Genomic DNA, 56,747 nt, shown 5'->3' with positions numbered 1-56,747 from the left:
ATCAGGCGGTTAGAGGTTCGACTCCTCTAGGGTGCATTAACAATTTAACTCGGGAAGTAGCTCAGCTTGGTAGAGTACTTGGTTTGGGACCAAGGTGTCGCAGGTTCGAATCCTGTCTTCCCGATTGGTCAATACTTAAATTGAGGCAATTGCCTTTTTTTTTATTTTTATATTTGATTTTGATTATTATTATCTGCAATTCTACATTTCATTTTTTTTAATGTTTCGTTATCTTTTCATGTCAAAACTAATAAATGTGTAAAGAATTATCTTATCGATAGTTCTTTTTTTTAAAATTTGGTATCCTAGACATATGAAAAGAATCAAAATTGATGTTGTAGTTGTCCCTTTAAGTGGACATTTATATCCAACAATGAATTTATTAGTTCCTTTGCTTCATAATCCTCAGTATGAGATTCGTTTATTCACTGGTCCTCAAAAAAAAGAAGTGGCTGAGGCCGCAGGTTTCACTGTTGTTCCTATATTAGAAGATCACATTGAGGATTTCGAACGTGCAGCAAATAATGTTCAGCAACTAGGAGTTTTATCAGCCTATCATCAACTCTCTGCTAGTATTGACTTAATTAATTTAGTTTCAGATCAATTATTAGAAGAATGGAGAAAAAATAGACCAGATATTGTTATTGCTGATTTTATTACGTTGTCTGGTGGTTTGGTGGCTAATCAACTTGAAATCCCTTGGATAACTACCATGGCTACACAATTTGTTTTAGAAACTACTGATGGTCCTCCGTGTTTAATTGGTGGCATGGGTAGTCCAAAGAATTCTTGGCAGGCTACAATACAATTTCTGGGGAGAAAAGCAACTCGTATAGTGAAACGTATTGTATTTTTTTCATTCCGTGATCGCTTAAAGAGATATAAATTTAAATTATATAACCAACTCGGTCATGAGACAATTTATTCTCCTTATTCCATTCTTGCCATTGGCATGAAAGAATTAGAACTTAAAAAGGGATTTCCAGAGCATTTTCGTTGGGTGGGCCCATCAGGGGCTTCAGTTGAGGCTGGAGAGGATTATCCTTTAGATTTAACTCCTTTTATAGAGCGAAAGAAAGTTTTGGTAACTTGTGGGACACAGCTAGCTTGGGCTAAAGAGAACCTTATCTATCAAGCTAAGCAACTTGCGAAAACTCATCCGGATTGTCACTTTTTTGTGACTCGCGGTGTTGGTGGAGAAGCTTTTCAATGTGAGAATCTCATGGAGAATTTGTCCGTTGTTTCTTATCTTCCTTATAAGGAGTATATACCTCAGATGGATTATGTCATTCATCATGGTGGAGCTGGGATTTTTTATCAATGCATTATTTATGGTAAACCAGCTTTGATATTACCTCATGATTATGATCAATTTGATTATGCCGTTCGTGGGGTTGAGGCCGGTATTGCTTTCAAAGCTAAGAGAGATAATAGCAAGGCCATTGGACAAGCCTTTGAGGAACTGTTAGCTAAAGAAAATTGGCCGGAATTAGAGACTTTGCGCCAGACTGCGCAATCTTATCATCCGACGGAAATTTTGGAGAGTGAAATTCAGCGTCTGCTAGCGGATAAGGAGAAAGAAAAATGAAAACAGTTTTAGTAACTGGAGCGACAGGTTTCTTGGGTAAATATGTTGTAGAAGAATTAGTCGAGCATGGTTATCGGGTCCGAGCTTTTGGTAGAAATAGAAAAGTTGGTCACTCCTTAGAGAATTCTTCGGTCAGTTTTTTTCAAGGGGACCTAACCAAAGCTGAGGATGTGGGAGAAGCTTGTAAGGGGATGGATATGGTCGTTCATGCGGGAGCTCTGTCAACAGTTTGGGGCCCGTGGGAAGATTTTTATCAGGCCAATGTTTTAGGGACTAAAACGGTTCTCGAAGCTTGTCGTCAAGCTGGGATTCAGCGCTTAGTCTACGTATCCTCGCCAAGTATTTATGCTGCTCCTAAGGATCAATTGGCTATCAAAGAAAGTGATGCTCCAGAGGAAAACAATCTCAATAACTATATCCGTAGTAAATTAGCTTCGGAGAAACTCTTTAAAGATTATCCAGATGTTCCTAGTATTATTTTGAGACCTCGTGGACTTTTTGGGATTGGGGATACCAGTATTTTGCCACGGGTGATCAATCTTAGTCAAAAAATAGGAATTCCTTTGATTGGAGATGGGCGTCAGCTCATGGATATGACTTGTGTGGAAAATGTAGCTTTAGCAATTCGTTTAGCTTTGGAAGCTCCAGAAGCAAAGGGTGATATCTATAACATCACTAATGGGGAGCCAAGAGCTTTTAGGGATTTGCTAGAGGAAAGCTTGACAGGTTTGGGTTATCCAATCAAATATAGAAAAATTTCTGCATCTCTATTATCGGGAATTGCCAGTAGTTTAGAATTTCTTTATAAGACTCTGAATCTTAAAGGGGAGCCAGCCCTGACACGCTATACCTATTACCTGCTTCGTTATAGTCAGACTCTTGATATTAGTAAGGCTGAGAAGGAGCTGGGTTATCATCCGAAAATAAGTATTTCAGAAGGGATTGAGCAATATGTCCAAGATTATCGAAAGCATTGAGTATTTCCCAGCAGGGTATTGTACTAGTTATGCCGGCTTGCTCTTTAAGGGTGTCAAGAATAGAAAGATGACTTTTCCAGCAGGTGTCTTTTTAATCAAGCATAGGGAAAAGGGGTATCTGCTTTATGATACTGGCTATCACTATGATATTAAGAGGAAACTTCGTTATGGCTTTTATCGTCTCGGAACGCCAGTTCAAATGACGGAAAAGGATCAGATTTCACATTTGCTAAAAGCTAAAGGAATTAAGCCAGAAGACATTAACTATGTCTTGCTATCCCATCTACATCCAGATCATCTGGGAGGGGCTAGCTTCTTTCCTCATGCAAACTTTATCTTGACTCAGGAAGTGTATGAAGTATATCAGAAACCAAAACTAAAAGATTTAATTTTTAAAGAATTTTTGCCGACCACTTTTGAGGAAAGGTTGGCAGTTATTAAAGCAGATCAGCAAAATGCTAACTTTAACTATCGGCCTACCAAGGATCTATTTGGAGATGGAAGTATCCTTGTCGCTTCGATAGATGGGCATGCCAAGGGGCAAGCTTGTCTCTTTATTCCAGACTATCATCTCTTTATCGCGGCGGATCTTTGTTGGGGAATTGACCTCTTGCCTTATACCAAACAGATGCACCTGATTCCTTCCTTGGTTCAAGATAGCAAGGCTGACTATATCAAGGGAACAGAACTACTGGAAGAGGTTTTTAAAGATGGCATAGAAGTGCTAGTCAGCCACGACCCTGTAGAAAGGATTGAGCGGATTTTGTATGAAAAAAATAACCTTTCTTAAAACGTTTATCCAAACTCGTTGGTTTCATAATTTTAAGTCTCGAGAAGCATTAGAAAACTATCAAAAAAAGCAACTAGCTGCTTATATGGCCTTTCTAAGACGTGAGTCACCTTATTTTAAAAATGGTGTACCTAGCGACTTTGACCATATGGACAAGACTTTTATGATGACCCATTTCAATGAGCTCAACACCCAAGGAGTGGATCGAGACGAGGCCTTGGCGTTGGCTATCGAAAGTGAAAAGACTCGAAATTTTACAGAGCTCAAAGGAGAAATAGCTGTCGGTTTGTCTTCAGGGACGTCCGGACATCGGGGGCTCTTTATCACGACTGAAAAAGAGCGAAGCATGTGGGCGGCAGCTATTCTAGCCAAGATGTTGCCTAAAGGTCAACTTTTTGGACACCGCATAGCCTTTTTCCTGAGAGCGGATAATGAACTCTATCAGACAATCAATACGGCGCTCATTCGTTTAGAATACTTTGATATTTTCAAGAATACAGATGAACATATCGATCGACTGAATAGCTACCAACCGACTATCGTTGTGGCACCTGCTTCTATGTTGATTGAATTGAGCAAGCGCCTAAAAGCAGGAGAGCTAAAGATTCATCCGCAAAAAATCGTCTCAGTGGCAGAAATATTAGAAGATAGTGATCGAGAACGGATTGCCGATGCTTTTTCTCTATCCATTATTGATCAGGTCTACCAGGCAACCGAAGGTTTCCTAGCCTGTACTTGCTCTGCTGGAAATCTTCATCTCAATGAAGATATCATATTTGTAGAAAAACACTATCTGGATGAACGACGGTTTTATCCAGTCATAACGGACTTTAAACGAAGCAGTCAGCCTGTTTATCGCTATCAGCTCAACGATATTTTGGTTGAAAACCCTGAACCTTGCCCATGTGGATCTCGTTACACAAGGATTGACAAGGTCGAAGGTCGATCTGATGATATTTTCTACTTTGAAGGGCTGAATGGAGGTCAAGTAACGATTTATCCTGACTTTATCAGACGTTGTATTCTCTTTGTGGAGAATGTTGGAGATTATCAAGTCAAACAACATTCTGAGAAGTTAGTGGAAGTTTGTCTGAGTCGGAGGGACGAGCAAGTTGAAACAGCGATTACAGAGCAGTTTCGACTCTTGGCGCAACAAAAAGGCTTTAAAATACCTGAAATACAATTTTCAGATTATCATTGGGATACAAGTCGTAAACTCAAACGTATCCAACGTTTATGAAAGGACAAAAAGTTATGACAGAAGTAAAAAGACATTTAGAAATCGCAGGCTATGGAGTTTGCCTTCCAAAAAATACAGTGCAATTTAAAGACCAGACTCGTCATCGCGTGGTTGAAAATGAAGAAACGCAACTAGATTTGGCAGAAGCGGCTATCCAAGCTGCACTTGAAAATGCAAATTTGAATATGAAAGACATTGATTGCCTTGTCTCAGCTAGTGCGGTTGGTGTTCAGCCTATTCCATGTACGGCTGCCTTGATTCATGAACGTGTGGCAAAAGGGCTCTCTATCCCAGCTATGGATATCAATACGACTTGTACAAGTTTTATCTCTGCTCTATCAACCATGTCCCATTTGATTGAAGCTGGGGAATACCACCGTGTTTTGATTGTATCCAGTGAAGTTGGTAGCTTGGGACTCAATCCAAAGCAAAAAGAGAGTTTTGAGCTCTTTAGTGATGGGGCGGCAGCCTTTATTTTCCAAAAAAGTAATCAGGACAAAGGAGTTATCGCTAGTCTCCAACGCACTTGGTCAGAGGGGGCTCACGACACAGAGATTCGTGGAGGTTTGACTTCTTATCAACCAAAAGAATACTCTGAAGCGACTAAGACAAATTTCATGTTTGATATGAAAGGTAAGAAAATTCTCTTACTTTCTGCTCGTGTCATTCCAGAAATGTTCCAAGAATTCCAAGAGAAATCAGGTATTTCTAAAGATGCTGTAGACTATATTATTCCTCACCAAGCTAGTCGTGCTCTTCCTTTGGTCATGGGAAAATTGGGTGTAGATGAAGACAAGTATCTGAATCTTGTTACTGATTATGGAAATATGGTTTCAGTTGCGGTACCTTTTGGTTTGGCTTATGCACTCGATCATGGCTATGTCAAAGAAGGAGATACCATTTTCTTGATGGGAACTGCAGCTGGTATGACGGTCAATATGTTGGCTTTGAAATTATAAAATGAGAGCAGGCTCAGATAAGAGGCCTGCTCTTTTAATTGATTTTATAGATAGAACCATCGGTCTATACAGAAAAAACTTGATAAGTTTTATGAAACTAAGTATACTAGAAGGTAACAAGCGTTTTCAGATGGTATATTAGGGAGTATACTTAGAAATTGAGAGGGAGATATGGGAATAAGAAAATTTCGCTTATTAATGTCCAAGTATGGTTTTAGTATTGCGATTATTTTGATAGAATTATTTCTTGTTTTCGGAATTATTCTTTACATGAGCCAGATTGCTCCGATTATTTGGGTGACTCTTGTATTTTTGATCAGCGTAGCAACTGTTATAGCGATTGTCAATCGTTCGATGTCACCTGAAAGCAAAGTGACTTGGTTGATTGTGACCTTTGTACCAGTGTTTGGTCCACTGCTTTATCTTATGTTCGGTGAGAGAAGACTATCAAAAAAAGAACTGAAACAACTCCAGGAATTGAATTCTATTGCATTTCATGAGAATAATGGGCACCAACTCCATCTGCAGTTACAGGAAACAGATAAGCCTGCCTATGGGATTATCAATGCCCTGCTACATATGGATAGCAATGCGGAAGTCTATGAGCATACAGATTCACAATTTTTCGCAGATGGAGAAGAAATGTGGAAGCAGATGCTGGAGGATCTAAAAAGGGCTAAAAAATTTATTTTTCTAGAATACTACATTGTCAAAGAGGGATTGATGTGGGATAGCATGCTCGAGATTCTGGAAGAAAAGGCAGCTCAAGGTGTTGAGGTCAAGATGCTCTATGACGATATCGGTTGTATGGTGGCTTTGCCTGGAGATTACACAGTTCATTTGCGTTCTAAGGGAATCGATGCTCATAAGTTTAATAAGGTGGTTCCTCGTATGACAGTGGCCTATAACAACCGTGATCACCGTAAAATCTTGGTCATTGATGGGCAGATTTCCTATACTGGTGGAATCAACCTTGCAGACGAATACATCAATCATATCGAACGTTTTGGATACTGGAAAGATAGTGGAATTCGGATAGATGGTCCGGCGACTCAAGCCTTTACCAGACTATTTCTCATGAACTGGTACATCAACCGTGGAGAAATCAGTGATTTTGATCAGTATCATTTGGAAAACCAGACACGATCTGGCGGCGGTCTTTGTATCCCATATGGGAGTGGACCTAAACCAATCTATAAAACTGAGGTAGGGAAAATAGTGTATCAGAATCTGATTAACCAAGCAGAGGATTTTGTCTATATCACAACGCCTTATCTCATTATCGATTATGATTTGACAGAGGATATCAAAAATGCAGCTATGCGAGGCGTAGATGTGAGAATAGTCACACCCTTTGTACCAGACAAGAAGATCATTCAACTTGTAACACGAGGTGCTTATCCAGATCTTCTATCAGCTGGTGTACGTATTTTTGAGTATACTCCTGGTTTTATCCATAGTAAGCAGATGATTGTTGATGATCGTTTTGCAGTTGTAGGAACTATAAATCTAGATTATCGTAGTTTGGTTCACCACTATGAAAATGCAGTATTGCTTTACAAAACAGAGTCAATAGCAGATATTCGCCAAGATTTTGAAGAGATTTTTGAAGTGTCACAAGAAATTTTCTCGGATACCATAAATCCTACTTGGTATCAAATGATGATTAAAGAAGTCACGCAGTTATTTGCACCGATGCTTTAATTGAAAGAGACGGGAACCCGTCTCTTTTTCTGTAAGCAGTTTCCTTGACATCTTATTTTTTTTGCGTTATCATATGTCCATATAATATATGGGAGTCTGTGTACAGTCTGAGAGGAAGTGTTAAGCTTCGACCGCACCTGATCTGGGTAATGCCAGCGTAGGGAACGATACTTGGCCGAAAAATGCACCTTTTTCATATATGAAGAAGGTTTTTTCTTTTACTAGAAAGAAGAACCGCAAATTAGAAGGAGGTTTTAATGAAGGCAAGCATTGCTTTACAAGTCTTGCCCTTGTCACAGGGGATTGACCGAATTTCAGTAATCGATAAGGTCATTGCTTATCTACAAACTCAGGGAGTGACCATGGTGGTGACACCCTTTGAAACAGTTTTAGAGGGGGAGTTTGATGAACTCATGCGCATTCTTAAAGAAGCCTTGGAGGTAGCTGGTCAAGGAGCAGACAATGTCTTTGCCAATGTGAAAATAAATGTAGGAGAGATTTTAAGCATCGATGAGAAACTTGAAAAGTATAATGAGACGGCATATTAGCCTACTAGGATTTTTGGGTGTCTTATCCGTTTGGCAGGTGGCGGGATTCTTAAAACTCTTACCAAAGTTTATCCTGCCAACACCACTTGAAATCCTCCAGTCTTTTGTTCGTGACAGAGAATTTCTTTGGTACCATAGTTGGGCAACCTTGAGAGTGGCCTTACTAGGTCTGGTGCTGGGTGTCTTGATAGCCTGTATCATGGCCGTTCTTATGGATAGTCTGAGCTGGCTCAATGACTTGATTTACCCCATGATGGTGGTTGTTCAGACTATCCCGACCATTGCCATAGCTCCTATTCTGGTTTTATGGTTGGGTTATGGGATTCTGCCAAAGATTGTCTTGATCATCTTGACGACTACTTTTCCTATCATCGTTAGTATATTGGATGGTTTTAGGCATTGTGACAAGGATATGCTGACCTTATTTAGTCTGATGCGTGCAAACCCTTGGCAAATTCTCTGGCATTTTAAAATCCCTGTAAGTCTGCCCTACTTTTATGCCGGTCTGAGGGTCAGTGTCTCCTATGCCTTTATCACTACAGTGGTATCTGAGTGGTTAGGAGGATTTGAAGGACTAGGTGTCTACATGATTCAGTCAAAGAAACTGTTTCAGTATGATACCATGTTTGCTATTATTATTCTGGTATCACTTATCAGCCTTCTAGGTATGAAGCTGGTCGATATCAGTGAAAAATATGTGATTAAATGGAGACGTACTTAAAATAGGGCGTTTTAGAAAAAGAAAAGAGGAAATAAAAATGAAGAAAACATGGAAAGTGTTTTTAACGGTTGTAACAGCTCTTCTAGCTGTCGTGCTTGTGGCTTGTGGCCAAGGAACAGCTTCTAAGGACAACAAAGAGGCAGAACTCAAAAAAATTGATTTTATCCTAGACTGGACACCAAATACCAACCATACAGGACTTTATGTAGCCAAAGAAAAGGGATATTTCAAGGAAGCTGGAGTGGATGTTGACTTGAAATTGCCACCAGAAGAAAGCTCATCTGACTTGGTGATCAATGGCAAGGCACCGTTTGCAATCTATTTCCAAGACTACATGGCTAAGAAATTGGAAAAAGGGGCAGGAATTACTGCCGTTGCAGCTATCGTTGAGCACAATACATCAGGAATTATCTCTCGTAAGTCTGACAATGTCACCAGTCCAAAAGACTTGGTTGGTAAGAAATACGGAACTTGGAATGATCCAACTGAGCTCGCGATGTTGAAAACCTTGGTGGAATCTCAAGGTGGAGACTTTGAGAAGGTTGAAAAAGTACCAAACAATGACTCAAACTCGATCACACCGATTGCCAATGGCGTTTTTGACGCTGCCTGGATTTACTACGGTTGGGATGGTATCCTTGCCAAATCTCAAGGTGTTGATGCTAACTTTATGTATTTGAAAGACTACGTCAAAGAGTTTGACTACTACTCACCAGTTATCATCGCAAACAATGACTATCTGAAAGACAACAAAGAAGAAGCTCGTAAAGTCATCCAAGCTATCAAAAAAGGTTACCAATACGCTATGGATCACCCAGAAGAAGCGGCTGATATTCTGATCAAGAATGCTCCTGAACTTAAAGATAAACGTGATTTTGTCATCGAATCTCAAAAATACTTGTCAAAAGAATATGCAAGTGACAAGGAAAAATGGGGACAATTTGATGCTGATCGCTGGAATGCCTTCTACAAATGGGATAAAGAAAATGGTATCCTCAAGGAAGACTTGACTGATAAAGGATTTACCAACGAATTTGTAAAATAATGACAGAAATTAGACTAGAACACGTAAGCTATGCCTACGACAATGAAAAGATTTTAGAGGATATTAACCTGCAGGTGACTTCAGGTGAAGTGGTCTCTATCCTAGGCCCCAGTGGTGTAGGCAAGACCACTCTCTTTAACCTTATTGCAGGGATTTTAGAAGTCCAGTCAGGTAGAATTGTGCTTGATGGGGAGGAAAACCCCAAGGGACGCGTGAGCTATATGCTACAAAAGGATTTACTTTTGGAACACAAGACTGTCCTTGGCAATATCATTTTGCCCCTCTTGATCCAAAAGGTGGACAAGGCAGAAGCCATTGCCAAAGCAGATGAAATTCTTGCTACCTTTCAGTTGACGGCTGTCAGGAACAAGTATCCTCATGAGCTCAGTGGTGGGATGCGTCAGCGTGTTGCTCTACTCCGTACCTATCTTTTCGGGCATAAGCTCTTTCTTCTAGACGAGGCCTTTAGTGCCTTGGATGAGATGACTAAGATGGAACTTCATGCTTGGTATCTCGATATTCACAAACAGCTAGAGTTGACGACACTCATCATCACGCATAGTATCGAGGAGGCTCTTAATCTCAGCGATCGCATCTACATCCTAAAAAATCGGCCTGGGCAGATTGTTTCAGAAGTCAAACTCGACTGGTCTGAAGCTGAAGACAAGGAATTTCAAAAAATTGCCTATAAACGCCAGATCTTAGCGGAATTAGGCTTAAATCATTAGACAGATAAGGAGTTGGTGAAGTTTATACTTTGCCAGCTCTTTTTTTTTCTTTGGATAGAAATTCTGATAGATAAAAAGTGATATAATTGACGTATGGTGATGTGATGAAAAAAGATGAAATTAAAAAATATTTAGATACAGATCTTAAATTTAATGTTAATGGTCGAGGTGCTTGTTTTTTATCGAGTATATGTGTAGTTGGTTATGATTATGAAGGTCAACAGTTTAATACGATTGATGAAGCTATGGAAGCTAAAGTTTTTGATGGGAAGAGTATAGTAGATATATGGGATGAAGTTTTTCCACAAATATCATAAAATAAAAGTATGGTCACATTATTTTAAGACATGATAGAAAGAGCCTGAATGATGTTAAATAACGACTTAATGGAATGCGATAAACCAAGTTCATCCGATGCACTGGATGAAGTTCTTATTTTAGAGTCCAACCTAGAAGGTTACAGTGATTTTTATAAAGAATCTGAGACATCAAAAGTTTGGTGGATTGATAAGATAGATGTTAGAGGAGAAATATTATTCAGCTTTGACCAGAAAAAAATTTATAACCTTTTTCGTGATTATCCTCACAATATGACTGAAGAAGAAGTTAGAATCTTTGATAGAGAAAATCCTTTCTGGAGAGATTTTTTCTCGGATAGAAAGTTGTGAACTATTTGTTTAGATTGGGGATTTTTTGCTTTCAAGGCCCTTTTTAGGGCTCTTTTTTGTGGACTTTTTAAGGAACTTTAAAGAAAAAACCAAGGTGTCTTAATACCATCGTATTTTTAAGAAAATCAGTATTTTCAAGCTTTGAGCCCTTAAAATTTGACTTATAGAGTCTTAAATGATAGTATAGTCAAAGATGGTCAAAGTTGAAGAAGGAGGTAGCAAGCTATGAAATTTAAAAATACATCGGACCATATTGAAGCCTATATCAAGGCGATTTTAGAACAATCTGGTATCGTAGAATTGCAACGAAGCCAGCTAGCGGATACCTTTCAAGTCGTACCTAGTCAGATTAACTATGTGATTAAGACTCGTTTTACAGAGAGTAGAGGCTATCTAGTTGAGAGCAAACGTGGTGGTGGGGGCTATATTCGTATTGGTCGAATTGAATTCTCGAACCATCATGATATGCTTCGTGATTTGTTGTATTCAGTAGATGATGAGGTTAACCAAGTATTCTTTGAAGATGTCTTAAGACTCTTAGTCGAACAAGAACTCTTGACCCGCCAAGAGATGAATCTATTATTAGCTACGGGGACAGACCGAATTCTAGGTGAGGAAGCTGATCGTATTCGTGCCAATATGCTTCGTCAGTTGTTGCATGAAGTTGATAGAAAAGGAAAATAAAACTACATGAAATATTCAAAAGCATTGAGAGAATGTATCGATAGCGCCTTTCTGGTAGCGAGTCGCTTTGGTGCAGACTACCTAGAGTCATGGCACCTACTTATTGCCATGGCCAATCATAGCTACAGTGTTGCTGGAGCCACTCTCAACGAATTCCCTTATGAGATTGATCGTTTAGAGGAAGTCGCTGTAGAATTAACAGAGGCAAACTATAACCACAAGGAAGATTACCAAGAACTTCCCTTCTCATATCGCTTAAATGTCTTACTATTAGAAGCGGAACATATTGCTTCAGTTGTTCATGCCAAAGCATTGGGGACTGAGCACCTTCTTTACGCTATCTTACATGATGGCAATGCCCTAGCAACTCGCATTCTGGAAAAAGCAGGTTTCTCCTATGAAGACCAGAAGGACCAAGTCAAGATTGCAGGGCTTCGTCGTAGTCTTGAAGCGCGTGCTGGTTGGACAAAAGAAGATTTGAAGGCTCTGCGTCAGCGACACAGATCAGCAGCAGATAAGCAAAATTCTATGGCAAATATGATGGGGATGCCTCAAACTCCAAGTGGTGGTTTGGAAGATTACACTCATGATCTTACAGAACAAGCCCGTTCAGGAAAATTAGAGCCAGTCATCGGGCGTGACCAAGAAATCTCTCGTATGATTCAAATCTTGAGTCGAAAAACAAAAAACAATCCAGTTCTAGTTGGAGATGCAGGTGTCGGTAAAACAGCTCTGGCACTTGGCCTTGCGCAACGAATTGCCAACGGAAATGTACCTGATGAGATGGCTAAGATGCGAGTTTTAGAGCTTGATTTGATGAATGTGGTTGCGGGAACTCGTTTCCGTGGAGACTTTGAAGAACGTATGAACAATATCATCAAAGATATCGAGGAAGACGGTAAGGTTATCCTCTTTATCGATGAGCTTCATACCATTATGGGATCAGGAAGTGGTATTGATTCGACCTTGGATACGGCCAATATCCTGAAACCTGCCCTAGCGCGTGGAACTCTGAGAACTGTTGGGGCAACCACTCAGGAAGAATACCAAAAACACATCGAAAAAGACGCAGCCCTTTCTCGTCGCTTTGCAAAAGTGATGATTGAGGAACCAAGTGTGGCTGATAGTATGGCTATCTTACAGGGCTTGAAAGCAACTTATGAGAAACACCACCATGTCCAAATTACAGATGATGCAGTCGAAACAGCTGTCAAAATGGCACATCGCTATTTGACTAGTCGTCACTTGCCAGACTCAGCGATTGATCTTTTGGATGAAGCGGCAGCAACTGTCCAAAATAAATCAAAGCACGCTAAAAAAGATGAGTCAGGTTTAACACCTGCAGATAAGGCTTTGATGGATGGCAAATGGAAACAAGCAGCCCAGCTCATTTCAAAAGAGCAGGAAGTTCCAGTCTATAAAGATCTAGTAAAAGAGTCTGATATTTTGACAACCTTGAGTCGCTTATCAGGAATTCCTGTTCAAAAATTGACCCAAACGGATGCCAAGAAGTATCTCAATCTTGAGGCTGAACTGCATAAACGTGTTATCGGTCAGGAACAAGCAGTGTCTAGTATCAGCCGTGCCATTCGCCGAAATCAATCTGGTATTCGTAATAACAAACGTCCAATTGGTTCCTTTATGTTCCTAGGACCAACAGGTGTTGGTAAGACAGAATTGGCCAAAGCCTTGGCAGAAGTTCTCTTTGATGACGAGTCAGCCCTCATTCGTTTTGACATGAGTGAATATATGGAGAAATTCGCAGCTAGTCGTCTCAATGGAGCACCTCCAGGTTATGTAGGCTACGAAGAGGGCGGAGAGTTGACCGAGAAGGTTCGTAACAAACCGTACTCAGTCTTGCTCTTTGACGAGGTAGAAAAGGCCCACCCAGACATCTTTAATGTTCTCTTGCAGGTCTTGGATGATGGTGTCTTAACAGACAGTAAGGGTCGCAAGGTTGATTTCTCAAATACCATTATTATCATGACGTCAAACCTTGGTGCGACAGCTCTTCGTGATGACAAGACGGTCGGTTTTGGAGCTAAGGATATTCGTTTTGACCAGGAAAATATGGAAAAACGGATGTTTGAAGAGCTGAAAAAGGCTTATCGTCCAGAGTTCATCAACCGTATTGATGAAAAGGTGGTCTTCCATAGCCTATCAAGTCAAGATATGCAAGAAGTGGTTAAGATTATGGTCAAACCATTGATTGCAAGCCTGGCAGAAAAAGGAATTGACTTGAAACTTCAAGCTTCTGCCCTTAAACTTCTAGCTCAGAAGGGTTATGATCCAGAGATGGGAGCACGTCCACTACGTAGAACTCTACAAACTGAAGTAGAAGACAAACTTGCAGAGCTTCTTCTTACAGGTGAACTGAAAGAAGGGAAGACACTGAAGATTGGCGTCAAAGCAGGTCAGTTAAAATTTGAGATTGTATAAAAATGTGAGGTTGGAACAGATTGTTTCAGCCTCTTTTTTTGGAATGTTGTTACTTAAATAAGCATTTGGATTTTGCATTTAGTTTAAAGGTTTTAAAAACGAATTTCTCCTAATCAAGTTTTGTATATCAAGTAAAAAATCCGATAATGTATTAATGTTTTTATAAAAAATAATAAAAAAGTGTTGACAAACGTAAAATAGCGGGGTATAATATAAAAAATTATAAAAAGGTTGAAAAGATATGAAAAAGAAAATAGCAGTGGTTTTTGGAACCTTTGCTCCCTTACATCAGGGGCATATTGATTTAATCCAAAGAGCAAAACGTCAATGTGATGCTGTATGGGTGGTAGTTTCAGGTTATCAGGGAGATCGTGGTGAACAGGTGGGACTTACACTACAAAAGAGATTTCGCTATATTCGTGAAGCTTTTCGAGATGATGAGTTGACCTCTGTTTGCAAACTTGACGAAACCAATATTCCACGCTATCCAATGGGCTGGCAGGAGTGGTTGGATCAGATGTTGCAGGCCATTTCCTATGACCAGACTGGTGAGGAACTAATCTTTTTTGTAGGAGAGTCCGAATACCAACAAGAATTGTCAGAACGTGGTTTCGAGACTGTTCTACAGGAAAGAAAATTTGGCATTTCGGCTAGCATGATTCGTGAAAATCCAAGCAAATATTGGAAATATATCGCTCAACCTTTCCGCCGTCAGTTTACGAAAAAAGTGTTGATTATGGGAAGTGCGAGTAATGGCAAAACAACTCTAGCCAAGGATTTAGCTCGCTTTTATGATGCGCCAGTCAGTCTGGAGTATGCTCGTGAGTATCAGATAAAAAATAATGTCCGAGATGATGAGCTTACCCCAAAAGATTATTATTACCTTCTTTTGGGCCAATATGATCAAACTTCCAAGTTGATTGATAGCAATGCCAATCGAGGCTTAGTTATTGCAGATACCAACTCACTAGTGACCAAGGGCTACTACGATTACTACATGGAAAGCGAAGAGCAGGAGGACTTGTCCGGAGAGACCTTTGACAATCTCTTTGTTTCCATCTTAGCCAAGGAAAAGTGGGATTTAATCCTCTTTGTGCAACCTATCGGTTCTTATGTCAATGATGGTTTTCGAGACATGACCATGGCAGAAGACCATATCCGTCATAGTTTTTCTCAGCATTTGGATATGATGAGGGAGCAATATCTAGCCAATATCCCTCATATTTATCTAGCTGATGACTATCTAGGAAATTATGAAGCAGCCAAAGTGGCTATCGATGCTATTTACCAAGCAGATTAGGAGAAAAAAATGAAAAAAATAGTAGAAAAAATCACACAATTTATCGAAAACTTTAAAAATGTTCACGCGGAAGCTCGTAAAATTGGTTTTGCAGGAGTTATGCGTTTACTTTGGAATGACCTCTTTGTGGGACGCAGTCTTTTCCAGTGGCTCTATTTGATTGTTTTATCAAGTGTTCCTCTTATTCTGGAGTTTACACAAAACACGGAAAGTCATGACTGGATTGGCCTCTTGGCCTCTTGGACAGGAATTGTCTGCGTTATTTTGGTAGCTGAAGGTCGAGCTAGTAACTATCTTTTTGGAGCTATTAACTCTGCAATCTACTTGGTCTTATCTATGAATGCTACTTTCTACGGCGAAGTTTTGACAACAGTTTATTTCTTTGTCATGCAGCCTATTGGTCTCTATGCTTGGTTGTCTAATCGGATCAATGAACAAGGAAAACCAGAGGAGTCTCACTTTGAAGCTAAGAAACTTGGTCTGGTTGATTGGCTCAAGTACTTGGCCTTGACAGCTCTCATCTGGATTGGCATGGGTTTGGCTTACCAAAGTATCCATAGTGCTCGTCCATTCCGTGATAGTGTAACGGATGCGACCAATGGTGTTGGTCAGCTCTTGATGACACGTCTTTACCGTGAGCAATGGATTTTCTGGATTGCAACCAATCTCTTTAGTATCTACCTCTGGTGGGGTGAAAACATCCATATCCAAGGGATGTACTGGGTCTACACCCTCAATAGTTTAGTCGGTTGGTACCAATGGACTAAGGCTGTCAAGGAGTGATAAGATGACTGAAACGATACTCCCAGCTGGAATGACAGAAAGAGAATATTTTGAAATTCATGCGACTGAGAAGGAGTTTTTAGACTGGTACTGTAAACAGGATCTCCCTCAGTATGAAAAACCGAGTGTGACGGTGGACATGGTAGCTTATTGCTTTGTGGAAGGAAAAATCAAACTCTTACTAATCCGTCGTAAGGCCCATCCTTATCAAAACTGTTTGGCTTTGGTAGGTGGTTTTATGGATAAGAGTGAAGATGCAAGGCATGCTTGTCAGCGTGAAGTGAGGGAGGAGGTTAACCTCGACCTTCCTTTGGAAAAAATAGAGCAGTTAATGACAGTGTCTACACCAGGCCGTGATCCGCGGGGGTGGACGGTGACCATTGCCCACTTGGTGTATCTGCCTAGCCGAGCACTCGATCTCGTTCAAGCTGGAGATGATGCTAAGGATGTGGTTTTTGTCGATGTTGATTTTCAGACGGGCAAGTGCTTCCTTGAGGGACTAGAGTTGGAGGAGCATGCCTTCGCCTTTGACCATTATGCCATTATCCAAGAGTCTATTAAACGAATTCAAGGACGTCTTGACTGGAATCCGACCTTCCTCTATCTGCTAGAGGAGGAGTTCACTGTCTATGAAGGGACCGAACTGGTCAATCTCATCAATCCAGGCCGACCAATCGTCAGCAATAACTTTCTCGTAAAATACGGTGAGTATGTAGAAGAAGTTGGGCTTAAACGAGTTCCTAAAAAGAAACCAAGAAAAACCTATCGATTGAAATGAAAAGCGAGGTCGGAATTTTTTCCGACCTCTTCTTATTATTTAAGGATGTTTATCTTTATTAGAATTGCTCATGAATCGAATGAATAACTCTTTGTATTTATATTTTAAATAGGTTTCGTGTAAGTACAACAATGCCACGTAGACAATCATGAAAATGGCAGTTAGGTAGAACAAATCAAATGTTGTTTGAGCGTAATGAGTCGCACTCCCATAAGAAACGAAAGCAGCTAAAATCACCCAAGGAAGATACTTGTAATAGTTTCTTAACATAGGCCTACACCTCCAATATCCTATTTCAATTTTATTATAGCACTTCAAGAAAAAAATGCAAGCGATGTCACTTTAAAAATAGAGGATTTCAGTAGGAAAAATTTTCCTGCTTTTTAAAATCTTTTACGAATAAAAGATATAGGAGGAATAAGAAAACAAATGTACTCAAAAATAATTCTAAAAAATTTTAGATAAATAGTTGACAGAATCAAAAACAAATATTACAATAATATTACAGAAGTATTTCAAAACATTTCAAAAAGATTACACAGGAGGCCTATCATGAAAACAAACCATTCCATTCGATTAGTTGCAGTTGCTGTACTAGCTTCAACTTTACTTTTAGGAGCATGCGGAAATAAAAAAGAAGAAGCTAAAAATGACAATGCAACTAAAACAACACAAACTACATCAAGTTCAAAGACAAACTCTTCTAACAAAGAAAGTAAAACTCAAGCTTCAACAAGCACTACGACTTCAGAAAAACCCAAAGCTTCCTCTGAACAAGCATCAAATCCAACAACTCAAGGACAAGAGCCCAATCAAGCAGCGCAAACTCCACAAGCTCCTCAGCAACAGGAAACCCCAGCCCAATCTTCAGCTAGTCAACAGACTTCACAAAGTCAATCCAATCAAGCGAGTCAGTCAACGTATGACCCAACGACTGACCGCAAATTACAAGATCAGCAGGCTGAGCATAATAAACGTTACAAAGGCGTTTTAACAATGGTCGATGGTGATTTTTCAGCAGCAGCAGGAAGCTGGAAGGGTGCCAATGGCGAGACTATCACTGTCTCATCAGGAGGTCAATTTACAGTAGAATCTGCTGATGGTAAGAAAGAAAACTACTCTATCCAAGGCTATGCCTATACTCTTGATGATGGTAAATATAATGCCAAAATTGGTGGTGGAAAAATCATCCAAATTACAACAGGAGCAGATGGAACAGTTTCTAGTGTTGTCTTGATTCAACCATAGAAAGACCCTCAAGTCTTGTCTAGACTTAGTTCTACAAAGAGTAGTCTGACTGTTTTTCACTTAATTTCTCAAAGAGAAGTGGTATAATAAATGCATCGAAAGGGAATGAGTGACAAAGCAATGGCGGATAAATTAATTTTACCTCAAAATACACGACTCATGGGAGTGTTTCTTGGCTTTATAGGAGGTTCTTTGGATGTGTTCTGTCACATTCAATACCATAGTTTGGTAGCTACACAGACAGGGAATATTCTCCTACTGATATCAGATTGGCACGATTCACATGTTATCAATACCATGTTGCGATTCTGCTCCATTATTTTCTTTTCCCTAGGATTTGTTTTTTCCTTACACGTGAAGGAATATCGTAAAACAGCCTATTGGCGGGTTAAGATGCTGCTTCCCTTATTTATTGGAACTCTTCTTCTGCCCTTCTTTTCGAGATTTCCCTTACTAGAAGTTCCTTTTATTGCTTTTGGAACAGGTATGATGATGCTAACATTTACGGGTAGTTTGATTGAAGATCATCCTTATGTCATTTTTATGACTTCTGGAAATTACCGAAAGATGTTGACCGCTTTGTATCGCATAACTAGGGGAGAAGGAAACATCCAAGAATATCGTCGTCAAGCCTTAAACTATGGGATTGTTGTAGGGAGTTTTGTAGTGGGGGCAATTAGTTTGGCTGTATCGATGCATTTTTTCCATGAATGGTCTATTTGGATTGTCAGCTTCAATTTATTTTTGATTATGTCCTACTATATAGCTAGAGTGAAGCAACTAGATTTGCAAGATGAAAATATATAAAAAGGCAAGGCTCTTTTTGAGCTTTGCCTTTTTTGTGAGATAGAAGATTATGCTTTATCTAATTGTAAGAGTGCTTCAATCTCTGCCAGAGTGCTGGCTTGTGAAATGGCTCCACGGAGTTTAGCAGCACCAGATGTGCCTCGAAGGTAGTGAGGAGCCAGCCCACGGAATTCACGAACGGCAATGTGCTCACCCTTGAGATTGATCAAGCGCTTCAAGTGCTCATAAGCAATCTTCATCTTGTCTTCGAAAGTCAAATCAGGCAGGATTTCTCCAGTTTCAAAGTAATGATTGATTTGATTAAAGAGGTAAGGATTTCCCATAGCTGCGCGCCCAATCATAACGGCGTCAGCACCGACATCCTCGATGCGTTGTTTAGCTTCTTGAACCGTACGGATGTCTCCGTTAGCGATGAATGGAATCTTGGTCAGAGCTTGTGCAACCTTATGAAGGGTCTCTAGGTCCGCATGACCAGTGTACATCTGTTCGCGTGTACGGCCGTGCATAGCGAGGGCAGAGACACCTGCAGCTTCGGCAGCTAAGGCATTCTCAACTGCTAGGGATGGGTCAGACCAGCCCGTACGCATTTTGACAGTGAGGGGGATATCAAGGACAGATTGGACCTTGTTGATGATAGAGTATATTTTATCAGGGTCCTTGAGCCACATAGCCCCAGCTTCGTTTTTCACGATTTTGTTAACTGGACAGCCCATGTTGATATCGACGATATCGGTCTTGGTATTTTCTTGGATGAATTCTGCTGCGCGAGCTAGGCTATCTTCATCACTACCAAAAAGTTGGATGGAAACAGGGTTTTCGCCCTCGTCGATATGAAGCATGTGTAAGGTTTTTTCGTTGTTGTATTGGATACCCTTATCAGAGACCATTTCCATAACAACGAGCCCTGCGCCAAGTTCTTTTGCGATAGTACGAAAGGCTGAGTTGGTCACACCTGCCATGGGTGCGAGGACCGTCCGGTTTGGGATCTCGACGTTCCCAATCATAAAAGGTGTATTAAGATTTGTCACGAATGAGTTCCTCCAGGTCGTTTTCATCAAAGTTATAAGTTGTTTGGCAGAATTGACAAGTGATTTCTGCCCCATGGTCTTCATCCTTCATTTCCTGTAAATCTGAGCTTGGGAGGCTAGCGAGAGCATCCATAAAGCGTTCTTTGCTGCAGTCGCATTGGAAACGAATTTCTTCTTCGGACAGACGTTTGTAGGGCTCGTCACCATAGATTGCCTTGAGGAGGGCTTCGATATGGTCGTTGCTTTCTAGAAGAGTTGAAATGGCTGGCATCTCTTGGATTCGTTTTTCAAAACGAGCAATTTCTTCTTCCTTTGCTCCTGGTAAAACTTGGAGCAAGAAACCACCTGCAACTTCGACCTTGTCGTCTTTGTCTAAAAGAACATTGAGGCCAACTGCTGAAGGTGTTTGTTGACTTTCTGTAAGATAGAAAGCTAGGTCTTCACCGATTTCTCCAGAGATAAGAGGCGTCATGGAATTATAGGGATTTCCAGTGCCATAGTCTGTAATCACTAGAAATTGACCGTTTCCGACAAAAGGTCCAACGAGGACTTCTCCTGTTGCAGTCTTTTTAATGTCAACTCCAGGGTTTTGAACGTAGCCTTTGACGTTACCCTTGGTATCTGCAACTGTGATAATGGCACCGAGGGAGCTCGTTCCAAGAACCTTGACGGTTAGCTTGGTATTTCCTTTTTCGTTGGCAGCGAGAATTTGGCTGGCGATAAGGGTACGGCCAAGCGCTACGGTTGAACTAGCTTGGGTTTGATGTTTTTCTTGAGCAGTTCGGACTGTTTCTGTGCTGTCAAGGACAAAAGCACGAAAAGCCCCGCTTTCTGATATAGTTTTAATAATTTTATCCATAGCTACTATTTTAGCATAAAAATGCCCAAAGAGGGAGTGGTGTGTTTGCTGTTTCTGAGGAATAATGACGAGGAAATCAGCTTTAAAATAAAATGAGAAACAGATTATTTCAGCATTTGAAAGATTTATGCTATGCTTGTAGGAGAAAATGAAAGGGGTAACAAATGTATTTAGGTGATTTGATGGAAAAAGCCGAATCTGGTCAATTTTTAGTCCTTTCCTTTTTATTACAAGATTCGCAGACAACAGTCAAGGAAGCCATGGAAGAAACAGGTTTTTCAAAGGCGACCTTAACCAAGTATATCTCTCTAATTAACGAAAATGCTTTAGAAAGAGGGTTAGAGCTGACCATCCACTTGGATGATGAAAGCCTGCGTCTGTCTGTCGGTACTGCCACAAAGGGGAGAGAGATTCGGAGCTTATTTCTAGACAATGCCATTAAGTACCAAATTTTGGTTTACCTTCTCTATCACCAACAGTTCCTAGCCCATCAATTGGCTCAAGAATTAATGATTAGCGAGGCCACGCTTGGTCGCCATTTGTCTAGCTTGAATCATATTTTGTCAGAGTTTGACTTATCCATCCAAAATGGTCGTTGGCGAGGTCCAGAGCATCAGATTCGTTACTTTTATTTCTGCCTTTTCCGCAAGGTCTGGTCCAGTCAGGAGTGGGAAAGTCATATGCAGAAAGCTGAGAGAAAGCAAGATATTGCTAGCTTAGAAGAAATCTGCGGTGCCAGCTTGTCTTCGGGTCAGAAATTAGACTTGGTTCTCTGGACTCATATCAGTCAACAGCGCCTTCGGGTTAACGCCTGTCAATTTCAGGTTATAGAAGAAAAAATGCAGGGGTATTTTGACAATATTTTCTACCTTCGTTTACTTGGCAAGGCTTCTTCTTTTTTTGGTGGGCAGCACATTCCTCTAGGAACTGAGGATGGGGAGATGATGATTTTCTTCTCTTTCCTCTTGTCTCATCGCATTTTGCCCCTTCATACTATGGAGTATATTCTTGGTTTTGGAGGGCAATTAGCCGATTTGCTGACACAAATGATCCAGGAAATGAAGAAGGAGGAGTTGCTGGGGGACTACACAGAGGACCATGTCACCTATGAACTCAGCCAGCTCTGTGGTCAAGTTTATCTCTACAAGGGCTATATCTTGCAAGATCGATACAAGTATCAGATAGAGCATCGCCACCCTTATTTGCTGATGGAGCATGACTTTCGAGATATTGCTCAGAAAATTTTCTCCTCCTTGCCAGCCTTTCATCAGGGGACGGATCTGGATAAAAAAATCCTTTGGGAATGGCTTCAGTTGATGGAGTATATGGCAGAAAATATAGGCAAGCATCTGAGAATAGGGCTAGATCTAACAGCAGGCTTCCTTGTTTTTTCGAGAATGTCAGCCCTTTTAAAACGATATTTGGAGTACAATCGCTTCATTACCATCGAAGCCTATGACCGTACTCGTCATTATGACTTGCTGGTTACAAATAACCCTATCCATAAGAAAGAACAAGCATCTATCTACTATTTGAAAAATGATTTGGACATCGAAGATTTAGCTACAATCCGTCAGATGCTCTTTGCCTAAAAGACCTGAATTTTCAGGTCTTTTTTGTGAAATTCGCACAATCTCCTCACTTTTTTTTAAAATTTTAAAAAAATTGATAAACAGGAAAGCGCTTTATTTTGTATACTAGTTACTGTAAAGAGGAACCCCCTCAAGATTTTATCAGGAGGACAGCACATGTCACAAGAAAAATACATCATGGCTATTGACCAAGGAACTACTAGTTCTCGCGCCATCATTTTTAACAAAAAAGGAGAAAAGGTCAGCTCTAGTCAAAAAGAGTTCACTCAGATTTTCCCTCAAGCAGGTTGGGTAGAGCACAATGCCAATGAAATTTGGAACTCTGTTCAGTCAGTTATTGCGGGTGCTTTCATCGAAAGTGGTGTGAAACCAAGTCAAATCGAGGCAATCGGGATTACCAACCAGCGTGAAACAACTGTCGTCTGGGATAAGAAAACAGGGCTCCCTATCTACAATGCTATCGTTTGGCAATCACGCCAAACTGCTCCTCTGGCTGAACAACTAAAAAGCCAAGGTTATGTGGAAAAATTCCATGAGAAGACTGGTTTGATCATCGATGCTTACTTCTCAGCGACTAAGGTTCGTTGGATTTTGGACCATGTAGAAGGTGCTCAAGAGCGAGCAGAAAAGGGGGAATTGCTCTTTGGTACCATTGATACTTGGCTGGTTTGGAAATTGACTGACGGCGCAGCTCACGTGACCGACTACTCAAACGCAGCTCGTACCATGCTCTATAACATCAAGGATCTTAAATGGGATGATGAGATTTTGGAAATCCTTAACATTCCTAAGGTTATGCTTCCAGAAGTTCGTTCTAACTCTGAAATCTATGGCAAGACAGCTCCATTCCATTTCTACGGTGGAGAAGTGCCAATCTCTGGTATGGCAGGTGACCAACAAGCAGCCCTCTTTGGTCAGTTGGCTTTTGATCCTGGTATGGTTAAAAATACCTACGGAACTGGTTCCTTCATCATCATGAACACTGGTGAAGAGATGCAGTTGTCTGAAAACAACCTCTTGACAACGATTGGCTATGGTATTAACGGCAAGGTTTACTATGCTTTGGAAGGTTCTATTTTCATCGCAGGAAGTGCTATTCAATGGCTTCGTGACGGTCTTCGCATGGTGGAAAACTCACCAGAGTCTGAAAAATATGCTCTCAATTCTCACAACAATGACGAAGTCTATGTCGTACCTGCCTTTACAGGTCTAGGGGCACCATACTGGAACCAAAACGCTCGAGGATCTGTCTTTGGCTTAACTCGTGGAACAACTAAAGAAGACTTTATCAAGGCGACTTTGCAATCTATCGCTTATCAAGTACGTGACATCATTGACACCATGCAAGTGGATGCGCAGACAGCGATCCAAGTCTTGAAGGTAGATGGTGGTGCAGCCATGAACAACTTCCTCATGCAGTTCCAAGCTGACATCTTAGGAATTGATATCGCACGCGCTAAAAACTTGGAAACAACTGCCCTAGGGGCAGCCTTCCTGGCAGGATTGTCAGTGGGCTACTGGAAGGACTTGGATGAGTTGAAACTCTTGAACGAGACAGGAGAACTCTTTGAGCCATCCATGAACGAATCTCGTAAGGAACAACTCTATAAGGGCTGGAAGAAGGCTGTGAAAGCAACTCAAGTCTTTGCGGAAATCGACGACTAATACTGAAAGAATAAAGCGACTCAGTTAGAAAGTGTGTAAATATGGAATTTTCAAAGAAAACACGTGAATTATCAATTAAAAAAATGCAGGAACGGACCTTGGATCTCTTGATTATTGGTGGAGGGATTACAGGAGCTGGTGTAGCTTTGCAGGCGGCAGCCAGTGGTCTTGACACTGGTTTGATTGAAATGCAGGACTTCGCAGAAGGAACATCTAGCCGTTCAACAAAATTGGTCCACGGAGGTCTGCGTTATCTCAAACAATTCGACGTGGAAGTGGTATCAGATACAGTTTCTGAGCGTGCGGTGGTTCAACAAGTCGCTCCACATATTCCAAAACCAGATCCAATGCTCTTGCCAGTTTACGACGAGGATGGAGCAACATTTAGCCTTTTCCGTCTCAAAGTAGCCATGGACTTGTACGACCTATTGGCAGGGGTTAACAATACGCCTGCTGCAAACAAGGTTTTGAGCAAAGAAGAAGTCTTGGAACGCCAGCCAAACTTGAAGAAAGAAGGTTTGGTAGGAGGTGGAGTTTATCTTGACTTCCGTAACAACGATGCCCGTCTCGTGATCGAAAACATCAAACGTGCCAACCAAGATGGTGCCCTTATTGCCAACCACGTTAAGGCAGAAGGTTTCCTCTTTGACGAAAGCGGCAAGATTACAGGTGTTGTAGCCCGTGATTTGTTGACAGACCAAGTCTTTGAGATCAAGGCTCGTCTGGTTATCAACACGACAGGTCCTTGGAGCGACAAGGTACGCAATCTGTCTAATAAGGGAACGCAATTCTCACAAATGCGTCCAACCAAGGGAGTTCACTTGGTAGTGGATTCAAGTAAGATCAAGGTTTCACAGCCAGTTTACTTTGACACAGGTTTGGGAGATGGCCGTATGGTCTTTGTTCTCCCACGTGAAAACAAGACTTACTTTGGTACAACCGATACAGACTACACAGGTGATTTGGAACATCCAAAAGTGGCGCAGGAAGATGTAGATTATCTACTTGGCATTGTCAACAACCGCTTCCCAGAAGCAAACATTACCGTTGCTGATATTGAAAGCAGCTGGGCTGGTCTTCGTCCATTGATCGCAGGCAATAGCGCTTCTGACTACAATGGTGGAAATAACGGAACCATTAGCGATGAAAGCTTCAATAGCTTGATTGCGACTGTCGAGGCTTATTTATCGAAAGAAAAATCGCGTGAAGATGTTGAGTCTGCTGTCAGCAAGCTTGAAAGTAGCACATCTGAGAAACATTTGGACCCATCTGCAGTTTCACGTGGTTCGAGCTTGGACCGTGATGACAATGGCCTGTTGACCCTTGCTGGTGGTAAAATCACAGACTACCGTAAGATGGCTGAAGGGGCTATGGAGCGCGTGGTTGACATTCTCAAAGCAGAATTTGACCGCAGCTTTAAACTCATCAACTCGAAGACTTATCCTGTTTCAGGTGGAGAATTGAACCCAGCAAATGTGGACTCAGAAATTGAAGCCTTTGCTCAACTTGGAGTGTCACGTGGCTTGGATAGCAAGGAAGCTCATTACCTAGCAAATCTCTACGGTTCAAATGCACCGAAAGTCTTTGCCCTTGCTCACAGCTTGGAACAAGCGCCAGGACTCAGCTTGGCAGATACCTTGTCCCTTCACTATGCAATGCGCAATGAGTTGGCTCTGAGCCCAGTTGACTTCCTCCTTCGCCGTACCAACCACATGCTCTTTATGCGTGATAGTTTGGATAGCATTGTGGAGCCAGTTATGGATGAAATGGGACGATTCTATGATTGGTCAGAAGAAGAAAAGGCAGCCTACCGTGCGGATGTTGAAGCAGCCCTTGCTAACAACGATCTAGCGGCATTGAAAAATTAAGAAAAACTAGAAGAGAGGGAACAAGCCTTCCTTGCCTTCCCTCTCCTTCTTTAAAATGGAGACAACGATATGATGAAAGAATTATTTGGAGAATTTTTGGGGACTTTAATCCTTATCCTCCTAGGAAATGGTGTTGTAGCAGGTGTGGTTCTTCCCAAAACCAAGAGTAACAATTCAGGGTGGATCGTCATCACGATGGGATGGGGGATCGCCGTTGCGGTTGCCGTCTTTGTGTCTGGCAAACTTAGTCCTGCACACTTAAACCCAGCTGTGACGCTTGGTGTAGCCTTAAAAGGTGACTTGCCTTGGGCTTCAGTATTCCCATATATCCTAGCTCAGTTCGCTGGAGCTATGCTTGCTCAAATTTTAGTTTGGTTGCAATTCAAACCGCACTATGAAGCAGAAGAAAATGCAGGAAATATTCTAGCAACTTTCAGCACTGGACCAGCTATCAAAGATACTGTGTCAAACTTGATTAGTGAAATCCTTGGGACTTTTGTCTTGGTATTGACAATCTTTGCTTTGGGTCTCTATGACCTTCAAGCAGGGCTAGGAACCTTTGCAGTGGGAACCTTGATTGTCGGTATCGGTCTTTCACTAGGTGGGACAACTGGTTATGCCTTGAACCCAGCTCGTGACCTCGGTCCTCGCATTATGCATAGCCTTCTTCCAATTCCAAACAAGGGAGATGGGGACTGGTCTTATGCTTGGATTCCTGTTGTAGGACCTGTTATCGGTGCAGCCCTAGCAGTTCTCGTATTTTCACTTTTCTAAGATAATAAAACCCAAATATTTATATCTCAATAAACATAACTTACCAAAAACGACCAAAATAAGGAGCGCTGCCTCACTTCATTTTGGTCGTTTTGATTTTTTTAAGTTTATATACTGGTGTTAATTATTATTTCAGCTAAAAAACAGAGTACTTCACTAGTTCATTCATCAATCTTTTAGGTCTTGAATTATATTTGTTGTGTAAATAGTTTTGTCTCGTTATTGGGGTTTAGTAGTAAGAGTCATTTGTTTTTTTATTTTAGGAAATTGGATAATAGAAGTATATAGTTTTTAAATTATGATATAATGAATAAAGTTAATTATCCTTGATAATATGATAGGGAGTAATCCTAAAATGACAAATCAGGAGATGAGAAAAAGAGAAAAGGAGTCCATCTGGTATGAATTATTTTGAGGGGAATGAGTTTTTCCTTCTATTACTTGTGGTTTTACTGATTGGCTTTGTTTTAAACTATTTTGGCAAGCGTAAGGATTATTATATTTTAAGTCTGTCAATTTTATTTGCAGGAGCCGTCTATGGTAAGAGTAAATCCATGGTTGTTTATCTATTGGCTTTCATCATCTACCAATATGTACTAGTTTTCATAGCACAAAGAATGGATTTAAAACGGTTAAAACCTCTAGTTATGTTATCCATTTTACCTTTAGTGGTCAATAAAGTCTTTGCCATAACCCAGCTACATTTGTTGGCTTTTATTGGGATTTCCTACATGTCCTTTAAGACCATTCAGATCATGCTAGAAATATCGGATGGTTTAATCAAAGAAAAAATCAGTGTAAAAGATTATCTACAGTTTCTACTCTTTTTCCCTACAGTTAGTTCTGGACCAATCGATCGTAGCAGAAGATTTCTAAAAGAGATCAATGAAGTCATGCCTAGAAAAGACTACCTAGAGTTAGCAGGTGATGGTATTTATCGCATCGTTTTAGGCCTTCTCTACAAGGTTGTTTTATCAACCTATGTTTACCAGATACTACTTGCTCTAAGCAATACTGGTACAGTTGTCTACTCAATCAAATATATGTACCTGTATACTCTCTATCTGTTCTTTGACTTTGCGGGGTATAGTTTGATGGCTGTTGGAAGCAGTAATATTTTGGGTATTCAGACACCGATGAATTTCAATAAACCTTTCTTGAGTATTGATATCAAGGATTTCTGGACTAGATGGCATATTACCTTGTCAACATGGTTGAGAGATTTCGTATTTTCAAGAGTTTTGATGCAGGTTATCAGAAAGAAATGGTTTAAGAATAGATTACACAATGCAGCCTATGCCTATATGGTCAATATGTTGGTTATGGGATTTTGGCATGGAATTAGTGTCAGCTACATCTCTTATGGTTTTTACCATGGAATCTTGATGTCTGGATTTGAAATTTATCAAAAGAAGAGCACTTTTTATAAGAAACATAAAAATAAAACTTGGTACAAGCTAATAAGTTGGTTTGTGACCATGAATTTAGTTATGGTTGGCTTCTTTATCTTTTCAGGTGAACCTTATAAGATAATTATGGCAATTCTAAGTAGATAAAGAGATCTGCTAAAACAAGGAGATTGGACAAAACAAGATGATTAAGTTAAAAGCATTTTTACTATCGCTTGTGCTCGTAATTGCGACTCTTGCTCTTTTAAATGTGACATATGTCAAGAAGATTGACGACTATTATAAAGTCAAGGACAATAGTATTCGCTACAGCACTTCTTATGAAAAGTATAAAAGTAGAGATATTCTAACAAATAATATCACTCCCAATACACTAGTTCTAATGGGTTACTCAGAGTTAGTTGCGACGATAAATGAAGATTACCATCCCAATAAAATTTTTAACTACAATGATTTTAATATTATGCAGATAGGAACCAGTTACTCTCAAAATATCATTCAAGCTACAACCTTGAGCTCGATTGAGGGGGCTATGAGTAAGCGAAAAGTAGCCATCGTAGAGTCTGTTCAATGGTTTGAAAAGGATGGGATTCATCAAGACGCCTTCTTAAACAAGGCCTCTCAGGAACATATTTTTCACATGCTAGATAACGAGAAAATCAGTAAGGAAACGAAAGAAAAACTGATTAATCGCATTATTGAGATTACCAAAGGGAACAAACAACAAAATGATATCTATAAAAAGTATAAAAGATATTTTATAGAAGGAAAAGGGACAATCATTGATAAAAAACTGTTGGAACTTGACAATGCCGTTTATTCCTTTAAGCTTAAACGAAAATTCTATGAAAATCATGCCAAATCAGACTATCCTGCACTAGGAGATAAAACGCCGGATTATGATTGGGAGGAGATGACGAAGAAGTTTGTAGAAGAAGTTAAAAAGAAAACAGATAACAATGATTATGCTGTGGATAATAACTACTACAATACCTACTTGAGAGACCGCTATGCTTCGTTGAAAGATTCTAACAAAGACTTGAGCTACATAGAGTCACCAGAGTATTCAGATATGGAACTCTTCTTGACAGTTGCTAAGGAATTGGGAATTGAAGTTGAAGTCATTATCTTTCCTGTAAATGGTAAATGGAATGATTACACAGGTGTTTCACGAGAAATGCGTGAAGAAACTTACAAAAAAATAGAAAATATTGCCAAAAACCACGGTGCTACGGTGTTAAACTATGGAAATAAAGAGTATGAAGATTACTTTTTATTTGACGTGATGCACGTTGGGGTGAAAGGATGGATGGAAGTTGAAAAAGAACTTTACAAATTTGCAAATGAAACTAACTGACACACATCGTTTACTATTGTGGACCTTGTTTTTCTACACAGTTATTTTAAGCATCGTAATCTACTGTTTTGTGACTGATTTTTCGAACATTCAAGATTTCATCTATAGTGAATTTTAAGATTACATATTATAAAAATCTCTAGATAAAGGGGATTCTATCGATAAAGTGAGACATAAGATAAGGCTCTATAATATTTATAGTGGGGAAGTCCTCTATAGGTAGTATAGAGCCTACTTTGTTGTAGCTCCCAATATAATCTATACTGGAAAGCATTAAAGCTATCATTAGAAGGTATCATATGGAACAATTTAATGATGTTTAAATGTAGTGGAAATGGACGGAAAACAATTGAAAAAATAGTTTATAAAGTGGTATAATAGCAGAAAAATAAGTTAGTAAGAAATTGATTTTATTTTAGTTGAAAATTACAAGAATGAAAGGTTTTTCTTGATGAAACAGAGAAATGAACTCTATCTCTTTCTTGGTCGGACAGCCTTGTATTTTATCATTTTCTTGGGCCTGCTTTACTTTTTTAGTTATCTCGGTCAGGTTCAAGGTAGCTTTATCTATAATGAATTTTAACTTAAAGGAGAACCCCTATTGTGTCAAATAAGCCAATAGTAGATATGATTGAAACCATTGAGCATTATGCTCAAAAGCAACCTAATTTTCCGGTCTACAATGTCCTTGGAGAAGAGCATACCTATGGCCAATTGAAGGCTGATTCAGATAGCTTAGCAGCCCATCTTGACCAAATGGGACTTCCTGAAAAGTCACCTGTTGTGGTCTTTGGTGGACAGGAGTATGAAATGTTGGCAACCTTTGTGGCCCTGACCAAGTCTGGCCATGCCTATATCCCAATTGATAGTCATTCTGCCTTGGAGCGCGTGTCTGCTATTGTTGAAGTGGCTGAGCCAAGCTTAATTATCGCCATCAATGAGTTTCCAATTGAAAACCCAGCTGCTCCAATCATGTCCTTAGAGCAAGTGCGTGAAGCTTATACGGCTCAACATGCCTATGATTTGCAACATCCAGTCAAAGGGGATGATAACTACTACATTATCTTTACTTCGGGGACGACCGGGAAACCAAAAGGGGTGCAAATTTCGCATGATAACTTGCTCAGCTTCACCAACTGGATGATTACAGACAAGGAATTTGCGACGCCAGAGCGTCCGCAAATGTTGGCGCAACCGCCCTATTCCTTTGACTTGTCTGTCATGTATTGGGCACCAACCTTGGCTCTTGGAGGAACGCTTTTTGCCCTTCCATCAGCCATTACTCAAGACTTTAAACAACTCTTTGCAACTATCTTTTCTCTTCCGATTGCTATCTGGACTTCGACACCATCTTTTGCAGATATGGCTATGTTATCTGAAGATTTCAATGCTGAAAAGATGCCAGGCATTACCCATTTCTACTTTGATGGGGAAGAGTTGACTGTTAAAACTGCTCAGAAATTACGCGAACGTTTCCCAAATGCGCGCATCATCAATGCTTACGGGCCAACAGAAGCAACAGTTGCTTTGTCGGCAGTTGCTATTACAGATGAGATGTTAGCAACTTTGAAACGTCTGCCAATTGGTTATACCAAAGAAGATTCTCCAACCTTCATCATTGATGAGGCAGGAAATAAATTGCCAAATGGTGAGCAAGGTGAAATCATCGTGTCTGGACCGGCTGTTTCAAAAGGTTATATGAATAATCCTGAGAAAACAGCAGAAGCTTTCTTCGAATTTGAAGGTCTGCCAGCCTACCATACGGGAGATGTCGGAACGATGACGGATGAAGGCCTTCTTCTCTATGGTGGTCGGATGGACTTCCAAATCAAGTTTAACGGCTACCGTATTGAGCTAGAAGATGTTTCTCAAAACTTGAACAAGTCTCAGTACATCGACTCGGCTGTTGCAGTGCCACGCTACAACAAAGATCACAAGGTTCAAAATCTCTTGGCCTATGTCATCTTAAAAGATGGGGTCAAGGAACAATTTGAGCGCGAGATTGATATTACCAAAGCGATTAAGGAAGATTTGGAACACATCATGATGTCTTATATGATGCCTTCAAAATTCCTTTACCGTGATAGTTTACCACTAACTCCAAACGGGAAAATCGACATCAAAGGGTTGATTAACGAGGTAAACAATAGATGACGGATTTCCTGAAACAGCTCCATCATATTGAGCCGTATGGGAATCCGCAGTACTTTTTGTACGTGATTACTGCCACCTTGCCAATCTTTATCGGTCTTTTTTTCAAAAAACGCTTTGCCTGGTATGAAATATTGGTTAGTCTCTTCTTTATCGTCACCATGTTGACAGGTGGCAAGACCAATCAATTGGCTGCCTTGGGTATTTATCTGTGCTGGGAAATATTGCTCCTGCTTTTCTACAAGCACTATCGAAAAAGTAAGGATGGCAAGTGGGTATTCTACCTCGTTAGTTTTCTGTCCCTCCTTCCGATTATCTTTGTCAAGGTACAGCCAGCTATCAATGGAACACAGTCCTTGTTAGGTTTTATCGGAATTTCTTATCTGACTTTTCGTTCGGTGGGAGTCATTATCGAACTCAGAGATGGAGTTATTAAGGAATTGAAGATGAGGGAATACTTGCGTTTTCTCCTCTTTATGCCGACATTTTCAAGTGGTCCGATTGATCGTTTCAAACGTTTTAATGAAAATTACAAGACGATTCCAGAGCGCGATGAGTTGATGGATATGTTAGCTGAGTCCGTTCGGTATATCATGTGGGGATTTCTGTATAAATTTATCCTAGCTCATATTTTAGGCGAGATTTTATTACCACCGCTAAAGAATTTAGCTTTACAAACAGGTGGCGTCTTTAACTATTATGTAGTGGCCATCATGTACACATTTGGTTTGGAACTCTTCTTTGATTTTGCAGGTTACTCTATGTTTGCTATAGCTATTTCAAATCTGATGGGGATTCGTAGTCCGATTAACTTCAACAAACCCTTTTTATCAAGGGATTTGAAGGAGTTTTGGAATCGTTGGCACATGAGTTTATCCTTCTGGTTCCGTGATTTTGTCTTTATGCGCATGGTCATGGTGATGACGAGAAAGAAGCTTTTTAAGAATCGAAATGTGACTTCAAGTATTGCCTATATCCTAAACATGCTCCTTATGGGGTTCTGGCATGGGATAACATGGTTTTATATCGCTTACGGACTCTTTCATGGGATAGGCTTAGTGATGAATGATGCCTGGGTCAGAAAGAAAAAAACGCTCAATAAAGAACGGAAAAAAGCAGGGCGACCTCCCTTGCTTGAGAATCGTTGGGCTCAGTTGCTTGGCATGGTGATAACCTTCCATGTCGTAATGGTTTCATTCTTAATCTTTTCTGGATTTTTGAATGATTTATGGTTTAAAAAATAAATGGAATTAAAAAATAGAAGGAAATTTAAAAATGGATATCAAATCAGAAGTTATTGAAATTATCGATGAATTATTTATGGAAGATGTTTCTAACATGATGGATGAAGATCTTTTCGATGCAGGTGTCTTGGACAGTATGGGAACGGTTGAATTGATTGTAGAAATCGAAAATCGCTTTGATATACGTGTCCCGGTTACAGAATTTGGTCGTGATGACTGGAATACAGCCAATAAAATCGTGGCAGGGATTACGGAGTTAAAGAATGCTTAAACGCCTGTGGTTAATCTTCGGGCCGATTCTTATTGCAGGTTTATTGGTTCTTCTACTCATTTTTTTCTATCCAAGTAGCAAGAGCCATAATCTTATGGAAGAAAAATACTCTGCAGCCTCTATAAGTGCAGAAAGCTTCAAGGAGAGAAACCAAAAAGTGAGAGCTCTCACGGATCCTAATATACGTTTTATACCCTTTTTGGGTTCGAGTGAATGGATTCGTTTTGATAGCATGCATCCAGGAGTGTTGGCTGAAAAGTATAATCGCTCCTACCGTCCGTATTTTATGGGGCAGGCAGGAGCCGCTTCTCTTAGTCAGTATTTTGGGATGCAACAAATCACATCTGAACTTGAAAACAAACAAGCGGTATTTGTAATCTCTCCACAGTGGTTTACAAAAGAGGATCATGACTCGACTATTTTTCAAACTTATTTTAACAATGATCAGTTGACTGCCTTCTTGGAAAATCAATCTGGGGGTGTGGGCACTCAGTATGCGGCTAGTAGACTCTTGAAGCAGAATCCAAGCGTACCGATGAAGGGGATTGTTGAAAAACTGGCTAAGAATGAACAGTTGTCAGACTTTGATCATTCAATAATTACAGCTTCTGCAGAATTCAATGAAAGACAAGCGGCCCTTTTTGGTCAATTCTCCATCCGAGGCCGATTAAAGTATAAAGATCATATTGAAAAATATTTGAGCAGTCTCCCAGATCAATTTTCGTATGAAGAATTGGAAAATATTGCACGTAAGGATGCAGAAGAAAACACGACCAATAATGATTTGGGAATGGAGAACCACTTTTACAATACTCAACTAAAGAAAGATTTAAAAAAGTGGGAAGGGTATCAAAAAAATTACAACTTCCTCCAGTCAAGGGAATACAATGATTTGCAGCTGGTGCTTGATCAATTTGCAAAATCTAAGGTCAATGTACTCTTTGTCTTTCAACCTGTCAATAAAAAATGGATGAATTATACCGGATTAAGTGAGGAAATGTATCAACACTCTGTCGAAAAAATTCGTTACCAGTTGGAGAGTCAAGGTTTCACCAATATTGCTGATTTTTCAAAAAACGGTGATGAACCTTATTTTGTCAAGGATACGATTCATATCGGTTGGTTAGGCTGGTTGGCGTTTGATAAGGTTGTAAATCCTTTTTTGAGCAATCCAACAACAGCACCTAGTTACCAAATGAATGACCGCTTCTTTAGCCAAGATTGGGCGGATTACGATGGTAACATCAAAGATTTTCAATAAAATGAGCTAAAAGTTTGGATTTTAATCCAAGCTTTTTTTGTTTAAATGGCGAATATTTAAGATGCAAATAGGTCAAAAGTTTCAAAATTTTTAGAAATAGCATATAATATAAAAGAGAAAAAGAAAAGAAAAGGAGTTCAAAATGAAGAAACAGTTCTTATTACCCATCCTATCTACAGCTTTATTAGCTCCAGCCTTCTTAGCTGGACAAGTATACGCTGAAGAAGCAACAACTCCTGCAGAAAGTTCAGCTGTCGCAGCAACTCCAGCTCCGTCGGCGACTCCAGCTCCTGTTGAGAGCCCTGCGGTACCGGAAACTTCGACAACTTCAGAAACGATTGCACCTGCAGAAGCTCAGTCAGCTCCTGCTGAATCTCCTAAAAGCGAAGAAAAGGACACTGTTATCTTACACACCAATGATGTCCATGGTCGTATTGTAGAGGAAAAGGGAGTCATTGGAGACGCTAAGTTGGCTACAGTCATTGAACAAGAGCGTGCAAAAACCAACCAGACCACCTTGGTAGTGGATGCTGGGGATGCTTTCCAGGGTCTTCCTATCTCAAACTCATCAAAAGGTGAGGCACGTGCTAAGATTCTTAACGAGATGGATTATGATGCCATGGCGGTTGGAAATCACGAGTTTGATTTCGGACTTGATGAAGCTAAAAAATACAAGGAAATTTTGAAATTCCCTTTGTTAAGCTCAAATACTTATATAGATGGAGCTCGTCTCTTCCAAGCTTCTACTATTGTTGACAAGAATAAGGATGTTGAAGGCGACGAGTTTGTAGTGATAGGTGTGACAACGCCGGAAACAGCAACGAAAACTCACCCTAAAAATGTTAAAGGAGTAACTTTTACTGAGCCAATCGAAGAGGTTAATAAGGTCGTTGAAGAAGTTCAAGCCAAGGCTAAGGCGGAAGGGAAGGATTATAAGCATTATGTAGTCTTAGCCCACTTGGGTGTTGATACAACAACGCCAGTAGCTTGGCGTGGCTCAACACTAGCAGAAGCCCTATCTAAGAACCCTCTTTTGAAGGGGAAACGCGTAACAGTCATTGATGGTCACTCTCATACAGTAGAATCAACTACTTACGGAGATAATGTGACTTACAACCAAACTGGAAGTTATCTCCATAACGTTGGTAAAATTACTTATAAATCTCGTCAGCTTTTGGGCAATCCAACTCAGATTACTGCTGCTGAAGCCAAAAAATTAGAAGCAAATCCAAAAGTTGCTAGTTTAGTTAAAGATATTAAGGCAAAGTATGATGCAGAAAATGCAGTTGAGGTTGTGTCTAACAGTCCTGTTGAACTAAACGGAGACCGTGAAAATGTTCGTGTCCGCGAGACAAACCTCGGAAATGTCGTCGCAGATTCTCTCTACCAGTATGGTCAAACAGGATTTAGTCATCCAACAGATATCGCTGTGACAAATGGTGGTGGCTTGCGTGAAACGATTTCTAAAGGCAAACCAATTACAAAAGGAAATGTCATTGCAGTCTTACCATTTGGAAACACAATCTCACAAATTCAAGTAACTGGTCAGCAAGTTCTGGATATGTTTGAAAAATCACTCGGCTCTATCTTGCAGGTTGATAAGGCAGGAAAAACTGTCTTGGATGAAAATGGTCAACCATTGCTCGAACCAAGTGGTGGATTCTTACAAATTTCAGGAGCCAAGGTCTACTACGATACAAACCTAGTCGCAGGTAAACGCGTCTTGGCTATTCAAGTGAAGAATCGTGCAACTGGTCTTTATGAAAAACTAGATTTGACGAAAATCTACTACCTAGCAACCAATGACTTCCTTGCAGCAGGTGGTGACGGTTATACCATGCTTGGTGGTGCTAGAGAAGAAGGTCCTTCAATGGATGCTGCCTTTGAAGACTATCTCAAAACAGCTGATTTGACTCAGTATGAAAAGGTAAATCCAAATTCACGCACGATTTCTGTGGACTCAAAGACATTTAAACTTCCTGAAGAAGGTAAAAAGCAAGATCCAGCTAAACCAGTAGAAGACCAAGCAACAAAACCGACTCAACCTTCTACTGTAAAAGTTGATTATAAGGTTGCAGATAAGTTTGCTAAGAAAACAGTAGTCTCAGAGAAACTACTTCCAAATACAGGTAGTGAGCAATCTATTTTCATGATGCTACTTGGTGTGATTCTTGGAGCGACAGCCCTCTGGACTAGCCGTAGACAAGAAAAATAATTCTAAAGGATGAAAACATCTCAGGTGTTTTCATCTTTTTTCTTGATTCTTTTTTGGTTTATGATATAATTAACCAGTAAAGAATCTGTGGTGATCTATATTGTTTTCGGAAAAAGATAACTAGGAAAGGAGAAGTTCATGAGACAATTAGCAACAGACATTGATCATTTTTTAAATGAAGTAATCCTGAAAGCTGAAAATCAGCATGAAATTTTGATTGGTCATTGTACCAGTAATGTGGCTTTGACCAATACCCAGGAGCATATTCTTATGCTCTTATCAGAGGAGTCGCTAACCAACTCTGAGTTGGCGCGCCGTCTCAATGTCAGTCAAGCAGCCGTCACTAAGGCCATTAAATCCTTGATTAAAGAGGGGATGCTGGAAACGTCTAAGGATCCAAAGGATGCTCGAGTGATTTTCTATCAATTGACAGATCTAGCTCGACCGATTGCTGAGGAGCATCACCATCATCATGAGCACACCCTCTCGACTTATGAACAAGTTGCCAGTCAATTCTCAGATGAAGAGCAACAAATTATTCAGCGGTTTTTAACTGCTTTAGTAGGAGAAATCAAGTAATGAGATACATCACAGTAGAGGATTTGTCCTTCTATTATGACAAGGAACCTGTGCTTGAGCATATTAATTACAGTGTTGATAGTGGGGAATTTGTCACCCTTACTGGAGAAAATGGAGCCGCCAAGACGACTCTTATCAAGGCCAGTCTTGGTATTCTACAACCAAGATTTGGCAAAGTTACCATTTCAAAGACCAACACTCGTGGGACAAAACTAAGAATCGCCTACCTTCCTCAACAGATTGCAAGCTTTAATGCAGGCTTTCCGAGCACTGTTTATGAATTTGTTAAATCAGGTCGTTATCCAAGAAAAGGTTGGTTCCGTCGTTTGAATGCCCATGATGAGGAACATATCAAGGCTAGTTTAAACTCTGTTGGTATGTGGGAACATCGGGACAAAAGGATTGGTTCCCTTTCTGGCGGGCAAAAGCAAAGGGCTGTTATCGCACGTATGTTTGCTTCAGATCCTGATATCTTTATCTTGGATGAGCCGACGACAGGGATGGATGCGGGAACAAAGGATGAGTTTTACGAACTCATGCACCATAGCGCCCACCATCATGGCAAGGCTGTTTTGATGATTACCCATGATCCTGAAGAAGTCAAGGACTACGCAGATCGTAATATTCACCTGGTCCGAGACCAAGATTCCCCATGGCGTTGCTTCAATGTCCATGAAAGTGACCAGGAGGTGGAGCATGCTTAATCTATTGTCTTATGATTTTATGCAGCGAGCCTTTTTGGCTGTTATTGCCATGAGTCTCTTTTCACCAGTTCTGGGGACCTTCCTTATCTTGCGTCGTCAGAGTCTTATGAGTGATACTCTGAGTCACGTCTCGCTTTCGGGGGTTGCCTTTGGCTTGGTTTTAGGAATTTCTCCGACCATTTCAACCATTGTGATTGTCTTGATTGCGGCAGTCTTCCTTGAATACCTACGTACGGTTTATAAAAGCTTTATGGAGATTGGGACAGCCATTCTCATGTCTACAGGACTTGCAGTTTCACTTATTGTCATGAGTAAGGGTAAGAGCTCTAGTTCTATGAGTCTGGATCAGTACCTTTTTGGTTCTATCGTGACCATTAGTCAAGAGCAGGTCATTGGTCTCTTTGTTATTGCAGCTGTTGTTTTAATTTTGACCTTCCTCTTTTTAAGACCTATGTATATTCTAACTTTTGACGAGGATACAGCTTTTGTCGATGGTCTTCCAGTGCGTACCATGTCTATTCTCTTTAACATGGTAACGGGTGTGGCTATTGCCCTCATGATCCCAGCTGCTGGAGCACTTTTGGTATCGACTATCATGGTCTTACCAGCAAGTATTGCTTTGCGTCTAGGTAAAAACTTTAGTTCTGTGATGATTTTTGCCAGTGTTATTGGTTTTCTAGGTATGGTTGCGGGACTCTATATTTCCTATTATGCAGAGACACCACCGAGTGCGAGTATTACCCTTATCTTTGTAGTTGTCTTTTTAGGAGTCAGCTTACTCAAACGTTTTATCAAATAGGAGAAGTACATGAAAAAACTAAGCCTACTTTTGGCAAGTCTTGTGACCTTATTCTTAGTCGCTTGCACCAATCAAAAACAAGCAGACGGGAAATTAAATATCGTTACAACTTTCTATCCTGTCTACGAATTTACCAAGCAAATAGCAGGGGACACAGCCAATGTCGAACTCTTAATCGGGGCTGGAACAGAGCCACATGACTATGAACCATCACCTAAGGCGGTCGCTAAAATCCAAGATGCTGATGCCTTTGTTTATGAGAATGAAAATATGGAAACTTGGGTTCCTAAGTTATTAGAATCCCTAGATGCGAAAAAAGTAAAAACGATTAAAGCTACTGGAGATATGCTGCTCCTTCCAGGAAGTGAAGAAGAGGAAGACCATGACCATGGTGAAGAAGGTCATCATCACGAGTATGACCCTCATGTATGGTTGTCTCCTGCGCGTGCAATCAAACTTGTAGAACATATCCGTGATAGTCTTTCAGCTGACTATCCAGATAAGAAGGCGACTTTTGAACAAAATGCAGCAGCCTATATCGAAAAACTGCAAGCCTTGGACAAGGCCTATACTGAAGGACTTTCTAGTGCAAAACAAAAGAGTTTTGTGACTCAACACGCGGCCTTCCGTTATCTAGCCTTGGACTACGGACTCAACCAAGTCTCTATCTCAGGTCTTTCACCAGATGCGGAGCCTTCAGCAAGCCGTTTGGCAGAATTGACCGAGTACATCAAGAAAAATAAGATTTCTTATATCTACTTCGAAGAAAATGCTTCTCAAGCCCTAGCGAATACCCTCTCAAAAGAAACAGGAGTGAAGTTGGACGTTCTGAATCCTCTTGAAAGCTTGACCGAAGAGGACATGAAGGCTGGAGAAAACTATATCTCTGTCATGGAGAAAAATCTCAAGTCTCTTAAGCAGACAACTGATCAGGCAGGGGCAGAGATTGAACCAGAAAAAGCAGAGGAAACTAAAACAGTTCAAAATGGCTACTTTGAGGATGCAGATGTTAAGGACCGTACCCTAAGTGATTATGCAGGTAACTGGCAGTCTGTCTATCCTTTTCTTGAGGATGGGACTCTTGACCAAGTATTTGACTACAAGGCTAAATTGACTGGTAAGATGACCAAGGATGAGTACAAGGCATACTATCAAAAAGGTTACCAAACAGATGTGACCAAGATTAACATCACGGATAACACTATGGAATTCATCCAAGGTGGCCAAAGTAAGAAATATACTTACAAGTATGTCGGCAAGAAAATCTTGACTTATAAGAAAGGGAATCGTGGAGTACGCTTCCTCTTTGAAGCGACTGATGCAGACGCTGGACAATTCAAGTATGTTCAGTTTAGCGACCACAATATCGCTCCAGTCAAGGCAGAGCATTTCCATATCTTCTTTGGAGGCACTAGCCAAGAAGCCCTCTTTGAAGAGATGGACAACTGGCCAACCTACTATCCAGATGGCTTATCAGGTCAAGAGATTGCTCAAGAAATGTTGGCTCATTAAATCCAAACAATCCTTCCTACATGGGGAGGATTTTTCTTGTTTTATCAGCGTTGAGCATCTGGATTGACATTGGCTGATAAGGGAGTACATTCTATCAAGAGTCTCTAAGTCTGGAGGATAAATTCACGATTCTACATGCCAGTTGGATAGCATCAGGGGCTTATCACCATCATCTAGCTGTAAATGAATGGGGTGGTAAAAACTTAGCTCGACGTAAGCATGGAATGGTGGGGCTAGCCTGCTATGTGGTTGAAGTTGAGAACAAAGAGGAATTATTAAAAGTATTTGCTCAATCTCAAAGTAGCGAAGCGGTAACTCAGTGGATTTCTTCGGCAGAGTTCAGCATGACTGATAAAGATGGTATCGTTACGAGAGTTAGAGTAGGAAATTAGAATAGAGTGGTTCGGTCTGGATTATTACTAGTTTGAACCACTCTTTTTCTATTCAGTTTTTTCGAGAATGAAAAATTGAAGCTCTTACATTGATAGTGTTGCAAAAGATTCAAAAAAGGATAGAAGGAATGGAAGGATTATGATACAATTATCTTATTATTAGGAGGATTATAACTGTGGAAAAAGTATTAGGAAATATTTTTGAAAAACGAAAGCAATTTTTATCGTATGGTCTCGGTGCATATTTAATAGTTATTTTATTGAATTTATTGCACTATGCTCCGCAAAATCTTTTTCTAAGTCTAAATTCGGGACCTGTTTTTGACAAAATCTTGGTCTTTCTTATAGCAGCTGTATTCATTGGGGTAGTGGAAATAAAGTCATCCCTCAATATTCGTAGGATTAATATTCTTATTTCATGCCTAGCTTTATTTTTTGCTGTCTATAAAAGTATTTCATTTTTCCTGGCGCTAGGTTTACTACTTTTGGCTGTGGTTCTCTTTGTGTTTTTTAAGTTCAAAGGTGAAACCTTATCTTTTTTATATTTGCTTACGGTAGTAGGGACTCTCCCCCGGTTGTTAACATTAGTTGATTCTAATTTTAATGATACGGCGCTTGGTTTTCATGCCGTTGATTTAACGACTACAAGATTTTATACATTAATTTGGCCAGTCGTTTTAGCAGTGATTTTTTCTGCTGTACTGATTTTGCTTTTTGTACAGTTACCAATAAAGGAGTTTTTAGAAAAGCATAAAAAAATAGTATGGTGGGCAGTCTTGTCTCTTAGTATTATTTATGTTTTGTATCTCTGTGTCGTTGTCTACTATAAAGTCAAGACAATTGAAGTAACTACCTTTGACATTGGTATTTTTTCTCAAATGTTTGAGCGTATGAATACAGATTGGACTCCGATTACAACATTGGAGAGAGACCGAGTGCTTTCCCATTTTGCGGTACACGTGTCTCCAATCTTTTATCTAATGCTTCCCTTTTATAAATTATTCCCATATGTAGAGACGTTAGACATTTTACAGGTTTTAGTTGCTTTTTCTGCAATTATTCCTCTAAAACTATTGCTTCCTAAATTCAAACTTTCTAAACTAACAAATATATTGACGGTAGCATGGTTTGTTTTATTCCCAGTTATTACAACTGCAGGTGGAACCCATCTTCATGAGAATTGTTTCCTAACTGCGTTGATTTTCTGGTTATTCTATTTCATTGTTTCCGAGCAAAAACTGGGTATTATAGGTTCGACTTTGCTGCTTTTGTTAGTAAAGGAAGATGCCTTTATCTATGTTATTAGTATTGGCACCTACTTCCTTTTACAAAAACGTTTCACCTTATCGAAAACAACAAAAGTACGGATATTGTTAGCAGATATCGTTTTACCGATTGTTTATTTCATGTTTGCGATGTATCTCTTGAGTGCTTATGGTGAAGGAGGTATGGTCTCTCGTTTCGATACCTACCTACAGAATGGTGAGAGTGGATTGCTCATGGTCTTGAAAAATCTCTTGACCCATCCAGAATATGTGATCAGTACAATTTTCACCGCGAAAAGATTGGGCTATTTGTTCTTAATGCTTGCTCCACTTTGTTTCCTACCTCTTGTACAACGTAGTTGGGAAAATTATTTATTGGCTCTACCACTTGTTGTCATTAATTTGTTGCCAAACTGGCCTTATCAGTATGATATTGGTTTTCAATATAGTTATGGTAGTGCAGCACTGCTTTTTCTAATGACTCTACTCTCTTTAGAAGACCTTCAAATTCATAAGATTTTGCAAGAAAAATTAATTGTTCTTACAGTTACGATAGGTATCGTTGTATCTGGGATACTCTTACACCAGTTGACGCATAAATGGAATTTTAATATTGGTTATTATCATCAGAATAAACAAAATTTTGATAATATCAAGTATACTTTAGAAAGTCTGCCGTCTGAATCTTCAGTTGTCGCCGAACATCCATACACACCAATTCTTAGAAAACATCAAAAATTATATGACATTTTCTATCACAACGGTCAGAAAGTGGACTCATCTATTGATTTTGTGGTGATTCCAAGAAAGAGTAAGGATACGAGTGAACTCTATGTCGAGCTGGTCAAACAATATGAACAGCTTGGCTACAAGGAAAGCAGCTATTCTTCGGATGAAATTTTTATCCTAGAAAAACCACAGTAAGGTTGATGTATGAAAATCACCTTTTCTGAAAACAAGCCACAACTATACTAAAGCAAGAAAAATCCTTCAAAGGACTTGAAAAATTAGAGAAAATCGGGTATAATATGAGTAATCATTTGTCGTAGGTTTTGTCTGAAATATTGTCCGGACAAGGCTCACAGCAGTTAAATCTCCTGAAAAAAGTCAGATTTAACTGCTCTTTTTGTGCTTTTTTTCGGTATTTTTTGCATCTGTAACAGAGATTTAAAGATTCTGAAAAATTAGTCAAGGGGGATAAGTTGATAGGGGTTTTAGAACCATTAAACGATAATTATTAGCTTAGGTGACTAAGCTTGGAACTTTATTTACAAAGGAGAATCATCTTGGCAGGACATGACGTTCAATACGGGAAACATCGTACCCGTCGTAGTTTTTCAAGAATCAAAGAAGTTCTTGACTTACCAAATTTGATTGAAATTCAAACTGATTCATTTAAAGATTTCCTAGACCATGGTCTGAAGGAAGTGTTTGAAGATGTATTGCCAATTTCAAACTTCACAGAAACAATGGAGTTGGAATTTGTTGGCTACGAAATCAAAGAACCTAAATATACGCTTGAAGAAGCTCGCATCCATGATGCTAGTTATTCAGCACCAATCTTTGTAACTTTCCGCTTGATTAACAAAGAAACTGGCGAAATCAAAACTCAAGAAGTCTTCTTTGGAGATTTCCCAATCATGACTGAGATGGGTACTTTCATCATCAACGGTGGTGAACGTATTATCGTATCACAGTTGGTGCGTTCTCCAGGTGTTTACTTTAATGATAAAGTAGACAAAAACGGTAAAGTGGGCTACGGTTCAACTGTTATCCCTAACCGTGGAGCTTGGTTGGAACTTGAAAGTGACTCAAAAGACATCGCCTACACTCGTATCGACCGTACTCGTAAAATCCCGTTTACGACTTTGGTTCGAGCACTTGGTTTCTCAGGCGATGACGAAATCTTTGATATCTTTGGGGACAGCGAGTTGGTTCGCAACACTGTTGAAAAAGATATCCATAAAAACCCAATGGACTCTCGTACAGACGAAGCTTTGAAAGAAATTTATGAACGCCTTCGTCCAGGTGAACCAAAAACTGCTGAGAGTTCACGTACCTTGCTTGTAGCTCGTTTCTTCGACCCACGTCGTTATGACTTGGCTGCTGTAGGACGCTACAAGATTAATAAGAAACTAAATGTTAAAAATCGTTTGCTCAACCAAACAATCGCTGAACCACTGGTAGATCCAGAAACAGGCGAAATCTTGGTTGAAAAAGGTACTGTTATGACTCGCGATGTCATCGAAAGCATCGAAAGTCACTTGGATGGCGATTTGAATAAGATTGTCTACACTCCAAATGACTCAGCTGTTTTGACAGAACCAGTTGTTCTTCAAAAATTCAAGGTTGTGGCACCAACTGATCCAGACCGTGTTGTAACAATCATCGGAAATGCAAATCCAGATGATAAAGTTCGCACTATCACTCCGGCAGATATCCTTGCTGAAATGAGCTACTTCCTTAACTTGGCTGAAGGCATCGGTCGTATCGATGATATCGACCACCTCGGAAACCGTCGTATTCGTGCTGTTGGTGAATTGCTTGCCAACCAAGTACGTCTTGGACTTTCACGTATGGAACGTAATGTTCGTGAACGTATGTCTGTTCAAGATAACGAAGTATTGACACCTCAACAAATCATTAACATCCGTCCAGTGACTGCAGCGATCAAAGAATTCTTTGGTTCTTCACAATTGTCACAGTTCATGGACCAACACAACCCACTTTCTGAGTTGTCTCACAAACGTCGTTTGTCTGCCTTAGGGCCTGGTGGTTTGACACGTGACCGCGCTGGATATGAAGTGCGTGACGTGCACTACACTCACTATGGTCGTATGTGTCCAATCGAAACACCTGAAGGACCAAACATCGGTTTGATCAACAACTTGTCTTCTTACGGACACCTCAACAAGTATGGTTTCATTCAAACACCATACCGTAAAGTTGACCGTGCAACTGGTAAAGTTACCAACGAAATTGTTTGGTTGACTGCCGATGAAGAAGATGAATACACAGTAGCTCAGGCTAACTCTAAATTGAACGCAGATGGAACTTTTGCTGAAAAAGTTGTCATGGGACGTCACCAAGGGGTTAACCAAGAATATCCAGCATCAAGCGTTGATTATATGGACGTTTCTCCTAAACAGGTAGTTGCCGTTGCGACAGCATGTATTCCTTTCTTGGAAAACGATGACTCCAACCGTGCCCTCATGGGTGCCAACATGCAACGTCAGGCTGTTCCGTTGATCGATCCTAAAGCGCCTTTCGTTGGTACTGGTATGGAATACCAAGCAGCCCATGACTCAGGAGCTGCAGTTATTGCACAACATGGTGGTAAGGTTACCTATGCAGATGCGGACAAAGTAGAAGTTCGCCGTGAAGATGGTTCCCTTGATGTTTACCACATCCAAAAATTCCGTCGTTCAAACTCAGGTACTGCTTATAACCAACGTACCCTTGTTCGAGTTGGCGATGTCATCGAAAAAGGTGACTTTATCGCTGATGGACCTTCTATGGAAAAAGGTGAAATGGCGCTTGGACAAAACCCAATCGTTGCCTACATGACATGGGAAGGTTACAACTTCGAGGATGCCGTTATCATGAGCGAACGCTTGGTGAAAGACGATGTTTACACATCAGTTCACCTCGAAGAATACGAATCAGAAACACGTGATACAAAGCTTGGGCCTGAAGAAATCACTCGTGAAATTCCAAACGTTGGTGAAGATGCCCTTAAAGACCTCGACGAAATGGGTATCATCCGTATCGGTGCTGAGGTTAAAGAAGGGGATATCCTTGTAGGTAAAGTAACACCTAAGGGTGAAAAAGATCTTTCTGCTGAAGAGCGTCTCTTGCACGCTATCTTCGGTGACAAATCTCGTGAAGTTCGTGATACTTCCCTTCGTGTACCACACGGTGCCGATGGTGTCGTTCGTGATGTTAAAATCTTTACACGTGCAAACGGTGATGAATTGCAATCTGGTGTCAACATGCTGGTTCGCGTATACATCGCACAAAAACGTAAGATTAAGGTCGGAGATAAGATGGCCGGACGTCACGGGAACAAAGGGGTTGTCTCTCGTATCGTTCCTGTAGAAGACATGCCTTACCTTCCAGACGGAACTCCAGTCGATATCATGTTGAACCCACTTGGGGTGCCATCACGTATGAATATCGGTCAGGTTATGGAGCTTCACCTTGGTATGGCGGCTCGTACTCTTGGTATTCACATCGCAACACCAGTCTTTGACGGAGCAAGTTCTGAAGATCTTTGGGACACTGTCAAAGAAGCAGGTATGGATAGCGACGCTAAGACTATCCTATACGATGGTCGTACTGGTGAACCATTTGATAACCGTGTGTCAGTTGGTGTCATGTATATGATCAAACTCCACCACATGGTTGATGATAAATTGCACGCTCGTTCAGTCGGACCATACTCAACCGTTACACAACAACCACTCGGAGGTAAAGCTCAGTTTGGTGGACAACGTTTCGGTGAGATGGAGGTTTGGGCGCTTGAAGCCTATGGTGCATCAAATGTTCTTCAAGAAATCTTGACTTACAAGTCTGACGATATCAACGGACGTTTGAAAGCTTATGAAGCTATTACAAAAGGAAAACCAATTCCAAAACCAGGTGTTCCAGAATCATTCCGAGTTCTTGTAAAAGAATTGCAATCTCTTGGTCTTGACATGCGTGTCCTTGACGAAGACGATCAAGAAGTGGAACTTCGTGACCTTGATGAAGGAATGGACGAAGATGTCATCCACGTAGATGACCTTGAAAAAGCCCGCGAAAGAGCAGCTCAAGAGGCAAAAGCAGCCTTTGAGGCAGAAGAAAATGCAAAAGCGGAAACAACAGAAGAAGCTGCTGAACAAGAATAAGCAGTTCACTTATAATAGAAAGGGAAGAAATAGTGGTTGATGTAAATCGTTTTAAAAGTATGCAAATCACACTAGCTTCTCCAAGCAAAGTCCGTTCATGGTCTTATGGAGAAGTCAAAAAACCTGAAACAATCAATTACCGTACGTTGAAACCAGAACGTGAAGGACTCTTTGACGAAGTGATCTTTGGTCCTACAAAAGACTGGGAATGTGCTTGTGGTAAATACAAACGCATTCGTTACAGAGGGATTGTTTGTGACCGTTGTGGTGTTGAAGTAACGCGTACAAAAGTTCGTCGTGAACGTATGGGACACATCGAGTTAAAAGCTCCTGTATCTCATATCTGGTATTTCAAGGGGATTCCAAGCCGTATGGGCTTGACCCTTGACATGAGTCCTCGTGCCCTCGAGGAAGTTATCTACTTTGCAGCTTATGTGGTGATTGATCCAAAAGATACACCACTTGAGCACAAGTCTATCATGACAGAGCGTGAATACCGTGAACGCTTGCGTGAGTTTGGTCATGGTTCATTCGTTGCCAAAATGGGTGCCGAAGCTATCCAAGACCTCTTGAAACAAGTAGATCTTGAAAAAGAAATTGCTGAACTCAAAGAAGAGTTGAAGACAGCTACTGGACAAAAACGTGTGAAAGCTATCCGTCGTTTAGATGTTTTGGATGCTTTCCACAAATCTGGAAACAAGCCTGAATGGATGGTTCTTAACATCCTTCCAGTTATTCCACCAGATCTTCGTCCAATGTTGCAGTTGGATGGTGGCCGTTTTGCCTCATCTGACTTGAACGACCTTTACCGTCGTGTTATCAACCGTAACAATCGTTTGGCTCGTTTGCTTGAGTTGAACGCACCAGGGATCATCGTTCAAAATGAGAAGCGTATGCTTCAAGAAGCGGTTGACGCTTTGATTGACAATGGCCGTCGTGGTCGTCCGATCACAGGACCAGGTAGCCGTCCGCTTAAATCATTGAGCCACATGCTCAAAGGGAAACAAGGACGCTTCCGTCAAAACTTGCTCGGTAAACGTGTTGACTTCTCAGGACGTTCTGTTATCGCCGTTGGTCCAACTCTTAAGATGTACCAATGTGGTGTGCCACGTGAAATGGCAATCGAGCTCTTTAAACCATTCGTTATGCGTGAAATCGTTGCGCGCGATATCGTTCAAAACGTTAAAGCGGCTAAACGCTTGGTAGAACGTGGAGATGAACGTATCTGGGATATCCTCGAAGAAGTTATCAAAGAACACCCAGTGCTTTTGAACCGCGCACCTACCCTTCACCGTTTGGGTATCCAAGCCTTTGAGCCAGTCTTGATTGACGGTAAAGCCCTTCGCTTGCATCCGCTTGTCTGTGAAGCCTATAATGCCGACTTTGACGGTGACCAAATGGCCATCCACGTACCTCTTTCAGAAGAAGCCCAAGCAGAAGCTCGTATCTTGATGCTTGCTGCTGAGCATATCTTGAACCCTAAAGATGGTAAACCAGTTGTTACTCCATCTCAGGACATGGTTTTGGGTAACTACTACTTGACTATGGAAGAAGCTGGTCGTGAAGGCGAAGGTATGGTCTTCAAGGACCGTGACGAAGCTGTCATGGCTTACCGTAATGGTTATGTTCACCTCCACTCACGTGTTGGTATCGCAACAGATAGCTTGAACAAACCATGGACAGAAGAGCAAAAACACAAAATCTTGCTTACAACTGTTGGTAAAATCCTCTTCAACGATATCATGCCAGAAGGACTACCTTACTTGCAAGAGCCAACAAACGCTAACTTGACAGAAGGTGTTCCGGCTAAGTACTTCTTGCCATTAGGTGGAAATATCAAGGAAGCTATTGAAGGACTTGAAATCAACCCGCCATTCAAGAAGAAAAACCTTGGAAATATCATCGCTGAAATCTTCAAACGTTTCCGTACGACAGAAACATCTGCCCTACTTGACCGTATGAAGAACCTCGGTTACCACCACTCAACTCTTGCAGGATTGACAGTAGGTATTGCTGATATTCCAGTTGTTGAAGACAAGGCTGAAATCATCGAAGAATCACACAAACGTGTAGAACAAATCACAAAACAATTCCGTCGTGGTATGATCACAGATGACGAACGCTACAATGCTGTTACAGCTGAATGGCGTGCTGCCCGTGAAAAACTCGAGAAACGTTTGGTTGCCAACCAAGATCCTAAGAACCCAATCGTTATGATGATGGACTCTGGAGCCCGTGGTAACATCTCAAACTTCTCACAGCTTGCCGGTATGCGTGGTCTGATGGCTGCTCCGAACGGACGTATCATGGAATTGCCAATCCTTTCAAACTTCCGCGAAGGTTTGTCAGTACTCGAAATGTTCTTCTCAACTCACGGTGCCCGTAAAGGTATGACCGATACGGCCCTTAAGACAGCCGACTCAGGTTACTTGACTCGTCGTTTGGTTGACGTTGCCCAAGACGTTATCATTCGTGAGGATGACTGTGGAACTGACCGTGGTCTCTTGATCCGTTCTATTACTGAAGGTAAAGAGATGATTGAGTCTCTCGAAGAACGTCTCAATGGTCGTTACACTAAGAAAACTGTTAAACACCCAGAAACTGGTGCAGTTATCATTGGTCCAAATGAATTGATCACAGAAGACAAGGCTCGTGAAATCGTCAATGCCGGTGTTGAAGAAGTAACCATCCGCTCTGTATTTACATGTAATACTCGTCATGGTGTCTGCCGTCACTGTTATGGTATCAACTTGGCGACTGGTGATGCGGTTGAGGTTGGTGAAGCAGTTGGTACAATCGCTGCCCAATCTATCGGGGAACCTGGTACACAGCTTACAATGCGTACCTTCCACACGGGTGGGGTTGCCTCAAATACCGATATCACTCAGGGTCTTCCTCGTGTCCAAGAAATCTTCGAAGCCCGCAATCCTAAAGGGGAAGCGGTCATCACAGAAGTCAAAGGGGAAGTTACAGCAATCGAAGAAGATGCTTCAACTCGCACTAAGAAAGTCTTCGTTAAAGGCGAAACTGGAGAAGGCGAATACGTGGTACCATTTACAGCCCGTATACGTGTAGAGGTTGGCGATCAAATCTCTCGCGGTGCAGCTCTGACAGAAGGTTCTATCCAACCAAAACGTCTCCTTGCTGTACGTGATGTCTTGTCAGTTGAAACTTACCTCCTCGGTGAAGTACAAAAAGTTTACCGTAGCCAAGGGGTAGAAATCGGTGACAAACACATCGAGGTAATGGTTCGTCAAATGATCCGTAAAGTTCGTGTCATGGATCCAGGGGATACAGATCTTCTCATGGGTACTCTCATGGATATCAACGACTTTACAGATGCCAACAAAGATGTTCTTATCGCAGGTGGTGTGCCAGCAACTGGTCGCCCAGTCCTTATGGGAATCACCAAAGCATCGCTTGAAACCAATAGTTTCTTGTCAGCTGCTTCCTTCCAGGAAACAACTCGTGTCCTTACAGACGCAGCTATCCGTGGTAAGAAAGATCATCTCCTTGGTCTCAAGGAAAATGTCATCATCGGTAAGATCATCCCAGCTGGTACTGGTATGGCTCGCTACCGTAACCTTGAACCAAAAGCAGTTAATGAAGAGTCATTCCTTGCAGATTCACAAGAAGAGCAAGTGGATACCCAAGTCGAGACTGTTGAAACAAGTGAATAAACCTATTTATCCAAAAGGGGGAATGTCCCTCTTTTGGTGTATGTAGGTAATGAAAACGTAATGCATATTTTCTTGAAAAAATAGTAAAAAAATGGAATAAATGTATATTGATTTCAACTTTCAAAATAATGAGCATAATGCTTGGATTTTAGCTACAATAGTGCTAAAATAGGAGTGTTGCATGTTTAGGATTTTGTAAAAACAATGCATAAAATATAACAATATATACACTCCCGAAAGGGTATTGGAGGTAAAACATGAAAAATGATCTGTTTAACGATCGAATTAGTCGATTCTCGATTCGTAAACTTCATGTAGGAGTTTGCTCGGTCTTACTCGGAACGTTGGTAATGCTCGGAACTGCCACAGGTGTTGGAGCTGATGAAGTAACTGAAGAAAAACAAGCTGATGGAGTTGCAGCTAAAACAGAAGTTGACAAGGCAGAAACTCCTCAAATTACAGAAGCAGCACCTGCTAAAGAAGTAACTTATCAAGCAGAAGCAGCACCTGCAGTTTCTACTGAAGTAAAACCTGAGCTAAATAGCGACAAATTGGCAGCTTACGTTGCTGAAATTGAAGCAAACTTGGCAAACGGTAAATACAGCAACAAGACAGACGAGAGCCTTGAAATTCTTAAAGTAGGTCTTGCTAATGCTAAAAATACACTTACTTCTGCTACAAGCCAAGCTGAATTGGATGCAGCTTACCAATCACTTGTAACAATTGTCAATTCTAAACTTAAAAACAAAGAAAAAGCTGTAGCCGAAACAGAAGTAGCAGCTCCTGAAAAGACAGAAGCTACTACAGGTAAACCTGCAGAAAACACAAAACCAGCTGAAGGTACAAACGCAATCGCAAATACAGGGAAAAACGACCCTCGTAATGGAAAAGAGATTGATAAAAACACAGCCTTCCGTGCAGATACTGCAACAACTACTGGAATTGGTGCAGACGTTGTAGATGCAACTTCAACTCCAAAAGTTGAAAAACCTGGCTTTACAACAGATCTTGATGCCAAATCTATGACTAGCCAGATTACTTGGTTGGACTTTGGAGATGTAGCTAACTGGACAGGGGCAAAAACAGTCCTCGTTCCTAAAAATGACCAAAAACCTGATCAAGATTTAGAAGAAAAACTAGCTCTTCAAGTTGGCGCTACCTATACCAAGGAAATCATGCCTGGCTATGTAGTTACGGTAAAAGTCAAATCCTTGAAACCATTCCAAGCAACTGAAATCTATAAAAAACGGATGGAAGACCAAGGGGCTACAGAAGCAGAAAAAGCAACCTATGATCCAAATGCAAAAAATGGCTATGTAAGTGGTGTTACTTCAAAAGGGGCTAAAAAAGCTTTTAATGATGGCGAAGAAGCCGACGTTGTCGCTGATGCTCAAAATAATTGGACTGAAATTAAACTTGAAAACGTTGATACGAAAGCCAAGAAGACTACCATGGGTTCAGCTATGAATGGTGGAAATATTGGAGTTCAGTTTGAAATCTCTGCAACCTTCCGTGGCAAGACAGTTAAGCCAGCTGTTGTCATGGCTGATGGCGAGTCTGCCAACCCTGGTGAATTTGTTATGTTCACTACCAATGGAGGAGGTTGGCAGCACCTTGGGGAATGGAAGAAATTTAATAGACCAGCCACTTCTGTTCCTTATGAACCACAAGATACAGAAAACCTTTTGGGGCCTAAATCTAAATATAATAACATTAACCTAAGACAACTTCGTGATTCTACTGAAGTTGGACCAGAAAAGAAACCAGTAGCTTGGAAGTACTTTGGAAATCCTGACAAAGTTACGGGTGGTCTAGGAACCGGTATCTTTGGACCAAACATTTCTGAAGGAAATAGAACAGTTCCACTCGTGATGACACGTGGAGCATCTGAAGTGGGACTTTATATCGCTTCAGGTGGTAAACAGTCAGCAATGCTAGGATTCTTCCCACTTGATGAAGGGGATGCTCCTGAGTCATATGGTAAGGCAGTTCATACCATTGCAACTGTTGACGGTGTTACTGGAGCTAAAGTAAATCAACCGTATCTTGGTAGCGTAAGCCCCGATATGGATGAAAATACAACTCTGGACTGGTTCGGTGATGATAACTCAACCACGGCCGATGAAGGAATTAACCAATTGCTTCCAGATGACCTCAAAGGGAAAACCAATGAGATGATCAAGATGGACCGTACACGTCCAGGTAACTACAAGATGTCAGTTCAAGCCCATTTGGATGGAGCTTCAGAAGCTTATATCTATGGTTGGGTAGACTTTAACCAAAACGGTACCTTTGATGAAGATGAACGCTCTAATCTTGCAAAAGTGACCCAAGATGGTACAGTTGAGTTGACCTTTGCAAACAGCAAGACTTATATCGACCCTAGCGTCAACGAACTTGGTGCTCGTGTTCGTATCGCTAAGAAAGCGAACGAGATCGAAAGCCCAACTGGCATGGCCTTCTCAGGTGAAGTAGAAGACTTCAAGACTCAAATCACCCACCCACCAAAAGGGGAATTTAAGGAAACTTCTGGTCCTCAAGCTACTAAACAAACAGCAACAGTAACCTTTACAGCTCGTGGTGAACACAAGTATGAACGTAACTCTAAGGCAGTTATCGACGAGACAGTAGAACCATACATCGTTGATAAAGATGGCAACCGCGCAACGCTTGATGCAGATGGTTACTATGTAGTTCCAGGTCAAGGGAAATACAAGATTACTGCCAATGGTAAAGACGTAGACGTTGAGTTTATCCCAGAAGATAACTTCCTAGGAACTGCAGATGGTATCTCTATCCGTCGTGTAGATAGCAATGGTTACGATACGGGTTGGTCAACAAAATTCCCAGACAAAGAACCAAACATTAATGGTCAGTTAAATACAATGGATGGTCAATACGTTCCAACAGTTACTCCTATTGAAATCGAAGGGGTTGACAAGACATCGACTGATATTCAAGGGGCAACTCAAAAAGAAACACCAACCTTTAACACAACTGCTACTAACTTAAATGGTGACAAGATTGCAGTCACTCCAAGCGCAGAATATCCTGCTAAGTTGGTAGACCCAGCAACTGGTCGTACTACTGATGAGACGTCTGTAACAGTAGCTGGAGAAGGAACATACACGATCAATCCTTCAACAGGTGAAGTAACCTTCACTCCAGAACCAAGCTTTGTAGGAACAGCTAAGGGCATTGAAGTTACATTGTCAGCACCAGTTGGTCGAAACAAAGATGGTAAGGTTCAAGAGGAGTACATTAAGACTGCTACGGCTAAGTACACACCAACTGTAGTAGGAGTAACACCAACCGCAACACCAGCAGAAACAAAAGACATCCAAGGTGCAACACAAACAGGTAAACCTGAATTCAAGGGTGGTACAGTTGAAGTTAACGGTGTTGAAAAGACTATTCCAATCAACGAAGATGTTCCAGCAACATTTGACGATGGTTCAACAACTAAGACTGTTGAAGGCGTTGGTAAATTTACAGTTGCAGCAGATGGAACAGTAACATTCGTTCCAGAACCAAACTTTGTAGGAACTGCACCAGCAGTGACAGTTGTCCGCGAAGATAAGAACGGAACAAAAGCTTCTGCGACATACACACCAACAGTTGTAGGAGTAACACCAACTGCAACACCAGCAGAAACAAAAGACATCCAAGGTGCAACACAAACAGGTAAACCTGAATTCAAGGGTGGTACAGTTGAAGTTAACGGTGTTGAAAAGACTGTTCCAATCAACGAAGATGTTCCAGCAACATTTGACGATGGTTCAACAACTAAGACAGTAGAAGGCGTTGGTAAATTTACGGTTGCAGCAGATGGAACAGTAACATTCGTTCCAGAACCAAACTTTGTAGGAACTGCACCAGCAGTGACAGTTGTCCGCGAAGATAAGAACGGAACAAAAGCTTCTGCGACATACACACCAACAGTTGTAGGAGTAACACCAACTGCAACACCTGCTGAAACAACAGACATCCAAGGCGCAACTCAAAAAGGTAAGCCTGAATTCAAGGGTGGAACTGTTACAGTTGATGGAGTAGAAAAAACTGTTCCAATCAACGAAGATGTTCCAGCAACATTTGAAGATGGTTCAACAACTAAGACAGTTGAAGGTGTTGGTACTTACACAGTAGCACCAGACGGAACAGTAACATTTGTTCCTGAAAAATCATTTGTTGGTACAGCTCCATCAGTTACAGTTGTTCGTGAAGATATGAACGGAACAAAAGCTTCTTCAACTTACACACCAACAGTAACACCAGTAACACCAACAGCTGAAGATGCTACTTCAACTGATAAACAAGGTCAAACACAATCAGGTAAACCAACATTCACACCAGGTAACTCAAACGTACCAATGGATGATGATGTTCCAGCAACATTTGAAGATGGTTCAACAACTAAGACTATTCCAGGTGAAGGAACATACACAGTAGCACCAGACGGAACAGTTACATTCGTACCAGAAAAATCATTCACAGGAACAGGAACAGGCGTGACTGTTAAACGTGTAGATAAGAACGGTACACCAGTAACAGCTAAGTACACACCAACTGTTACACCAGTAACACCAACAGCAACACCAGCTGAATCAGTAGCACCTCAAGGTGTGGTTCAAACTGGTACTGTTACCTTCACAGAAGGTGACCCAGTTGCACCAATCGACAAGGATACCATTACTCTTCTTGACGAAAATGGTAAACCAGCTCCATCAGTAGTTGCTAAGTCACCAGAAGGTAAAGAAATCGGTACTTTCACAGTTGATAAAGAAACAGGTGTTGTAACATTCACACCAACTGACAAGTCTTACTCAGGTGATGTTGTTCCAGTTAAAGTTCAAGCTAAAGATGCTAACGGTACTGCTGTAGAAACAACTTACACACCTAAGATTACTCCAGTAGTTCCAACAGCTGAAGATGCTACTTCAACTGACAAACAAGGTCAAACACAAACAGGTAAACCTAAGTTTACAGAAGGTAATCCAAGTGTACCAATGGATGACGATGTTCCAGCAACATTCGAAGATGGTTCAACAACTAAGACTATCCCAGGTGAAGGTACATACACAGTAGCACCAGACGGAACTGTAACCTTCGTACCAGAAAAATCATTTACAGGAACAGGAACAGGCGTGACTGTTAAACGTGTAGATAAGAACGGTACACCAGTAACAGCTAAGTACACACCAACTGTAACTCCAGTAACACCAACTGCAACTCCAGCTGAATCAGTTGCACCTCAAGGTGTGGTTCAAACTGGTACTGTTACATTCACAGAAGGTGACCCAGTTGCACCAATCGACAAGGATACCATCACTCTTCTTGACGAAAATGGCAAACCAGCAGCTTCAGTAGTTGCTAAGTCACCAGAAGGTAAAGAAATCGGTACTTTCACAGTTGATAAAGAAACAGGTGTTGTAACATTCACACCAACTGACAAGTCATACTCAGGTGATGTTGTTCCAGTTAAGGTTCAAGCTAAAGATGCTAACGGTACTGCTGTAGAAACAACTTACACACCTAAGATTACTCCAGTAGTTCCAACAGCTGAAGATGTTACATCAACAGATATCCAAGGTAAGACACAAACAGGTAAACCTAAGTTTACAGAAGGTGATCCAAGTGTACCAATGGATGATGATGTTCCAGCAACCTTCGAAGATGGTTCAACAACTAAGACTATCCCAGGAGAAGGAACATACACAGTAGCACCAGACGGAACAGTTACCTTCGTACCAGAAAAATCATTCACAGGAACAGGAACAGGCGTGACTGTTAAACGTGTAGATAAGAATGGTACACCAGTAACAGCTAAGTACACACCAACTGTTACACCTATCAAACCAACAGCAGAACCAGTAACATCAACAGATATTCAAGGTCAAACACAAACAGGCAAACCAACATTCACACCAGGTAACTCAGACGTACCGATGGATGATGATACACCTGCAACCTTCGAAGATGGTTCAACAACTAAGGTAATCCCAGGTGAAGGAACATACACAGTAGCACCAGACGGAACAGTTACATTCGTACCAGAAAAATCATTCACAGGAACAGGAACAGGCGTGACTGTTAAACGTGTAGATAAGAACGGTACACCAGTAACAGCTAAGTACACACCAACTGTTACACCAGTAACACCAACAGGTGAACCAGCTACAACTATTGGACCAAAAGGTAAAGAACAGTCTGGTAAACCAACATTCAA

42 protein-coding genes, 1 tRNA gene and 1 pseudogene are annotated in these 56,747 nt (G+C 40.8%); 41 read left to right on the top strand and 3 right to left on the bottom strand.

Going from position 1 to position 56,747, the window contains the following annotated elements:
* The first annotated feature begins 50 nt into the window (after positions 1 to 50).
* From ACXYSM_RS08620 to ACXYSM_RS08535, 18 genes are all read left to right on the top strand, one after another.
* Positions 51 to 124 (top strand) — tRNA-Pro (locus ACXYSM_RS08620).
* 189 nt (positions 125 to 313) lie between these two features.
* Positions 314 to 1,588 carry a glycosyltransferase gene (locus ACXYSM_RS08615; protein ID WP_458635042.1) on the top strand — a complete coding sequence of 425 codons (1,275 nt, stop codon included), beginning with the start codon at positions 314 to 316 and terminating at the stop codon, positions 1,586 to 1,588.
* Positions 1,585 to 2,565, top strand: a complete 981-nt coding sequence (locus tag ACXYSM_RS08610) for an NAD-dependent epimerase/dehydratase family protein (RefSeq protein WP_458635041.1) — start codon at positions 1,585 to 1,587, stop codon at positions 2,563 to 2,565. Before ACXYSM_RS08615 ends, ACXYSM_RS08610 begins: the two co-directional genes overlap by 4 nt.
* Positions 2,540 to 3,355, top strand: a complete 816-nt coding sequence (locus ACXYSM_RS08605) for an MBL fold metallo-hydrolase (protein ID WP_458635040.1) — start codon at positions 2,540 to 2,542, stop codon at positions 3,353 to 3,355. Before ACXYSM_RS08610 ends, ACXYSM_RS08605 begins: the two co-directional genes overlap by 26 nt.
* Complete coding sequence (locus tag ACXYSM_RS08600; protein ID WP_458635039.1) at positions 3,333 to 4,595, top strand: F390 synthetase-related protein; 1,263 nt, start codon at positions 3,333 to 3,335, stop codon at positions 4,593 to 4,595. The genes ACXYSM_RS08605 and ACXYSM_RS08600 overlap by 23 nt, the downstream gene beginning before the upstream one ends.
* A 14-nt stretch (positions 4,596 to 4,609) precedes the next feature.
* A complete protein-coding gene (locus tag ACXYSM_RS08595; RefSeq protein WP_458635038.1) occupies positions 4,610 to 5,554 on the top strand; it encodes a 3-oxoacyl-[acyl-carrier-protein] synthase III C-terminal domain-containing protein in 945 nt (314 codons plus the stop codon).
* A 171-nt stretch (positions 5,555 to 5,725) separates the two neighbouring features.
* Complete coding sequence (cls, locus tag ACXYSM_RS08590; protein ID WP_458635037.1) at positions 5,726 to 7,258, top strand: cardiolipin synthase; 1,533 nt, start codon at positions 5,726 to 5,728, stop codon at positions 7,256 to 7,258.
* 257 nt (positions 7,259 to 7,515) lie between these two features.
* On the top strand, positions 7,516 to 7,806 hold the full coding sequence (locus tag ACXYSM_RS08585) for a thiamine-binding protein (protein WP_458635036.1): 291 nt from the start codon (positions 7,516 to 7,518) through the stop codon (positions 7,804 to 7,806).
* Positions 7,769 to 8,527 (top strand): ABC transporter permease, encoded by a 759-nt coding sequence (locus tag ACXYSM_RS08580; protein ID WP_458635035.1) that lies wholly within the window; start codon positions 7,769 to 7,771, stop codon positions 8,525 to 8,527. The genes ACXYSM_RS08585 and ACXYSM_RS08580 overlap by 38 nt, the downstream gene beginning before the upstream one ends.
* Positions 8,528 to 8,564: 37 nt before the next feature.
* Entirely contained in the window at positions 8,565 to 9,572 is a 1,008-nt protein-coding gene (locus ACXYSM_RS08575; protein WP_458635034.1) for an ABC transporter substrate-binding protein, read from the top strand.
* A complete protein-coding gene (locus tag ACXYSM_RS08570) occupies positions 9,572 to 10,300 on the top strand; it encodes an ABC transporter ATP-binding protein (protein WP_458635033.1) in 729 nt (242 codons plus the stop codon). Before ACXYSM_RS08575 ends, ACXYSM_RS08570 begins: the two co-directional genes overlap by 1 nt.
* A 104-nt stretch (positions 10,301 to 10,404) precedes the next feature.
* Positions 10,405 to 10,617 (top strand): hypothetical protein, encoded by a 213-nt coding sequence (locus ACXYSM_RS08565; RefSeq protein ID WP_458635032.1) that lies wholly within the window; start codon positions 10,405 to 10,407, stop codon positions 10,615 to 10,617.
* A 48-nt stretch (positions 10,618 to 10,665) separates the two neighbouring features.
* Positions 10,666 to 10,968: a DUF7675 family protein gene (locus tag ACXYSM_RS08560; RefSeq protein WP_458635031.1), complete on the top strand. Its 303-nt coding sequence runs from the start codon at positions 10,666 to 10,668 to the stop codon at positions 10,966 to 10,968.
* A 225-nt stretch (positions 10,969 to 11,193) separates the two neighbouring features.
* Complete coding sequence (locus ACXYSM_RS08555; protein ID WP_458635030.1) at positions 11,194 to 11,652, top strand: CtsR family transcriptional regulator; 459 nt, start codon at positions 11,194 to 11,196, stop codon at positions 11,650 to 11,652.
* 6 nt (positions 11,653 to 11,658) lie between these two features.
* Positions 11,659 to 14,091, top strand: coding sequence for an ATP-dependent Clp protease ATP-binding subunit (locus ACXYSM_RS08550; protein ID WP_458635029.1), 2,433 nt, complete (start codon positions 11,659 to 11,661; stop codon positions 14,089 to 14,091).
* Between the two features lie 241 nt (positions 14,092 to 14,332).
* On the top strand, positions 14,333 to 15,391 hold the full coding sequence (locus ACXYSM_RS08545; RefSeq protein WP_458635028.1) for an AAA family ATPase: 1,059 nt from the start codon (positions 14,333 to 14,335) through the stop codon (positions 15,389 to 15,391).
* Between the two features lie 9 nt (positions 15,392 to 15,400).
* The gene (gene pnuC, locus ACXYSM_RS08540) at positions 15,401 to 16,174 is read left to right on the top strand and encodes a nicotinamide riboside transporter PnuC (RefSeq protein ID WP_458635027.1); all 774 of its coding nucleotides are present in this window, start codon (positions 15,401 to 15,403) and stop codon (positions 16,172 to 16,174) included.
* Positions 16,175 to 16,178: 4 nt separating this feature from the next.
* A complete protein-coding gene (locus tag ACXYSM_RS08535) occupies positions 16,179 to 16,952 on the top strand; it encodes an NUDIX domain-containing protein (protein ID WP_458635026.1) in 774 nt (257 codons plus the stop codon).
* Positions 16,953 to 16,991: 39 nt separating this feature from the next.
* On the opposite strand, the gene ACXYSM_RS08530 is transcribed toward ACXYSM_RS08535, so the two are convergent.
* Complete coding sequence (locus ACXYSM_RS08530; RefSeq protein WP_458635025.1) at positions 16,992 to 17,222, bottom strand: hypothetical protein; 231 nt, start codon at positions 17,220 to 17,222, stop codon at positions 16,992 to 16,994.
* Positions 17,223 to 17,504: 282 nt separating this feature from the next.
* Between ACXYSM_RS08530 and ACXYSM_RS08525 the strand changes: the two genes are divergently transcribed.
* Positions 17,505 to 18,200 (top strand): hypothetical protein, encoded by a 696-nt coding sequence (locus ACXYSM_RS08525; RefSeq protein ID WP_458635024.1) that lies wholly within the window; start codon positions 17,505 to 17,507, stop codon positions 18,198 to 18,200.
* Between the two features lie 120 nt (positions 18,201 to 18,320).
* The gene (locus ACXYSM_RS08520; protein WP_025169283.1) at positions 18,321 to 19,007 is read left to right on the top strand and encodes a YoaK family protein; all 687 of its coding nucleotides are present in this window, start codon (positions 18,321 to 18,323) and stop codon (positions 19,005 to 19,007) included.
* A 47-nt stretch (positions 19,008 to 19,054) separates the two neighbouring features.
* Here the strand turns inward: ACXYSM_RS08520 and dusB are convergent, their stop codons facing one another.
* Together dusB and hslO are read right to left on the bottom strand one after the other, a co-directional pair.
* Complete coding sequence (gene dusB, locus ACXYSM_RS08515) at positions 19,055 to 20,035, bottom strand: tRNA dihydrouridine synthase DusB (protein WP_458635023.1); 981 nt, start codon at positions 20,033 to 20,035, stop codon at positions 19,055 to 19,057.
* Positions 20,022 to 20,894, bottom strand: coding sequence for an Hsp33 family molecular chaperone HslO (gene hslO, locus ACXYSM_RS08510; RefSeq protein WP_414271959.1), 873 nt, complete (start codon positions 20,892 to 20,894; stop codon positions 20,022 to 20,024). The genes dusB and hslO overlap by 14 nt, the downstream gene beginning before the upstream one ends.
* A 164-nt stretch (positions 20,895 to 21,058) precedes the next feature.
* Between hslO and ACXYSM_RS08505 the strand changes: the two genes are divergently transcribed.
* From ACXYSM_RS08505 to ACXYSM_RS08405, 21 genes and pseudogenes are all read left to right on the top strand, one after another.
* Positions 21,059 to 22,486, top strand: a complete 1,428-nt coding sequence (locus ACXYSM_RS08505; RefSeq protein ID WP_458635022.1) for a helix-turn-helix domain-containing protein — start codon at positions 21,059 to 21,061, stop codon at positions 22,484 to 22,486.
* A 156-nt stretch (positions 22,487 to 22,642) separates the two neighbouring features.
* Positions 22,643 to 24,151, top strand: coding sequence for a glycerol kinase GlpK (glpK, locus tag ACXYSM_RS08500; protein WP_458635021.1), 1,509 nt, complete (start codon positions 22,643 to 22,645; stop codon positions 24,149 to 24,151).
* A gap of 41 nt (positions 24,152 to 24,192) precedes the next feature.
* Complete coding sequence (glpO, locus tag ACXYSM_RS08495; protein ID WP_458635020.1) at positions 24,193 to 26,019, top strand: type 1 glycerol-3-phosphate oxidase; 1,827 nt, start codon at positions 24,193 to 24,195, stop codon at positions 26,017 to 26,019.
* A gap of 69 nt (positions 26,020 to 26,088) precedes the next feature.
* A complete protein-coding gene (locus ACXYSM_RS08490) occupies positions 26,089 to 26,793 on the top strand; it encodes an MIP/aquaporin family protein (protein ID WP_458635019.1) in 705 nt (234 codons plus the stop codon).
* Positions 26,794 to 27,194: 401 nt separating this feature from the next.
* Complete coding sequence (dltB, locus tag ACXYSM_RS08485; RefSeq protein ID WP_458635018.1) at positions 27,195 to 28,349, top strand: D-alanyl-lipoteichoic acid biosynthesis protein DltB; 1,155 nt, start codon at positions 27,195 to 27,197, stop codon at positions 28,347 to 28,349.
* A 37-nt stretch (positions 28,350 to 28,386) separates the two neighbouring features.
* Positions 28,387 to 29,559: a D-alanyl-lipoteichoic acid biosynthesis protein DltD gene (dltD, locus tag ACXYSM_RS08480; RefSeq protein WP_458635017.1), complete on the top strand. Its 1,173-nt coding sequence runs from the start codon at positions 28,387 to 28,389 to the stop codon at positions 29,557 to 29,559.
* Positions 29,560 to 30,010: 451 nt separating this feature from the next.
* Positions 30,011 to 30,142 carry a teichoic acid D-Ala incorporation-associated protein DltX gene (locus ACXYSM_RS08475; RefSeq protein ID WP_004254020.1) on the top strand — a complete coding sequence of 44 codons (132 nt, stop codon included), beginning with the start codon at positions 30,011 to 30,013 and terminating at the stop codon, positions 30,140 to 30,142.
* A 20-nt stretch (positions 30,143 to 30,162) separates the two neighbouring features.
* On the top strand, positions 30,163 to 31,713 hold the full coding sequence (gene dltA, locus ACXYSM_RS08470; RefSeq protein ID WP_458635016.1) for a D-alanine--poly(phosphoribitol) ligase subunit DltA: 1,551 nt from the start codon (positions 30,163 to 30,165) through the stop codon (positions 31,711 to 31,713).
* Positions 31,710 to 32,954 (top strand): D-alanyl-lipoteichoic acid biosynthesis protein DltB, encoded by a 1,245-nt coding sequence (gene dltB, locus ACXYSM_RS08465; RefSeq protein WP_458635015.1) that lies wholly within the window; start codon positions 31,710 to 31,712, stop codon positions 32,952 to 32,954. The genes dltA and dltB (ACXYSM_RS08465) overlap by 4 nt, the downstream gene beginning before the upstream one ends.
* A 31-nt stretch (positions 32,955 to 32,985) precedes the next feature.
* Positions 32,986 to 33,225 (top strand): D-alanine--poly(phosphoribitol) ligase subunit DltC, encoded by a 240-nt coding sequence (gene dltC, locus ACXYSM_RS08460; RefSeq protein WP_178895537.1) that lies wholly within the window; start codon positions 32,986 to 32,988, stop codon positions 33,223 to 33,225.
* The gene (dltD, locus tag ACXYSM_RS08455) at positions 33,218 to 34,486 is read left to right on the top strand and encodes a D-alanyl-lipoteichoic acid biosynthesis protein DltD (protein WP_458635014.1); all 1,269 of its coding nucleotides are present in this window, start codon (positions 33,218 to 33,220) and stop codon (positions 34,484 to 34,486) included. Before dltC ends, dltD (ACXYSM_RS08455) begins: the two co-directional genes overlap by 8 nt.
* 142 nt (positions 34,487 to 34,628) lie before the next feature.
* Positions 34,629 to 36,701: a cell surface ecto-5'-nucleotidase Nt5e gene (gene nt5e, locus ACXYSM_RS08450; protein WP_458635013.1), complete on the top strand. Its 2,073-nt coding sequence runs from the start codon at positions 34,629 to 34,631 to the stop codon at positions 36,699 to 36,701.
* Between the two features lie 138 nt (positions 36,702 to 36,839).
* Positions 36,840 to 37,280: a zinc-dependent transcriptional regulator AdcR gene (gene adcR / locus ACXYSM_RS08445; RefSeq protein ID WP_024053589.1), complete on the top strand. Its 441-nt coding sequence runs from the start codon at positions 36,840 to 36,842 to the stop codon at positions 37,278 to 37,280.
* Entirely contained in the window at positions 37,280 to 37,984 is a 705-nt protein-coding gene (locus tag ACXYSM_RS08440; RefSeq protein ID WP_006147770.1) for a metal ABC transporter ATP-binding protein, read from the top strand. The genes adcR and ACXYSM_RS08440 overlap by 1 nt, the downstream gene beginning before the upstream one ends.
* Positions 37,977 to 38,783, top strand: a complete 807-nt coding sequence (locus ACXYSM_RS08435; RefSeq protein ID WP_458635012.1) for a metal ABC transporter permease — start codon at positions 37,977 to 37,979, stop codon at positions 38,781 to 38,783. Before ACXYSM_RS08440 ends, ACXYSM_RS08435 begins: the two co-directional genes overlap by 8 nt.
* A gap of 9 nt (positions 38,784 to 38,792) precedes the next feature.
* Positions 38,793 to 40,295, top strand: coding sequence for a zinc ABC transporter substrate-binding protein AdcA (locus tag ACXYSM_RS08430; protein ID WP_458635011.1), 1,503 nt, complete (start codon positions 38,793 to 38,795; stop codon positions 40,293 to 40,295).
* An 83-nt stretch (positions 40,296 to 40,378) separates the two neighbouring features.
* Positions 40,379 to 40,687 (top strand): annotated as a pseudogene (locus ACXYSM_RS08425) (VOC family protein); the annotation flags it as partial.
* Positions 40,688 to 40,863: 176 nt separating this feature from the next.
* A complete protein-coding gene (locus ACXYSM_RS08420) occupies positions 40,864 to 42,876 on the top strand; it encodes a DUF2079 domain-containing protein (RefSeq protein ID WP_458635010.1) in 2,013 nt (670 codons plus the stop codon).
* 362 nt (positions 42,877 to 43,238) lie between these two features.
* Positions 43,239 to 46,841: a DNA-directed RNA polymerase subunit beta gene (gene rpoB / locus ACXYSM_RS08415; protein ID WP_458635009.1), complete on the top strand. Its 3,603-nt coding sequence runs from the start codon at positions 43,239 to 43,241 to the stop codon at positions 46,839 to 46,841.
* 32 nt (positions 46,842 to 46,873) lie between these two features.
* Positions 46,874 to 50,521: a DNA-directed RNA polymerase subunit beta' gene (gene rpoC / locus ACXYSM_RS08410; protein WP_458635008.1), complete on the top strand. Its 3,648-nt coding sequence runs from the start codon at positions 46,874 to 46,876 to the stop codon at positions 50,519 to 50,521.
* Positions 50,522 to 50,778: 257 nt separating this feature from the next.
* The coding region (locus tag ACXYSM_RS08405; protein WP_458635007.1) for a CshA/CshB family fibrillar adhesin-related protein at positions 50,779 to 56,747 on the top strand (5,969 nt) is incomplete at its 3' end.

The sequence above is a fragment of the Streptococcus sp. V940 genome (assembly GCF_054353495.1).
Note: the sequence above shows the minus strand (reverse complement) of the source record. Positions and strands in the feature narration are given on the sequence as shown.

Excerpts from the sequence above, each read along its gene's own strand:
- ACXYSM_RS08615 (WP_458635042.1), top strand. The coding sequence starts at position 314 with ATGAAAAGAATCAAAATTGATGTTGTAGTTGTCCCTTTAAGTGGACAT.
- ACXYSM_RS08610 (WP_458635041.1), top strand. The coding sequence starts at position 1,585 with ATGAAAACAGTTTTAGTAACTGGAGCGACAGGTTTCTTGGGTAAATAT.
- ACXYSM_RS08605 (WP_458635040.1), top strand. The coding sequence starts at position 2,540 with ATGTCCAAGATTATCGAAAGCATTGAGTATTTCCCAGCAGGGTATTGT.
- ACXYSM_RS08600 (WP_458635039.1), top strand. The coding sequence starts at position 3,333 with ATGAAAAAAATAACCTTTCTTAAAACGTTTATCCAAACTCGTTGGTTT.
- ACXYSM_RS08595 (WP_458635038.1), top strand. The coding sequence starts at position 4,610 with ATGACAGAAGTAAAAAGACATTTAGAAATCGCAGGCTATGGAGTTTGC.
- cls (WP_458635037.1), top strand. The coding sequence starts at position 5,726 with ATGGGAATAAGAAAATTTCGCTTATTAATGTCCAAGTATGGTTTTAGT.
- ACXYSM_RS08585 (WP_458635036.1), top strand. The coding sequence starts at position 7,516 with ATGAAGGCAAGCATTGCTTTACAAGTCTTGCCCTTGTCACAGGGGATT.
- ACXYSM_RS08580 (WP_458635035.1), top strand. The coding sequence starts at position 7,769 with ATGAGAAACTTGAAAAGTATAATGAGACGGCATATTAGCCTACTAGGA.
- ACXYSM_RS08575 (WP_458635034.1), top strand. The coding sequence starts at position 8,565 with ATGAAGAAAACATGGAAAGTGTTTTTAACGGTTGTAACAGCTCTTCTA.
- ACXYSM_RS08570 (WP_458635033.1), top strand. The coding sequence starts at position 9,572 with ATGACAGAAATTAGACTAGAACACGTAAGCTATGCCTACGACAATGAA.
- ACXYSM_RS08565 (WP_458635032.1), top strand. The coding sequence starts at position 10,405 with ATGAAAAAAGATGAAATTAAAAAATATTTAGATACAGATCTTAAATTT.
- ACXYSM_RS08560 (WP_458635031.1), top strand. The coding sequence starts at position 10,666 with ATGATGTTAAATAACGACTTAATGGAATGCGATAAACCAAGTTCATCC.
- ACXYSM_RS08555 (WP_458635030.1), top strand. The coding sequence starts at position 11,194 with ATGAAATTTAAAAATACATCGGACCATATTGAAGCCTATATCAAGGCG.
- ACXYSM_RS08550 (WP_458635029.1), top strand. The coding sequence starts at position 11,659 with ATGAAATATTCAAAAGCATTGAGAGAATGTATCGATAGCGCCTTTCTG.
- ACXYSM_RS08545 (WP_458635028.1), top strand. The coding sequence starts at position 14,333 with ATGAAAAAGAAAATAGCAGTGGTTTTTGGAACCTTTGCTCCCTTACAT.
- pnuC (WP_458635027.1), top strand. The coding sequence starts at position 15,401 with ATGAAAAAAATAGTAGAAAAAATCACACAATTTATCGAAAACTTTAAA.
- ACXYSM_RS08535 (WP_458635026.1), top strand. The coding sequence starts at position 16,179 with ATGACTGAAACGATACTCCCAGCTGGAATGACAGAAAGAGAATATTTT.
- ACXYSM_RS08530 (WP_458635025.1), bottom strand. The coding sequence starts at position 17,222 with ATGTTAAGAAACTATTACAAGTATCTTCCTTGGGTGATTTTAGCTGCT.
- ACXYSM_RS08525 (WP_458635024.1), top strand. The coding sequence starts at position 17,505 with ATGAAAACAAACCATTCCATTCGATTAGTTGCAGTTGCTGTACTAGCT.
- ACXYSM_RS08520 (WP_025169283.1), top strand. The coding sequence starts at position 18,321 with ATGGCGGATAAATTAATTTTACCTCAAAATACACGACTCATGGGAGTG.
- hslO (WP_414271959.1), bottom strand. The coding sequence starts at position 20,894 with ATGGATAAAATTATTAAAACTATATCAGAAAGCGGGGCTTTTCGTGCT.
- ACXYSM_RS08505 (WP_458635022.1), top strand. The coding sequence starts at position 21,059 with ATGTATTTAGGTGATTTGATGGAAAAAGCCGAATCTGGTCAATTTTTA.
- glpK (WP_458635021.1), top strand. The coding sequence starts at position 22,643 with ATGTCACAAGAAAAATACATCATGGCTATTGACCAAGGAACTACTAGT.
- glpO (WP_458635020.1), top strand. The coding sequence starts at position 24,193 with ATGGAATTTTCAAAGAAAACACGTGAATTATCAATTAAAAAAATGCAG.
- ACXYSM_RS08490 (WP_458635019.1), top strand. The coding sequence starts at position 26,089 with ATGATGAAAGAATTATTTGGAGAATTTTTGGGGACTTTAATCCTTATC.
- dltB (WP_458635018.1), top strand. The coding sequence starts at position 27,195 with ATGAATTATTTTGAGGGGAATGAGTTTTTCCTTCTATTACTTGTGGTT.
- dltD (WP_458635017.1), top strand. The coding sequence starts at position 28,387 with ATGATTAAGTTAAAAGCATTTTTACTATCGCTTGTGCTCGTAATTGCG.
- ACXYSM_RS08475 (WP_004254020.1), top strand. The coding sequence starts at position 30,011 with ATGAAACAGAGAAATGAACTCTATCTCTTTCTTGGTCGGACAGCCTTG.
- dltB (WP_458635015.1), top strand. The coding sequence starts at position 31,710 with ATGACGGATTTCCTGAAACAGCTCCATCATATTGAGCCGTATGGGAAT.
- dltC (WP_178895537.1), top strand. The coding sequence starts at position 32,986 with ATGGATATCAAATCAGAAGTTATTGAAATTATCGATGAATTATTTATG.
- dltD (WP_458635014.1), top strand. The coding sequence starts at position 33,218 with ATGCTTAAACGCCTGTGGTTAATCTTCGGGCCGATTCTTATTGCAGGT.
- nt5e (WP_458635013.1), top strand. The coding sequence starts at position 34,629 with ATGAAGAAACAGTTCTTATTACCCATCCTATCTACAGCTTTATTAGCT.
- adcR (WP_024053589.1), top strand. The coding sequence starts at position 36,840 with ATGAGACAATTAGCAACAGACATTGATCATTTTTTAAATGAAGTAATC.
- ACXYSM_RS08440 (WP_006147770.1), top strand. The coding sequence starts at position 37,280 with ATGAGATACATCACAGTAGAGGATTTGTCCTTCTATTATGACAAGGAA.
- ACXYSM_RS08435 (WP_458635012.1), top strand. The coding sequence starts at position 37,977 with ATGCTTAATCTATTGTCTTATGATTTTATGCAGCGAGCCTTTTTGGCT.
- ACXYSM_RS08430 (WP_458635011.1), top strand. The coding sequence starts at position 38,793 with ATGAAAAAACTAAGCCTACTTTTGGCAAGTCTTGTGACCTTATTCTTA.